This is a genomic window from Micromonospora sp. LOL_025, from assembly GCF_048060285.1.
Lineage (GTDB): Bacteria > Actinomycetota > Actinomycetes > Mycobacteriales > Micromonosporaceae > Micromonospora.
In genome coordinates, this window is record NZ_JBHMIR010000016.1 from 1 (window position 1) to 54,068 (window position 54,068).

Consider the following 54,068-nt stretch of genomic DNA (forward strand, 5'->3'; position numbering starts at 1 on the left):
CCCGCGCCCGGGACGCCCGCCGTCCGTGGGCGGCGGCGGGGCCGGCGCGGCGGCGAGGAGCTGACCGTCCCGGAGGCCGAGTTCACCTCCTACTACGGCCGTCCCATCCTGAAGGCGCCGGTCTGGAAGTGGGACATCGCCGCGTACCTGTTCACCGGCGGGCTGGCCGCCGGTTCGTCGCTGCTCGCGGCCGGCGGGCAGCTCACCGGCCGGCCCGCGCTGCGGCGCGCCGGCCGGGTCGCTTCGCTGGCGGCGGTCACCGCCAGCACCGTCTTCCTGATCAAGGACCTGGGGCGGCCCGCCCGGTTCCACCACATGCTGCGGGTGGCCAAGCCCACCTCGCCCATGTCCGTGGGCACGTGGATCCTCAGCGTCTTCGGCCCGGCCGCCGGGATCGCGGCGGTTGCCGAGGGCGCGTCGTGGCTGCCCGGGCGCGGCCTGCCGGGGCTCGTCCGCCGGGCGCTGCCACCGGTCGGGCACGCCGCCGGGCTGGCCGCCGCGGTGACCGCGCCGGCCCTGGCCACGTACACCGGGGTGCTGCTGGCCGACACGGCGGTGCCGTCCTGGCACGAGGCGTACCCGCAACTGCCGACCATCTTCGCGGGCAGCGCCCTGGCCAGCGGCGCGGGGGTGGGACTGATCGCCGCGCCCGCCGCGCAGGCCGGGCCCGCCCGCCGGATGGCGGTGGCGGGCGCTGCCCTGGAGCTGTACGGCGCGCACCGGGTGGAGACCCGCCTCGGGCTGCTCAGCGAGCCCTACCGCACCGGTCGGGCCGGTCGACTGCTGCGCGCCGGGCGGGCCCTGACGGCGGTCGGGGTGGCCGGCGCGCTGCTGGGCCACCGCAGCCGGACGCTCTCCGCGCTGTCCGGGGTGGCCCTGCTGGGCGCCTCGGTGGCGACCCGGTTCGGCATCTTCGAGGGCGGCGTGGCCTCGGCGAAGGATCCGAAGTACACGGTGGTGCCGCAGCGGGAGCGCCTCGAGCGGCGCCGCGCCGCCGAGGGCTGACGCCCTCCCGCGCACGCCCGCCGGGCCTGTGGTTCACTGCTGCGTGGAGGCGTTCAGGCGGCTGGTGCCCCTCCCGGTCTTCAAAACCGGTGTGGTCCGGGATCCGGGCCAGGCGGGTTCGATTCCCGTCCGTCTCCGCCACGCTGCGGAAGTGAGGACCATGGGGGACGTCGCGGCCGATCCGCGCCGGCGGGTGCCGCGCACCGACGCGCTGCTCGCCGACCCCCGGCTGGTCGCCGCGGCGGGCACCCTGGGGCGGGAGCGGGTCAAGGCCGCCGTCCACCGCGCCCAGGAGCGCGCCCGCCGGGGCGAGATCACCCCCGAGGCGGTACGCGACGCCGCGCTGGCCGGCCTGCCCGCGCCGGCGCCCCGGGCGGTGCTCAACGCCACCGGGGTGGTGCTGCACACCAACCTGGGTCGCGCCGCGCTGTCGCCCGCCGCCGTCGCGGCGGTCGTCGCCGCCACCGGGCACACCGACGTCGAGCTGGACCTGCGCACCGGGCGGCGGGCCCGGCGGGGACGCGACGCCCTCGACGCCCTCGCGGCGGCGGTGCCCGACGCGGGCGCGGTGCACGTGGTCAACAACGGCGCCGCCGCGCTGGTGCTCGCCGCCACCGCGCTGGCCGCCGACGCCGAGATCGTCGTCAGCCGGGGCGAGCTGGTGGAGATCGGCGACGGGTTCCGCCTGCCCGACCTGCTGGAGAGCACCGGTGCCCGGCTGCGCGAGGTCGGCACCACCAACCGCAGCACGCTCGACGACTACGCCGCCGCGGTCGGTCCCCGTACCGGCTTCGTGCTCAAGGTGCACCCGTCGAACTTCCAGGTCACCGGCTTCACCTCCGCCGTGCCGGTGCGGCGGCTGGCCACCCTCGGCGTGCCCGTGGTCGCCGACATCGGCTCCGGGCTGCTCGCGCCCGATCCGCTGCTGCCCGCCGAGCCGGACGCCGCCAGCACCCTGCGGGCCGGGGCGGCGCTGGTCACCGCCAGCGGCGACAAGCTGCTCGGCGGACCGCAGGCCGGGCTGCTGCTGGGTGCCGCCGACCTCGTCGAACGGCTGCGCCGACACCCCCTCGCCCGGGCGTTGCGGGTGGACAAGCTGACCCTCGCCGCGCTCGCCGCCACCCTCGGCGACCCGGCCACCCCCACCCGGGCCGCGCTGCACGCCGACCCGGGCGCGCTGCGGGCGCGCACCGAGCGGCTGCGCGACGCGCTCGCCGCCGACGGGTGCGAGGCGCAGGTGGTGCCCGCCGGGGCGGTCGTCGGCGGCGGTGGAGCCCCCGGCGTCGAGCTGGCCTCGTGGGCGCTCAGCCTGCCCGAGCGGTACGCGTCTCCGCTGCGCGTCGGGGACCCGCCGGTGCTGGGCCGGGTGGTACGCGGGCGGCTGCTGCTGGACCTGCGCTGCGTACCCGCCGACGCCGACGCGGCGCTGTGCGCCGCCGTGCTGCGGGTGCCCGGGGCGGGCTGAGGCGTGTTCGTGATGGCCACCGCCGGGCACGTCGACCACGGCAAGTCGACCCTGATCCGGGCGCTGACCGGGATGGAACCCGACCGGTGGGCCGAGGAACGCCGCCGGGGCATGACCATCGACCTCGGCTTCGCCTGGAGCACGCTGCCCTCGGGCGGGACGGTCGCGTTCGTCGACGTGCCGGGGCACGAGCGGTTCGTGCCGAACATGCTCGCCGGCGTCGGCCCGGTGCCCGCCGCGCTGGTCGTCGTCGCCGCCGACGAGGGCTGGATGCCGCAGTCGGCCGAGCACCTGGCGGCACTGGACGCGCTCGGGGTGTCGTACGGCCTGCTGGTGGTGACCCGCGCGGACCTGGCGGATCCGGGGCCGGCGACGACCCGCGCCCGGGCGGAGCTGGCCGCCACCTCCCTGGGCGTGGTCGACGCGGTCGCCGTCAGCGCCGTGACCGGCGCCGGCCTGCCGCAACTGCGTGCGGCGCTGGACCGGCTCGCCGCCCGGCTGCCCGCCCCACGGGCCGAGGCCCCCGTGCGGCTGTGGGTGGACCGCGCCTTCACCGTGCGCGGCGCCGGCACCGTGGTGACCGGCACCCTCGGCGCCGGCCGGCTGCGGGTGGGCGACGAACTGGAGCTGGCCGGCAGCGCGGAGCCGGTGCGGGTACGCGGCCTGCACTCCCTCGGCGTGCCCCGGCCCGAGGTCGACCCGGTCGCCCGGGTGGCGGTGAACCTGCGCGGCACGCCCCGGGACCGGCTGGGGCGCGGCGACGCGCTGCTCACCCCGGGCCGGTTCCACCGCACGGATTTGCTGGACGTCCGGCTGGCCGGCGACCCGACCGGGCAACTGCCGGCCACCCTCACCCTGCACATCGGCGCGGCGGCGGTGCCGGCCCGGGTCCGGCCGCTCGGCCCGGACACGGCCCGGCTGCGGCTGGCCCGGCCGCTGCCGCTGCTGGTCGGGGACCGGGCGCTGCTGCGTGACCCGGGTCGGCACCACGTCGCCGGCGGGGTGACCGTGCTGGACGTGGCGCCGCCGCCGCTGAACCGCCGGGGCGCGGCGGTCGCCCGCGCGGCCGTGCTGGCGACGGTGGACGGCCGCCCCGACCTGGCCGGCGAGCTGCGCCGGCGGCGGCTGGCGCGGGCCGCCGACCTGATCCGCACCGGCGTCGAGGTCACCGGCCGGCCGGTCGCCGGCGACTGGCTGGCCGACCCGGAACACTGGCGGGGCCTCGGCGCCCGGCTGGTCGAGGAGGTCGCCCGGCACGCCCGGGAGCACCCGCTGGAGCCGGGCGCGCCGATCGAGTTGCTGCGGCAGCGCCTCGACCTGCCCGAGCGGGCGCTCGTCGAGGCGCTGGTCCGGCCGCCGCTGCGGCTGCGCGCCGGCCGGGTCACCGCGTCGCCGGTCGACGCGCTGCCGGAACCGGTGGCCCGGGCCGTGGCCCGGGTCCGCGCCGAGTACGCCGACCGCCCGTTCCGCGCCCCCGAGGCCGAGCACCTCGCCGACCTGGGGCTGGGTCCCCGGGAGATCGGCGCGGCCGTACGGGCGGGGGCGCTGCTGCGGCTCGCCGAGAACGTGGTGCTGCTGCCCGGCGCGGCCGAGGACGCCGTGCGGGTGCTGGCCGGGCTGCCCCAGCCGTTCACGCTCAGCGCCGCGCGGCGGGCGTTGGACACCACCCGCCGGGTCGCGGTGCCGCTGCTGGAGCTGCTGGACCGCCGCGGCGTCACCCGGCGGCTGCCCGACGACGCGCGGGTCGTGGTGACCGCCGGGTCGTGAAGCCGCCCCGGCGGGGCCGGTGGTCGCCTAGCGTGGCGCCATGGACCCTTCCGCGGTCTGGCGGGACAGGCAGCACAAATGGCGGATCGAGGCGTACCGGGCGCCGGACCTGCGTTTCGCGATCTTCGCCACCAACGGCACCACCGAGTCCGCGCCGCTGTGGCTGTTCGGGATGTCGGCGCTGGCCCGGTGGCTGATGACGCACAAGATCTCCCTCGACGACCTGGAGGTCGACTGACATGGGGGCGCAGCTCGGTCAGCTGGCGTTGGTGGCGGTGCTGGTGCTGGTCAACGCGGCCCTGTCGGGCAGCGAGATGGCGTTGGTGACGCTGCGCGAGGGGCAGGTGCGGCAGTTGGGCCGGCGCAGCCGGTCGGGAAAGCGGCTGGCCCGGCTGGTCCGCGACCCCAACCGGTACCTGGCGACCATCCAGCTCGGCATCACCCTCGCCGGGTTCCTCGCCTCCGCCGCCGCCGCGATCTCCCTGGCCGAGCCGCTGGTGGGGCCGCTGGGTTTCCTGGGCGGGGCCGCGCGCGGCGTCGCGGTCGTCCTGGTCACCGTGCTGCTGACGTTCGTCACGCTGGTCGTCGGCGAGCTGGCCCCCAAACGGCTGGCGATGCAGCGCGCGGAACGCTGGGGGCTGGTCAGCGCCGGCCCGCTGGACCTGCTGGCCCGGCTGTCCCGGCCGGCGGTCTGGCTGCTCAGCAAGGCCACCGACGTGGTGGTGCGGCTCGCGGGCGGGGACCCGCGCGCCAGCCGGACGGAGATGACCGAGGACGAGCTGCGGGAGATCCTGGTCAGCCAGCGGGGCCTGTCCGCGCAGCAGCGGGAGATCCTCACCGGCGCGTTCGACATCGCCGGCCGGACGCTGCGGGACATCCTGGTGCCCCGGCTGGACGTGACGGTGCTCCCCGCGACGCTGCCCGCCGCCGACGGGTTGCGCCGGCTCGCCGCCGCCGGCCGTTCCCGCGCCCCGGTCGTCGGGCCGGGTGGGCTCGACGAGGTGCGGGGCGTGGTGCACATCCGCGAACTCGTCGGGGCGGACGTGACGACGGTCGCCGACCGGGCCCGTCCGCCGCTGCTGCTGCCCGGCACCCTGCCCGTCTCCGACGCGCTGCGCGAGCTGCGGCTGTGCCACCAGCAGCTCGCCCTCGTCGTCGACGAGCACGGCGGGGTCGACGGCATGATCACCATGGAGGACCTGCTGGCGGAGGTCGTCGGGGAGCTGTACGACGAGACCGACCGGGACGTGACCGGGGTGACCCGGGAACCGGACGGCTCGCTGCTGGTGCCCGGGGACTTCCCGCTGCACGACCTGGCCGACGTCGGCGTGCACCTGCACTTCCAGCCGTCGCGGGAGTACACGACGGTGGCCGGGCTGGTCCTGGCCGGACTGCGGCACCTGCCGACCGGACCGGGGGAGACCGTGCACCTGCCGGGCCTGACGGTCGAGGTGGTGGAGGTGTCCGGCCGCACGATCCGCCGGGTCCGGCTGCGCAGCTTTCCCGCCGGCCCCGACCCGGTTGGGTGACGGCGGGCCGAACCACCACGAACGGCGCGGGGCCGGACGTACCGTCCGGTACGTGAAGGACCGAGGGATGCGGACGTTCGTCACCGTGCTGGCCGGGCTCGCGGTGATCTACTTCGGCACCACCGGCCGCAGCGAGGAGGACGGCCGCGGCGTGTCGGGCGGGCTCGTCGTGCTCGCGCTGCTGGCGGCGCTGCTGGTGTGGCACCTGACGAAGCCGGGCGACAAGACGGTCAAGTAGACCGGTCAGGTGGCGGCGGCGCGGGTTATCTCACCGGCGGACTCCTCGCCGAGGGCCACCCGAACCAGCGCCGAGGCGAGCCGGCCGAAGTCGGCCGGGTCGACCAGCCCGGCCAGCCGCTCCGCCGAGCCGGGCAGGCCGAGGCGTTTGGCGCCGGCCAGGGCGCGCCGGTCGGCGTACGGGCGCAGGTCGGCCCAGGCCACCTGCGCCTCGCGCAGGAAGATGTCGGCGCCGGTGGGGCCGATGCCGGGGAACTCCGTCAGCAGCCGGCGCAGCCCGGCCGGTTCACCGCCGGCGTCGCGGTGCAGCCGGCGCAGGTCGCCCCGCCAGCGGTCCAGGCACAGCCGGGCGCCGGTGCCGAGCATCGTCGAGGTCCGCTCGTCGTAGCGGCGGTAGTGGCCCCGGCCCAGCGCGTCGACCCGGTCCTGCCAGCTCGCCGCCTCCATCGCCTGCGGGGTCCGGTAGCCGGCGACGAAGAGCTCCCGGGCGGCCGCCACGGCCACCCCCGCCCGGATCCGGGTGCTCAGCAGGGTGGCGAGCACCAGCAGCTGGTAGAGCGGGGCGGGCCGGTCGGCGAGCGTGATGCCCGCCTCCTCGGCGTACGTGCGGCCCCGCCGGTCCAGCAGGACCCGCGCCACCTTCCGGTCGTCGCCCATCCTCGGGGTGTACCCGCCCTGCGCCCGGCCACCCCTGCGTGCGTGCTTCCCGGCGGGTATGCGGCCGGGACGGGCGGGTAACCGACGTCGGACACGGTCGGACCCCGGAAGGAGAGACCCAGTGGTGAACCCGCAGCAGGAGGAGTTCCGCCGCAACAACAAGGGCGCCACCAGCCAGGACAGCAAGGGCCCGCGCCCGACCGGGCACCCGCTCAACCGCGGCTCGTCGCACGGCGACGAGGGGCGGCCGGTGCCGCGGGGGCAGGTGTCCCCGTACGGCCCGGCCACGGAGCCCGTCGCCGACGACGAGAGCGCCGGGGGCTAACAGCCCCGGCCCGGGGCGGTCGGCCGCAGCCGGTTCCAGGTGGCTGCGGCCGCCACGCCGTACGCGAGGTGCGGCACGAGGTCCGCCAGCCAGTCCGACCGGCGCCACGTGCGCGGATCGGTCACCCCCAGCACGGTCATCGACCCGTCGGACATCGTCATCACGGCACCGCCGAGCACCCCGGCGGCCAGCGGCAGCGGCATCCGGCGGCCCCGGGTGAGCAGGGCGTACCCGATGCCCGCCGCCACGCCGATCCCGTAGCCGAGCAGGGGCCCGAGGCCCGAGCGGCGGTTCGCCGCCCGGTCCTCGGGCCCCAGGTCCACGTGCGCCACCTGGGCCACCCGCCCGGCGCTCTCCTCCGGGGTGCTGCTCGCCGGCCGCGCCCGCAGCACCATGTCGAGGTAGGTGACCACGTTCAGGGCGGTGCTGCCGACCGCGCCGGCGATCGCCCCGTCGGCCAGGTGCGTCGCCTTCACTTCGGGTCGCCCGGTTCGCGCTCGCCCTTGGGGCCGTAGACCCGCTCGCCGCGGACGACCCCCCGCTGCCCCCGGTCGGACTGCAGGATCCGGTTGGCCACGTCGTTGGCCTTGTCGTCCGGCACCCGCCGTCCCGAATCGTCGATCGCGTTCCGGATGCGCGCCCGCTGCTTGTCGTACGCGTTGCTGCCCGGCCGTGGTCCTGGCATCACTGCCTCCTCCGGTCGTCGTCGCCGTTGGCGTACCGCGGTCGTCTACCCGCCTGCGCGGGCACCAACCCCGCGACCGGTTCGCCGCACGGTCGCCGTGCGCCGGGGTGGCTGGTCGGCCGACGGCTGTCGCTACTGCCCGTTGGTCGTCTCGACGCGGGCGATGAGCTGCTTGAGTCGCGCGATCTCGTTGGCGAGCGCGGTGGTGCCGGCGGCGGTGAGGGTGATCCAGGTGCGGCCGCGCCGGCCCTCGTAGCCCTTCTCGACCTCGATCAGGCCGGCCGATTCCAGCACGCTGAGGTGCTTGGAGAGGTTGCCGGCGGTCAGCTCGAGGTGGGTGCGAAGGTAGCCGAACTCGACCCGGTGGGCCTCGTGAGCGATGGTCAGGATGCCCAGCCGTGCCCGCTGGTGCACCACCTCGTCCAGCCCGGTGACCGGGTGCCCGGCATCCGGGTCCGGGATGCCGGGCGCGGCTGTCACCGCTGCCGCCTGCGGGCCGCCGTGAAGAACCCGAACGCGCCGAGCAGCAGCACCGCGCCGCTGATGGCTTGCGGCACCGCGAATCGGGCCTGAAGTCCCCAGCCTGCCAGTCCCCAGCCCTCGTTCATCGGCAGTACCAGCAGCACCAGAGCCAGGTAGACGAGGGTGAACAGCAGCAGCCCGATGTTGCGCTCGATCCGGGCCAGCACCACCAGCGCGATACCGATCATGCTCCAGGGTGAGAACAGCCGGTCCAGCACCAGCCACCAGTACGAGAGTCGCTGCATCGACTCCGGGTGGCTCGGAAAATACAGGGCCGCGGCTACCCACGCGGCGGTGAACACGACGGTCGTCGCGGCGCCGGCGATCACGTACGGCAACACCCGGGCGCCCAGCCCGCGTGCCCGGGCAGCCCGCACGTAGGAGACGGCGATCGCCGCGTAGGCGAGCAGGAGCGCCGGCGGCCAGTAGTACAGCACGCCCCGCCGGGCGAATTCGCAGCTGGTGTCGGGGTGACAGTGCACCGTCATGCCGAGCCGGTCGAACGGGATCCCGACGAACGTCACTCCGGCCAGCACGAGCAGCGCGACCCAGGTCATCCGTTGGTCGAGACGTACCCGGTGCGCCAGGGAGCGAACCTCGGACAACAGCCGGCGGGGATCGCCGCCGGCAAGAATCGGCTCAGTAGTCATGCCAAGAGGTTTCCACAGCAAACCTCTCGGCGCTAGTGGCTGCGCCCGTTCAGCGGGGCGCGCGGATCACCGCGACCGGGCAGTCGGCGTGGTGCAGCAGCGACTGGCTCACCGAGCCCAGCAGCAGCCCGGTCAGCTCCCCGCGCCCCTGCCGGCCGACCACCAGCAGCTGGGCCCGACGGGACGCCTCCGCGAGCACCGTGGTGGGGCGGCCCCGGGTGGTCTCCCGGCTGACCGGCACGTCCGGCCACCGCTGGGTGAGCCCCGCCAGCGACTCGGCGACCACCCGCTCCTCCTCGGAGCGCAGTTCGGTGTCGTCGTACACCAGTGGTCGCATGTCCCCGGGGCCGGTGGAGGTCGGATGCCGGTAGGCGTGCACCGCGACCAGCGCCGCGCCGCGCGCCGACGCCTCCTCGACGGCGAACTCCGCGGCGAGGCGGGCCGTCTCGGAGCCGTCCACGCCGACGACCACGGGCCCCTCGGGGTGGTCGGTGCCCCGGGCGACCAGCACGGGACAGTCGGCGTACGCGGCGACCTGCACCGCGACGGACCCGACCACCAGGGCGGAGAAGCCGCCGAGCCCCCGGTCGCCGAGCACGATCATCGCGGCGGCCGGCGACTCGCCGAGCAGCACCGCGGCGGCCTCGCCGTCGATGATCTCGCCGGAGATCCGCAGCCCGGGCACCGCCGACTCGGCCTCGTCCGTGGCGGCGGCGACGACCTGCTCCGCCTGGTGCCGCAGGCCAGCGCCGGGCGGGCCGGCGGCGGGGGCGTCGACCGGCACGCGCAGCAGGGGCCAGATGAAGGCGTGCACGATCCGCAGCGGCCGGTGCCGGCGGGCCGCCTCTACGGCGGCCAGCCGCACGCCGCGCAGCGCCGAGTCCGAGCCGTCCACGCCGACGACCACCGCCGCGCCGTTCGCCGAGTTCACCGCCCACCTCCCGCCGGTTCCCGGCCAGTATCGCGGCCGGGAACCTGTCGGCGGGCCGATACCGCGCAGGCCGACCGGTGGGTACGCTGTCCACGCCCACCGGGGAGGGAGCGTCGTCGATGGTTGAGCCGGACCAGCCGAGCACCGCGCGGATGATCGATTTCTGGCTCGGCGGGGAGCACCACTACCCGGTCGACGTGGCGGCCGCCCGCGACTTCGAGCAGGCGTACGGGCCGTGCGCGCCGGTCTTCCGCGAGCTGCGCGCCTTTCTCGGCCGGGCGGTGCGGGCGATGGTTGCGCGCGGGGTGGACAGCTTCCTCGTCTTCGGCGCCGGGGTGCCCACGATGGGCAACGTGCACGAGGTCGCCCCGGAGGCCACCGTTCTCTACACCGACGTCGACCCGGTCACCATCCGCCTCGGCCAGCGCCTGCTGACCGGCAGCGACCGGGCCGGCTACGGCTACGGCGACGCGACCGACATCGGCACGGTCGACCGCGCCCAGCTGCACCGGTTCGTGCCGGGGTGGGGGAGGAGACCGGTCGGGGTGGTCTTCCTCGGTCTGGCCGCGTTCCTCGACGACGAGACGCTGGCCCGCACCCTCGACGAGCTCTACGAGGCCACCGCGCCGGGCAGCCTGCTCGCCGTCGACTTCGACACGGAGGAACTGGCCGGCTTCCCGGAGGCCCTCGCGATGATGGGCCCGGCGTTCCGGATGCGCCCGCCGGCCGCGTTCGTGCCGCTGCTGGGCCGCTGGACGCCCACCGAGGACGGCATCGTCCCGATCGCCCGGTGGCGTCCGGACGGCCCGCCGGCCCAGCTGCCCGACGCGTTCCACGGCGGGCTCGCCGTCCGCTCGCCGGCCTGACCGACGCCACCGCGCCACCCGGCCGGCACCCGGCCGACGCCCGAGCCCCGGCCGCTGCCGCGGCTATCCGGCTGCCTCTCCTGGGCACCACCCGGTTGCCGCCGCAGCCCCGGTCGCCGTGCCGGGATCGCCCGAGGCGACGTGGGCCCCCGCGCCGTGGGTCCGTCCGCGCCCGGAGTACGGCGGCCGGCCCCTGCCGTGCGCCCGCCCGCCCGGAGGACGGGGGAGGGGCCTCCGTATGATGCTTGCCCTACGGCAAGCTTCCGGAGGATGATCATGTTGGAGGCACCGGGCCAGGTCTCGCGTGCGCTTCGTGCGGCCCCGCCCGACCAGGTGGTGGAGGCGGCGGACCGGGCCATCCGGTCCGTCCTGGGCGCCTCGCGTACGGACGTGTTCATCGCGGACTACCGGATCAGCGGGCTCTGGCCGGTGCTCGACGCGGACCTCTCCGACGGCGGCTTCCTCGCCTGTCACGACGTGGCGCAGCGCTGCTTCAGCAGCCAGCAGCCGATGACCGACGCCGACGAGGAGGGCCGGTGCCGGCTCTACCTGCCGCTGTCGGTGTGGGGGGAGCGGCTGGGCGTGCTCCTGGTCGAGCTGCCCGGTCCGCCCGACCCGGACGTCGTCGAACGGGCCGCGGACATCGCCGGTGAGTTGGCGGTCGTGCTGCGCGCGGCGGACCGGGAGACCGACCGGTACCGCCGGGTCCGCCGGCGGGAGCGGCTCAGCATGGCGGCCGAGATGCAGTGGGAACTGTTGCCGGGTCGCGGCGTGAGCCACGCGGCGTTCGAGCTCGCCGGCCAGCTTGAGCCGGCGTACACGGTCGGCGGGGACCACTTCGACTGGTCCGTGGACGACGACCGGCTCACCGTGACGGTGCTCAACGGCGCCGGCATCGGGCTGGCGGCGGCGCTGCTGACCGCCGTCACCGTGAACGCGCTGCGTAACGCCCGGCGCTCCGGAGGCAGCCTCGTCGAGCAGGCCGAGTTGGCCTCCGACACGGTCTTCTACCAGCACCGCGGTCGCCGGTACGTGGCCACGCTGCTGCTCGAGCTGGACACCGTCACGGGCCGGGTGCGGGCGGTGGACGCCGGCTCCCCGCACCTGCTGCGGGTACGCGGCGGCACGGTGACGCCCATCCATCTGGAGCAGCAGCTGCCGCTGGGCATGTTCGCCGAGGCCCGCTACGACGTCCAGGAGTTCGAGCTGGAACCGGGGGACCGGCTCTTCGTGGTCAGCGACGGGGTGTGGGCCGCCGACCCCGGTGACCGCGGGGCCTACGGCGAGCGGATGATGGCGCGGGCGATGCGGTCCACACGGTTGCAACCGCCGGCGGAAGCGGTTGGTACGGTGATGCGCGAACTGCACGCCTGGCACGCGGACGCCGACCTGCGCGACGACGCGGTCGTCGTCTGCCTGGACTGGCGTGGTTTTGCCGGGCGGGGCGACGGGTGAGAGCCGTCGTCGCACCGGCAGGACACGAGCGGGACGATCGCAGGGGACACCGGGTGGAGCGACCTCCGAATCTCGCCGCGGCGATCGACGCCGCCGCCGAGGCGCTCGTCGGTGTGCTCGATTCGGCGGTGTCCCGGCACCAGATGGCCGTCTCCCCGACGCAGCTGCGCGTGCTGTCGCTGATCAGCAGCCGGCCGGAGACCAACGTCAACGGCCTGGCCGAGTTGTTGGACGTCGTGCCGTCCTCGGCGAGCCGGCTCTGCGACCGGTTGGAGGCCACCGGGCTGCTGCGCCGGGTGCCCGATCCCCGCGACCGGCGGGAGGTGCGGCTGATGCCGACGGCCGCCGCCGAGACGCTGCTACGCGAGCTGCAGGAGCGCCGGCACCGGGCGGTGCAGGCCGTGCTGGACCGGATGCCCGGTCGGGCGCAGCACGAGCTGCTGCTGGCGTTGGTGGCCTTCGAGCGCGCGGCGACCGCAGTCGCGAGCGAGTCGCCTGTCGACCGGGCCCGCACCGCCTGACGGACCGCCCCTTTCCGCTTCTCCACTAGTGTCCTAGGATGCCTTACGGGTGGTGACGCACCACACGCGACGGCACCGCCGCGGCCGGAGGCGTACGCCTGAGGCCGAAGCGGGCACCGAGGGCCCGATATAGTGGCAGCGCAACCGGCCCGTGATCGTGACGATCGCGGGCCGATGTCAGGCGAAGGTCCCGCACGGGGGCCGCAGGGGACGCCGGCGGCAGCCGGCCCGACAGCGCCCACGTTCTCCGCGCCGCCGGTCCTCGGCCGGGCGGCGGAGCGTGCCGCGGAGGAGGTTCGGTGTCGCGTCCGCCGGCTCGGGAAGAGCACCCGGGGGCCACCGCCGGCACGAGCGGATCGGCCGTGGGCGACCGGATCCTCACGCTGCCGAACGTCATCAGCTTCATCCGGTTGCTCGGCGTACCGCTCTTCCTCTACCTGCTGCTCGTCGCGCACGCCGACGTCGCGGCGGTCGTGGTGCTGGCCATCGGCGGCACCACGGACTGGGTGGACGGTTGGGTGGCGCGCCGGATGCGGCAGGTCAGCCGGCTGGGGGAGCTGCTCGACCCGCTCGCCGACCGGCTCTACATCCTCGCCACGCTGCTCGGCTTCACCGCGCGCGACGTGGTGCCCTGGCAGTTCACCGCGGCGCTGCTGGCCCGGGAGCTGCTCCTGCTCGGCTCGCTGGCGGTGCTGCGTCGGCACGGGTACGGCCCGCCGCCGGTGCACTACGTCGGCAAGACCGCGACCTTCCTGCTGCTGGCCGCCTTCCCGGTCCTGCTGCTCGCCGCGGCGGTGCCGGGCGCCGCGACCGTGGCCGGGGCGATCGGCTGGGGCCTGTCCTGGTGGGGCCTGGTGCTCTACTGGGTGGCCGGCGCGCTCTACGTCGTGCAGGCCGGCCGGCTGGTCAGGGCGGTTCGGGCCGGGGGAGCGCCGGCATGACGGGCGCGCCGGGCGACGGTCGGGGACGCGGCGACCGGGTGTACGCCCCGGACTTCCTCACCGAACTGTTCCGCAACCCGCTGGATCCCGGGTACGCCGACGCGGCGGCCCGGCGTCGGGAGCGGCAGACGCCGTCGCCAAGGTGGCGGCGCTGGTCGGCGCGCTCCGTGACGCTGGTGGTGGCGCTGCTGCTGGGTTTCCTGTTCGCGGTGGCGTACCGGCAGACGTTGGAGGCCGAGCCGGGGCGCAGCCAGGCTCGGTCCGGCCTGGTCGAGCAGATCAAGCAGCGGGAGACCGAGACGGACCGGTTGTCGGTGCGGGCCGACGAGCTGCGGGCGGAGGTGGCGCGGCAGCGGGCGGCGGCGCTGGGCGGCTCGGAGGCGGCGCGGTTGCACCAGCTGGAGGCGGGCACCGGCCTGGGGCGGGTGCGCGGTGACGGCGTGGTGGTGCGCCTGGCGGACGCGCCGCAGAACCAGGACGCGGTGACCGGCGCGGACGTGGGGCCGTCCCGGGTGATCTACAGCGATCTGCAGGGTGTGGCCAACGACCTGTGGGCGGCGGGGGCGGAGGCGATCGCGATCAACGGTCAGCGGTTGACGGCGATGTCGACGATCCGCTCGGCGGGACAGGCGATCCTGGTGGACTTCCGGCCGGTGACGGGGCCGTACGAGGTGTCGGCGATCGGTCCGGGGTCGATGCGCGACCGGTACGAGGACAGCCGCAGCGCGTTGACGATGCGGAAGGTGGCTGAGGACACGGGGTTGTCGTTCGGGGTGCGTGAGGCGGAGGACCTCACCCTGCCGGCGGCTCCGGACCCGCGGCTACGCTACGCGCAGCCCTCGGTGAGCCCGTCGCCGTCGCCGTCGGGGGCGGACCGTTCCGTCAGTCCTGGGCCGACCGGTTCGAGGACGTCTCCCAGCCCCTCCGGAGGTGGTCGATGATCGCGGTGCTGGCGTTGCTCGCCGGTGTGGTCCTCGGGGTGTGGCTCGACCCCACGGTGCCCACGGCGTTGCAGCCGTACCTGCCGATCGCGGTGGTGGCCGCGTTGGACGCGGTGTTCGGCGGGGTGCGGGCGAAGCTCGACCGGATCTTCGACGACAAGCAGTTCGTGGTGTCGTTCATTTCGAACGTGCTGGTGGCGGGTCTGATCGTGTATCTGGGTGACCAGTTGGGGGTGGGCGGTCAGCTGTCCACCGGCGTGGTGGTCGTGCTCGGGGTGCGGATCTTCGGAAACGTGGCGGCGATCCGTCGGCACCTGTTCCGGGCGTAGGTTGGTGGCGATGAGCAGCGACGAGCACACCGAGACGGGCACGGGTTGGCCGCAGCCGGCGGGTCCGGGGCGGCCGTCGGGTCCGGCGGGGGAGCCCGATCCGCGGCCGGACGCGCCGGATCCGGACGAGTTGAGCCCGTTGGCGCCGGAGCGGTCGGCGTCGCCGGTGGAGCCGCCCGTGCAGGAGCCTGCGGTGGTGGAGCCCGACGAGGGCGCGACGGTGGATCTGAGCCGGGCCGCCGAGGCGGGTGTGGTCGCGCCGGCGGTGTCCGGGGGTGGCGGGGCGCCGCGGCGGCGGGTGAGTTCGGCCGGGGTGATGATCGCGGCGCTGCTGGCGTTGCTGGGGTTCACCCTGGTGGTGCAGTTCAAGTCGACGTCGACGGATCCGACGGTGGCGGCGACGCGGCAGGAGGACCTGGTGCGGATCCTGTACGACCTGAACTCGCGGGAGGTCCGGCTGCGGCAGGACATCGCGACGCTGGAGGAGAGTCAGCGGCAGTTGCGTTCGGGTCAGCAGGGGCGGCAGGCGGCGTTGGAGGAGGCGACGCGGCGGGCCGACGAGTTGGGGATCCTGGCGGGGACGTTGCCGGCGACGGGGCCGGGGTTGTCGGTGCGGTTCGGGGCGGGTGAGAAGCCGATCTCGGCGTCGCGGGTGTTGGACGCGGTGCAGGAGTTGCGGGGCGCGGGCGCGGAGGCGATGCAGATCTCCGGTGGTGACCGGGCGACGGTGCGGATCATCGCGTCGACGTTCTTCCTGGACGGGGAGGGCGGGTCGTTGGTGGTGGACGGGCGTCGGTTGACGGGTCCGTTCACGATCACGGTGATCGGCGATCCGGCGACGATGCGTACGGCCTTGAACATTCCCGGCGGGGTGGTGGCGTCGGTGACGGGTGACGGCGGTAAGTTGATCGTTGAGGATCGTGAGGCTGCCGAGGTTTCGGCGCTGCACGCGCCGATCAAGCTGGAACACGCCCGTCCGGTCTCCTGACCGGCGCGGCTCGCACCGGGTTTCCGGTGCGCCGATGGATGAAGGACGCGTCTGGTGATTCCTGAGGATCTGCGGTATACCGCCGAGCACGAGTGGGTGGCGGGTGGCGGCGGCGGCACTGTCCGGGTCGGCATCACGCACTTCGCGCAGGACGCCCTGGGTGACATCGTGTACGTCCAGCTGCCTGATGCCGGTGCGGTGGTGGCGGCCGGTGAGTCGTTGGGTGAGATCGAGTCGACGAAGAGCGTGTCGGAGATCTACGCCCCGCTGAGCGGTACGGTGGCGGCGCGCAACGAGGCGCTCGGCGACACCCCTGAGGTGATCAACACCGATCCGTACGGTGCGGGTTGGTTGCTGGAGATCACCCCGGACGATCCGGCGGCGGTCGACGGCCTGCTGTCCGCGGACGCGTATCGTGAGCTCACCGAGAGCTGAGTGTGTCCCCTCCGGGCGTGGCGGGTGTTCCGCGCGTCCGGTTGCCCTGCATTTCGGCGCTGGCTAGGCTCGCCCAGTCGACCGAGAACCAATAGTTCAGCGTTGCGGAATTGCCTTTCCGGGCACGGGGAGCCAGCCGCCGGGTGTTGGAGTGCCCGGCGGCCAGACCCGCCATTACCCGACGCCGACCGAACAGATCCGTGAGGTGGTCCCATGACGCGCCCAGACGACGAGTTCCCCCCACTCGACGTCACTTCGACGCTCAATCTCGGCTCGCTCGACGAAGTGCTGGAGGGGCCGGACACCGATGTGGTGCCGAGCCGGATGTCCGGTTCGTTGCCGCCGGGTATGGCGCTGCTGGTGGTTCGCCGGGGTCCGAATGCGGGTGCCCGGTTCCTGTTGGATCACGACGTGACGACCAGCGGCCGTCACCCGGACAGCGACATCTTCCTCGACGACGTGACGGTGTCGCGGCGGCACGCCGAGTTCCACCGCGACGGTGGGACGTTCACGGTGCGGGACGTGGGAAGCCTGAACGGCACGTATGTGAACCGGGAGCGGGTCGAGGCGGCCACGTTGAGCAATGGTGACGAGGTGCAGATCGGCAAGTTCCGGGTGGTGTTCATCGCCGGTCCGCGTCCCGAGGAGGGGGCCGGCCGGGGGTGAACGAGCCTGCGGCCTCCACGCCGCCCGAGGCGGCCCGCGCCCGTCCGCTGATGAGCATCGGCGAGGTGCTGGGTCAGCTGCGGGTCGATTTCCCGGACGTGACCATTTCGAAGTTGCGGTTTCTCGAGGCCGAGGGTCTGGTGGAGCCGCAGCGGACGGCGGCGGGTTACCGGAAGTACAGCTGGGACGATGTGGCGCGGTTGCGGTTCGTGCTGACCGCGCAGCGGGACCAGTATCTGCCTTTGCGGGTGATCCGTGACCAGTTGGCGCAGTGGGACGCGTCCGGGGAGTCGCCGGGTCGGCAGCGGCCGACGTTGGTGGCGGTGGGTCCGGACGGTGAGGTTCCGGGGCGGGTGCCGGAGGAGCCGGCCGGGTCGCCGCAGGTGCGGCTCGGCCGGTTGGATCTGGTGGCGCGTAGCGGGATCGACGAGTCGACGCTGGGCGAGTTGGAGCGCCTCGGTGTGGTGGTGTCGGATCCGCCGGGTTGGTACGACGACGATGCGTTGATCATCGCGAAGGCGGTGGCGGGTCTGGCGGCGTACGGGTTGGAGCCGCGGCATCTGCGGGCGTTCCGGACGGCGGCGGATCGGGAGGTTGGTCTGTTCGCGCAGTTGGTGGCGCCGTTGGCGCGGCAGAGTGATCCGGCGGCGCGGGCGCGGGCTGCGGAGACGGCGCGGGAGTTGGTGGCGCTGTCGCAGCAGTTGCATGCGGCGTTGGTGCGGGTGGGGTTGCGGTCGACGTTGGGTCGGTGATCTGGCGGGGGCCGTGCGGAAAGATCTTCCCCGGGAAGCGTGTCGTAGGCTTGCCGGGGTAACCCCTTTCTGGCGCGGGCGTGTGCGGGTAGCGCATGGGACGGCCGTGTCGCGGTCCGTGTACCGTGCAGGGAAGGGCGCGGTGCGGCGTAGGTGACAACGACACGGAGGCGGCGGTGCGCGAGCTGAGCGTGGTCGGAGTTCGGGTGGAGCTGCCGAGCAACCAGCCGATCGTCCTGCTCAGGGAGGTCGAGGGGGACCGCTATCTGCCGATCTGGATCGGTGCGGTCGAGGCGACGGCTATCGCCTATGAGCAGCAGGGGGTCAAGCCGGCCCGGCCGCTGACCCATGATCTTCTGCGGGACGTGTTGGCGGCGTTGAAGGCGCCGTTGCGGGCGGTGGAGATCACCGAGTTGAAGGAGAACGTCTTCTACGCGGATCTGTTGCTCGGGGACGGGGTGCGGGTGTCGGCCCGGCCGAGTGATTCCATCGCGTTGGCGTTGCGGGTCGGTGCGCCGATTCGTTGTGCGGAGGAGGTCCTCAGCGAGGCGGGGATCGTGATCCCGGACGAGCAGGAGGACGAGGTGGAGAAGTTCCGCGAGTTCCTGGACCAGGTGCGTCCGGAGGACTTCGCCGGCTGAGTCCGGTCTTCTGCGGGATGTCACGTTCGGTGATGTCCCGGTGCTGTGGGTGATCTTCGTTGTCGTGTCGCGGCGTGTCGCGGCGGCTCCTGCGGGGCAATTCCTCAAGGCGGCTATAGGGTTGCCGTGTCGAGGGGTGCACGTCCCGGAAACGACGTGTCACCGCACTGGCGGGGAGGTTGTCCGGATGCACGAGCCGCGAGATTCCGATCCGGGTACGGAGCTGGACGAGCCGGGTGTGGCGCCGCCGGGGTGGGCGACCGAGGGTGACGGTGCCGTGGGGTATCGGGGCGTGACGGCCTGCCACGCGGTGGGGATCAGTTACCGGCAGTTGGACTACTGGGCCCGTACGGGGTTGGTGGTGCCGAGTGTGCGTGACGCTTCGGGTTCGGGCACGCAGCGGTTGTATTCGTTCCGGGACTTGGTGGTCCTGAAGGTGGTGAAGCGGCTGCTGGACGCCGGGGTGTCGTTGCAGAACATCCGGAAGGCGATCGAGGCGCTGCGCTCCCGTGGGGCGGAGGACCTGGCGGGCATCACGTTGATCTCCGACGGCACGACCGTGTACGAGTGCCGGTCGCCGGAGGAGGTGGTCGACCTGTTGCAGGGTGGCCAGGGTGTGTTCGGTATCGCGATCGGCGGGGCGTTCAAGGAGATCCAGGGTTCTCTGTCGCATCTGCCGTCGGAGCCGGCGACGTCGGTGGAGCCGCAGGTGGCGGCGGAGCCGGTGGGTGACGAGTTGGCGGCGCGTCGGGCGCGGCGCCGGGCCGGCTGAGAGGTCGCACGATCGTCGTCACGGGTGGACCGCCCTTCTCCCCGGTGACGGTTGCGGATCGCGTCGATGCCCGGTGTGACCGGCACGTACCGGCACACCGGCGACGAGTTGGTGCACGGCGCGAGGTGGCGTGGCGGCAGTCGGCGCGCTGCGTGGGGCGGGTCCGGTGGGCCGGGTTGAGGGTCCGCGACCGCCGTGGGGTGACGACGGTGGCGGGGATCGCGCGGGAGTTGCGCGGCATCTGGCGTCGGCGGACAACGGCGGGCGGATCCAGTCGGTGATGACGGTGTTCGCGCCGGACCGGCCGGGGGTGGGTCCGCGGGCGCGGATTCGGCGCGCACCTGCGTGCCGTGCTCGGGGAGTAGCGCCGTCGCGTCGCCGCCGGGGTCAGCGCCGCTCGACGGCGGCGACGGCGTCGGCGATGGGGGTGTCGCCGCCGACGACTTCCAGGATCGCGCCGGCGGTGTGCGGGTGGTAGAGCAGGGCGACCAGCACCCGGGCGACGTCGCTGCGGGTCACGGCGCCCGAGGGGGCGTGTCGGGCGAGGGTGATCCGCCCGGTGGGCGCGTCGTCGGTGAGCCGGCCGGGTCGCAGGATCGTCCAGTCGAGGTCGCGGCCGGTCAGGTCGTCCTCGGCGGCCTTCTTGGCCCGCAGGTACGCCGCGAACACCTCGTCGGTGCCGGCGGGTGGTGCGTCGTCGACGCCCACCGAGGACACCAGCAGGTAGCGGCGCACGTCGGCGCGTTGCGCGGCGTCGGCGAGCAGGACGGCGCCCGCCCGGTCGACGGTGTCCTTGCGGTCGGCGCCGCTGCCGGGGCCGGCGCCGGCGGCGAAGAGGACGGCGTCGGCGCCCCGCAGGTGCGCGGCGAGTTCGTCGACGCCGACGTGCTCGAGGTCGGCCACGACGGGCTGGGCGCCGGCGGCACGCAGCGCGGCGGCGTGGTCGGGGTTGCGGATCAGGCCGACGGCGGTGTCGCCGCGCCCGGCGAGTTCGCGGTGGGTCAGCTGGGCGATCTTGCCGTGTCCTCCGGCGATGACGACGCGCATACCGCCAACCTAGCCGCCGTCGGGCCACGGCGTGGCCGGTCGACGGGCGCCGGGCGTTCGCCGGAGGGTGGTCGCCTGAGGCAGCATGGACGGGTGACGGAGACGGTCGACGCGCTGGCCGGCCTGGTGGCCGGCGGTGGTGTCGTGGTGTTGAGCGGGGCGGGGCTGTCCACCGAGTCGGGCATCCCGGACTACCGGGGGCCCAGTGGCGCGGCGCGGCGGCACACCCCGATGACGTACCAGGCGTTCACGCGCGACGCGCAGGCGCGGCGGCGCTACTGGGCGCGCAGCCACCTGGGGTGGCGCACGATCGCGCGGGCGGTCCCGAACGAGGGGCACCGGGCGGTGGCGCGGCTGCAACGCGGCGGGCTGGTCGAGGGGATCATCACGCAGAACGTGGACGGGCTGCACACCGCGGCGGGCAGCCCGCAGGTGGTGGAGCTGCACGGCCGCCTCGACGAGGTGGTGTGCCTGGGCTGCGGCAACCAGACCTCGCGCGAGGAGCTGGACCGGCGGCTGCGGGAGGCGAACCCGGACTTCGACGCGCGCGTCGCGGCGGTCAACCCGGACGGTGACGTGGATCTCGCCGACGACGAGGTGGCCGGCTTCCGTACGGTCGACTGCACGTTCTGCCGGGGCGGCATGCTGAAGCCGGACGTGGTGTTCTTCGGGGAGACGGTGCCGGCGGCCCGGGTGGCCCGCTGTTTCGCGCTGGTGGCGCGGGCGCGGCTGCTGCTGGTGCTGGGTTCGTCGTTGACGGTGATGTCGGGTCGCCGGTTCGTGGTACGCGCGGCGAAGCTGGGCATTCCGGTGGTGATCGTCAACCAGGGGCCGACGCGGGGCGACGGGTACGCGGCGTTGACCGTCGACGCGCCGCTGGGGCGGCTGCTGCCGGCGCTGGCCGACCGGACGGCCGGCGACGCCGCCGTGGTGCCGACGGCGCTGACGGGCGTCGGCAGGTAGCGGTCCCGGCGGGGGCGGGGAGCTGGCGGGCGACGCACCGTCGCCCGCCCCGCGGGGGTACGACCTCCGGTGGGTGATCCGGCGCTGGTAGCGTTGACCATGCCGGCAGCACCCACGTGGGAGAGACCGCCCAGCAACACCCAGGGCGGCGCCGAAGGGGCAAATCCTCCCCGGAACCTCTCAGGCAAAAGGACCTCGTGGGCAGGCACTGTGGAGCGCCTCGCGGGCGCGACAGAGGGGGAGGCCGACCTGTCGACCTCGCCCCCCGGGAGCGCCGCCCATGACCGTAGAGCAGTTCGCCGCCCGCCACATCGGCCCCGATCCGGACGACGAGCGCCGGATGTTGGAGGCCGTCGGCTACGGCTCGGTCGACGAGCTGATGGACGCGGCGATTCCCGAGGTGATCCGCTGGCACGGCACCCTGGACCTGCCGGAGCCGGCCAGCGAGCACGACGCCCTCGCCGAGCTGCGGGCCCTGGCGGCCCGCAACACGGTCGTGGTGTCGATGATCGGGTTGGGCTACCACGGCACGCACACCCCGGCGGTGATCCGCCGCAACGTGCTGGAGGACCCGGCCTGGTACACCGCGTACACGCCGTACCAGCCGGAGATCAGCCAGGGGCGGCTGGAGGCGCTGCTGAACTTCCAGACCATGGTCACCGACCTGACCGGGCTGGCCACGGCGAACGCGTCGATGCTCGACGAGAGCACCGCCGCGGCCGAGGCGATGACGCTCGCGCGCCGCGCGTCGAAGAGCAGGAGCCCGGTGTACGTGGTCGACGCCGACACCCTGCCGCAGACCATCGCGGTGATCACCAGCCGGGCCGAGCCGCTCGGCATCGACGTGCGGATCGTCGACACCGCGCGCGACGAGTTGCCGGCGGAGTTCTTCGGGCTGCACCTGCAGTATCCGGGGGCGTCTGGGGCGGTGCGTGACCAGGCGGGTCTGGTCGAGGCGGCGCACGCCGTCGGGGCGTTGGTCACCGTGGCGGCGGACCTGCTGGCCCTGACGCTGCTGCGGGCGCCGGGGGAGATCGGCGCCGACATCGCCGCCGGCACCACCCAGCGGTTCGGCGTGCCGATGGGCTTCGGTGGGCCGCACGCCGGCTACCTGGCGGTGCGGGCGGGGCTGGAGCGGATGCTTCCCGGCCGGCTGGTGGGGGTGTCGCGCGACGCGGACGGCAACCCGGCGTACCGGTTGGCGTTGCAGACCCGGGAGCAGCACATCCGGCGGGAGAAGGCGACCAGCAACATCTGCACCGCGCAGGTGCTGCTGGCGGTGATGGCCGGCATGTACGCCGTCTACCACGGTCCGGACGGGCTGCGGGAGATCGCCCGCCGTGCCCACGACATGGCGGTGCGGTTGGCGGTGGCGCTGCGGGGTGTGGACGGCGTCGAGGTGGTGCACGAGGCGTTCTTCGACACCGTCCTGGTGCGGGTGCCCGGTGGCGCCGAGGCGGTCGTCGCCGACGCCGCCGCCCGGGGCGTGAACCTGCGGCTGGTCGACGCCGAGCACGTGGGGGTGTCCTGCGACGAGACGACCACCGTCGCGCACCTGCGGAAGGTGTGCGACGCGTTCGGGGCCACCGTGGCCGGTGGGCCGGTGGCCGTGGGGGACGCGCCGGTCGAGGGTGCGTTGCCGGCGGCGCTGGCCCGCACGTCGGAGTTCCTCACCCACGCGGTGTTCCGCAGTCACCACTCGGAGACGGCGATGCTGCGCTACCTGCGGCGGCTGTCGGACTTCGACTACGCCCTGGACCGGGGGATGATCCCGCTCGGGTCGTGCACGATGAAGCTCAACGCCACCACCGAGATGGAGCCGGTGAGCTGGCCGGAGTTCGCCCACATCCACCCGTTGGCGCCGGACGCGCAGACCGCCGGATACCGGGAGATGATCTCCCAGTTGGAGGGGTGGCTGGCGGAGGTGACCGGCTACGACGCGGTCAGCGTGCAGCCCAACGCCGGTTCGCAGGGTGAGCTGGCGGGTCTGCTGGCGATCCGGGCGTACCACCGGCAGCGGGGCGAGGCGCACCGGGACGTCTGTCTGATTCCGTCGTCGGCGCACGGCACCAACGCCGCCAGCGCGGTGATGGCCGGCATGCGGGTCGTCGTGGTGGGCTGCGACGACGGGGGCAACATCGACCTGGTGGACCTCGACGCGAAGATCGACAAGCATCGGGACGCCCTCGCGGCGATCATGGTGACGTACCCGTCGACGCACGGGGTGTACGAGACGGGCATCGCGTCGCTGTGTGCGAAGGTCCACGACGCCGGCGGTCAGGTGTACGTCGACGGGGCGAACCTCAACGCGCTGGTCGGGTTCGCCAAGCCGGGGAAGTTCGGGGCGGACGTGTCGCACCTGAACCTGCACAAGACGTTCTGCATTCCGCACGGCGGCGGCGGTCCGGGGGTGGGCCCGGTGGCGGTGCGGGCGCACCTGGCGCCGTTCCTGCCGGGTGACCCGCTGGGCGTGCACGTCGACGGCCGGCCGGCGATCTCGGCGGCCCGCCACGGGTCGGCGGGGATCCTGCCGATCCCGTGGGCGTACCTGCGGATGATGGGCGCGGCGGGGCTGGTGCGGGCCACCGGCGTGGCGGTGCTGGCGGCGAACTACGTGGCGGCGCGGCTGCGCGGGCACTTTCCGGTGCTGTACGCGGGCAACAAGGGCCTGGTGGCGCACGAGTGCATCCTGGACCTGCGGCCGCTGACGAAGGCGACCGGGGTGAGCGTGGACGACGTGGCGAAGCGGCTGATCGACTACGGGTTCCACGCGCCGACGATGTCGTTCCCGGTGGCGGGGACGCTGATGGTGGAGCCCACCGAGAGCGAGGACCTGGCCGAGCTGGACCGGTTCTGCGACGCGATGATCGCCATCCGGGCGGAGATCGACAGGGTGGCCTCGGGGGAGTGGCCGGCTGGCGACAACCCCCTCGCCAACGCCCCGCACACCGCGGCGATGGTGTCTGCGGACGAGTGGCCGCACCCGTACCCGCGGTCGGTGGGCGCGTACCCGGCCGGGGTGCAGCGGGCCGGGAAGTACTGGCCGCCGGTGCGACGCATCGACGGCGCGTACGGCGACCGGAACCTGGTGTGTTCCTGCCCGGCGCCGGAGGCGTTCGAGAGCTGACGAGGCGTGACGCCGGGGCGGTCGTGGTGCCGCCCCGGCGGGTGCGCCGACCTGGGCGGGGGGTGTCCCGACCGGGGGACTAGCCTTGATCGACGTGTCTGGAATGCGTGACGCAGCGTGACAGGGTCAGGCGACGAGGGCGTGTCGGGCCGGGCCGCGGTGCGGGGCGATGCTGCTGCCGTCGGGGAGGAGTTCGCCGGTGTCCTCGAAGACGATGACACCGTTGCAGAGCAGGCTCCAGCCCTGCTCAGGGAAGCAGGCGAGGACGCGGGCGGCTTCCCGGTCGGTCGCTTCGGCGGAGGGGCAGGTGGGTTGGTGCTGGCACATCGGGATCTCCGGACTGTGGGGGCACTGTGTCATGGTTCACATGACCAGTGACGCACAGTACCAAGCGAAACCGGCCCGCATCGAGCAGGTATGCGCGTGGATTCTCCGAAATCCACTGAACGGATGAGGGATGATGGGCCGGACGGCGTGGAAACGCTCCCAGGGTTAGGGGTCGATACGCCGGGGGCGCCGGCCGGCTGCCGCCGTACGCTCGTCGAGCGGGCCCGGTGGCAGTGGTGGCCCGCCGACGGCGGGGACCCGGCGGCGCGGGCCGAGGAGTTCCTCGCCGCGCACGGCCTGCCGCTGCACGAGCTGGCCCGCCCCGCCGGGCGCCACGACCCGGGCGGGGTGTGCGGGGCCGCCCTCTACGTCTCCGCCGCCGCCGGCGCGGCCCTCGTCGGCGCGCCCGCCGGCGCGGCCAACCCCGTCCCCGCGCTGCCGGAGGTCGCCGTGGTCGTCTACGGCCACGCACCGGCCGCGCCGCGACCCGGCGCGGCACCCGGCACGCACTGGTGGCGCGGCGACTGGACCGAGAGCTGGACGCCCCGCCAGCACGCCGACGCCGTGACGGCGGTCCGCGCGGCGATCGGTCGCGGCGACGTCTACCAGGTCAACCTCGTCGGTCACGCCGCCGCCCGCTACACCGGCGACCCGCTGCCGGCCCTGCGCCGGCTCGCCGCGCTGCCCGGTGCCCGCTACGGCGGCACCCTCGCCGGGGCGGGCTGGGCGATCGGCTGCGCCAGCCCCGAGACCCTGGTGGAGCTGGCCGACGGCCGGTTGATCACCAGGCCGATCAAGGGCACCCGGCCGGCCACCGCCGTCGGCCGCGCCGAGTTGCTCGCCTCGGCCAAGGAACGCGCCGAGCACGTGATGATCGTCGATCTGGAACGCAACGACCTGGCCCGCGTCGCCCGCACCGGCAGCGTCCGCGTCGACGAGCTGTTCGCCGTACGCCGGTGGTGCGACCTGTGGCAGGCGGAGTCGACGGTGTCCGCGGCGGTCGCCGACGGGCTCGGCCTGGCGGACCTGCTGCGCGCGCTCTGCCCCGGCGGGTCGGTCACCGGCGCCCCGAAGCGCGCCGCCCTGGAGCACGTCGCCGCGCTGGAGCCGGTCGGCCGCGGCGCCAGCATGGGCGCGCTCGGCTGGGTCGCCCCGGGACGCGTCGATTTGGGCCTGACCATCCGCACCGCCGCCGTGGACGCCGACCGGGTGCACGTGTGGGCCGGCGGGGGCATCACGTGGGGCAGCGATCCCGAGGCCGAGGTCGCCGAGGCCGCCGCGAAGGCCGCCCCGGTGCGCGCCGCGCTCGCCGGCGGCTGAGCGGCGCGCACCGCGCCGGGGCCCACCACCGCGCACCCACCGGCGCGCCCAGGGGGCCGGTGGCCCGGCCGTCACCGCGCCGGTCCCGTACGCAGCGGCGCTGCGGTCTGCGCACGGTGGGAGAGGCGCCGCGCCGACCGCGTCCGGTGAGATGGGCCGTACTGCCCGCCACCCGGGCCAGGGCGTGCGCAGCCGAGGCGGTCCGCGATGTACCAGCAACCCCTGCAACCCGTCGGCGGGTCGCTCGCGCTCAGCGCCGCCTGCGCCGCGCTGCCCCTGCTGACCCTGTTCGTGCTGCTCGGAGTCGTGCGTACCCGGGCCTGGGTGGCGGCGTTCGGCGGGCTGTCCGTGGCGGTGGTGCTGGCCTGGGGGCTGTGGCGGATGCCGCTGCCGCAGACGCTGCTGGCCGCCGGCCAGGGCGCCACCTTCGCCCTCTTCCCGCTCGCCTGGACGTTCGGCACGGCGATCTGGATCCACCGACTGACCGTGCGCACGGGGCACTTCGACACGCTGCGGCAGGGTTTCGCCCGGATCAGCGACGACCGCCGCGTGCAGGCCATGGTGATCGCGTTCTGCTTCGGCTCGCTGCTGGAGGCCCTGGCCGGGCAGGGCACGCCGGTGGCCGTCACCACGGTCATGCTGCTGGCCCTCGGCTTCACCCCGCTGCGCGCGGCGGGCGTGGCGCTGGTCGGCAACACGGTGCCGGCGGCCTTCGGACCGCTCGGCCTGCCGATCACCACGCTGGCCGGCGTGACCGGGCTGCCCGCCACGGAACTGGGCATGATGGCCGGCCGACATCACCGCCGCGTTCGCGGGGATGGGCTTCCTGCTGCTCGTCGTCCGCCGCGACGTGGTGCGGCGCACGGTTCCCGTGCCGGTCGGCGGAGGGCCGTCGGAGCCCGAGACGCCGGAGCCGGCGGGGTCGCGGTGGCGGGCGTACGCGCCGTACCTGACGATCGTGGTGGTCTTCGCCGTCTCCCAGGTGCCGGCGGTCAAGCGGCTGCTCGACGCCGGCACGCTCGCGGTCTCCTGGCCCGGACTGCACGTCGTCACCGCGTCCGGCGCCCCGTCGCCCCTGACGACGTTCCGTTTCGCCTGGCTCGCGGCCCCCGGGTCGTTGCTGCTGGTGGCCGGCCTGATCACGGTGGCGCTGCTGCGGGTGCCGCCGCGCGAGGCCGTCGGGCTCTACGGGCGCACCCTGTTCGAGCTGCGGTGGGCCGTGCTGACGGTGGTCGGGCTGCTGGCGCTGTCGTTCACCATGAACGCCGCCGGGCAGGTCGTCACGCTGGGCGTCTGGATGGCCGGCGCGGGCGGCCTCTTCGCCCTGCTGGCGCCGGTGCTGGGCTGGCTCGGTGTCGCCCTGACCGGCTCGGACACGTCGTCCAACTCCCTGTTCGGCGCGCTTCAGGTGGCCGCGGCGCAGCGGGCCGGCCTCGATCCGGTCCTGTTGGCCGCGGCCAACGCCTCCGGCGGCACGCTCGGCAAGATGATCAGCCTGCAGAACCTCACGATCGCGGCCGCCGCGGTGGGACTCACCGGTCGCGAGGGCGACCTGTTCCGGCGGATGTTCGGCCCGAGCGTGCTGCTGCTCGCCCTGATGTGTGTGCTGGTCGGGTTGCAGGCGACGCCCGTGCTGTCCTGGATGGTGCCGTAGCCCGGGCCACCGCCCCCCGGTGTGCTGCCGCGACAACCGACAATATTTTTTGTCTTGACAGTTCCTGTAGTCGGTAGCAGGCTTCGGGTGGGCGGTACTCGCCGCAGCGACACCGCCCGCATCCGTAGCCTGCGCGTCCCGCAGGCCCTGCCAGGGAGCCATCGCATGCAGATCAGCGTCCACACCTTCGTCAGCCTCGACGGCGTCATGCAGGGCCCGGGCGGGGCCCAGGAGGACACCAGCAACGGCTTCACGCGCGGGGGCTGGCTCGTGCCGCACAGCGGCGACGGTCAGCTCGACGCCGTCGACGGGTGGTTCCGGCAGGCCGACGCCTTCCTCCTGGGACGCCGCACCTTCGAGATGATGTGCGGCTACTGGCCGCAGGTCACCGACCCCGACAACCTGGTGGCCGCCGCCCTCAACACGGGGCCGAAGTACGTCGTCAGCAACACCCTCTCCGACGCCGACGCGGCCTGGGGACAGACCACCGTCCTGCGCGGCGGCGACATCGTCGCGCAGGTGCGGCGGCTCAGGGAACAGCCGGGCGGCGAACTGCAGGTGCACGGCAGCTGGCAGCTGGCGCGCGCCCTGCACGACGCGGGGCTCGTCGACACCTACCGGCTGCTGCAGTTCCCCGTCGTCGTCGGCGCGGGCAAGCGCCTGTTCGCCGACGGCGCGGCCCCGGCGTCCTACCGGATCACCGACTCGACGGTGGCCGGCGGCGGCGCGGGGGCCGTCGCGCTCACCCTGAGCCGGAGCGGATTCGGGGCCACCGCCGCCGGCGAGTTCGTGGTGCGCGACGGCAAGGAGGCCGTGGGGTAGCGGCGCCGGGTCGTCAGCGGCGCTCGGCGACGTCGTCCAGCGCCGCCACGACCCGCTGCGCCATGCCGTTGCCCGCCCCGTGCCCGGCGGCCTCCAGGAGCTCCAGCCGGGCGTCGGGCCAGGCCTGCGCCAGCTGCCACGGCACGTCCGGCGGGCTGCTGATGTCGAGCCTGCCGTGCAGCAGCACGCCGGGAATGCCGGCCAGCCGACCCGCCTCGCGCAGCAGCTGCCCCTCGGCCAGGAAGCATCCGTGCCGCCAGTAGTGGGTGACCAGCCGGGCGAACACCATCCGGAACACCGGGTCGTCGTAGCGGGGGTCGGGCCGGTGCCCGGGGACCGTGCCGACGTGGGTGTCCTCCCACGCGCACCACCGCCGCGCCGCCCGCTCGCGCACCGCCGGGTCCGCATCGGCCAGCAGCCGGGCGTACGCGTCGGCCAGGTCGCCGTCGCGGTCGGCCGGCGGCACCGCGTCGCGGAACCGCGCCCACTCGGCCGGAAAGACCCGCCCCATGTCCCGGGTGATCCACTCGATCTCCCGTCGGGTGCCGGCGGTCACGCTGAACAGCACCAGCTCACTGACCCGCTCCGGGTGCCGCTGCGCGTACGCCAGGGCGAGGCAGGAGCCCCAGGAGGCGCCGAGCACCAGCCAGCGGCGCACGCCGAGGTGTTCGCGCAGCAGTTCGACGTCGGCGATCAGGTGGTCGGTGGTGTTGGTGGACAGGTCCACGCCCGGGTCGGCGGCGTGCGGGGTGCTGCGTCCGCAGCCGCGCTGGTCGAACAGCGTGATCCGGTAGCGGGCCGGGTCGAACAGGGTCCGCCAGCCGGGCGAGCAGCCGGAGCCGGGCCCGCCGTGCAGCACCACGGCGGGCTTGCCGTCGGGGTTGCCGCAGGTCTCCCAGTACACGAGCTGGCCGTCACCCACGTCGAGCATCCCGTGCGCGTACGGCTCGACCAGGGGATATCGCTCGGCCATCGCCCACTCCTCGCTCTCACCACCAATACAACAGTGCTGTTACATTAGCGGGGTGAGCGACGCACCGGAACGGGAGGCCCTGGGGACGCTGCTGCGGCACGTGCTCGACGTGCTCGACGGCGACGTCGCCGCGGTCTACGCCGAACGGGGCCTGGCCGACTACCGGCCCCGCTTCTCACCACCGCTGCGGGTGCTGGTCGCCGACGGTCCACTGCCCATCCGCGACCTGGCCCGCCGGGTCGGGGTCACCCACTCGGCGGCCAGCCAGACCGTCGCGCAGATGGCCCGCGCCGGCCTGGTCGAGCTGACCCCCGGGGCGGACGCCCGGCAGCGCATCGTGCACCTGAGCGGCCGGGCCCGCGAGCTGCTCCCGCTGATCGAGGCGGAGTGGGCGGCGACGACCGCCGCGATCCGCGAGCTGGACGCGGAGCTGGCGGTGCCGCTGGCCGACCTGCTGCACGAGGTGCTCGCCGCGGTGCGCCGGCGGCCGATGCGCCAACGCATCGCCGACGCGGGCCTGCCACCGCCCTGACGTGGCACCGCCCGTCCGGCGCACGGCGCTACGACAGCGCGCCGGGCCGGGTTACGCCGACGCGGCGCGAAGCAGGGTCGTCGGGTGGGCGCAGTTCGACGGCGATGCGCTTCGGCGCTAGTGGGGCGCAACCTCATGGTGGCGCCAGCAGGGCCGCCGCCCGGCCGGCCGCCACGGCCACCGCCGCACGCAGCGCGTCGACGTCGACGTCAGGGCCGGGCGGCAGCAGCGGCAGCGTGGGCGCGCCCGGCACCGGTTCGGGCCCGGGCGGCAGCGGCGGCACCGCCCGGGCGTACGCCTCCGCGGCGGCCGTGCCCGCCTCGGCGGGCCGCACGGCGGCGACCGCCGGCACCTCGCCGTGGTGCGCGGCGGCCGGCACGAGCGTGCGGGCGTCGCGGCCCCGGACCAGCAGCAGCAGGGCCGGGTCGGCGTCCAGCAGCCAGGACACCTGGTGGCACAGCGCGGCGGCGTGCCGGCACGGGTGGTCCCATTGCGGGCAGTCGCACTCCGGGGCGACCTCGCCCAGCCCCGGTAGCAGCGGCACCCCGGTCACCTCGGCCAGGTCCCGGGGCAGCTGCCCGGCCAGCAGCGCCGCCTGGTGTCCGGCGCGGGCGGCCACCTCGCCGGCCAGCCGGTCCCAGTCGCCGTCGGTCAGGGTCGCGACGCGTACCCGGGTGGCGTACGCCTGCTCGGTGTCGCCGTCGTGCACGGCCGCGGCGAGCCGGCCGGGGCTGACGGTGATCGCACCGACGTGCCCGGCGGCGGCCAGCCGGCGGCCGGGGCGCAGCGGCCGGGCGTCCAGGGCGTCGGCCTCCCATGCCCGGTTCCAGGCCGTGCCCCACCAGGTACGGGGCCGCCGCGCCGGGCCGGGCGCGAAGGCGGGAAAGCCGCGCGGGGTCATCGGTCGCCTCCGAGGGTCACCAGCTCGGCCAGTGCGGCGTCGCTGAGCGCGGCCAGTGCCGCCGGCCCGGCGTCGAGGACGGCCTCGGCGAGGTCCCGCTTGCCGGCGAGCAGCGCGGCGACGCGGTCCTCGACGGTGCCCTCGGCGACGAGCCGGTGCACCTGCACGGGCCGGGTCTGCCCGATCCGGTACGCCCGGTCGGTGGCCTGGTCCTCCACGGCCGGGTTCCACCACCGGTCGTAGTGCACGACGTGGTCGGCGCGGGTGAGGTTCAGGCCGGTGCCGGCGGCGCGCAGCGACAGCAGGAACACCGGGGCCTCGCCGGCGTCGAAGCGGCGGACCAGGTCGTCGCGGGCGGCGACGGGCAGCCCGCCGTGCAGCAGCAGCGCCCCGACGCCCCGGTCGCTCAGGTGCCGGTGCAACAGCCGGGCCATCGCCACGTACTGGGTGAAGACCAGCACCGCGCCGCCGGCGGGCAGGATCGCCTCGAGCAGCTCGTCGAGCAGGTCCAGCTTGCCGGAGCGGCCGGCCAGCCGCGGCGCGCTCTCGCGCAGGTACTGGGCGGGGTGGTTGCAGATCTGCTTGAGCGCGGTGAGCAGCTTGACCACCAGCCCGTGCCGGGCGAAACCGTCGGCGCCGGCGATCGCGTCGAGCAGTTCGGCGACGCAGGCCTGGTAGAGGGCGGCCTGTTCGGCGGTGAGCGCGACCGGCTGGTCGGTCTCGGTCTTGGCCGGCAACTCGGGGGCGACGCCGGGGTCGCTCTTGCGTCGGCGCAGCAGGAACGGCCCGACGAGGCGGGCCAGGTCCCGACCCGCCTCGGGGTCGCGGTCGGTCTGCACCGGCTTGACCCAGCGGGCCCGGAACTCGCCGAGGGTGCCGAGCAGCCCGGGAGTGCTCCAGTCCAGGATCGCCCACAGGTCGGTGAGGTCGTTCTCCACGGGGGTGCCGGTCAGGGCGACCCGGGCGGCGGCGGGGATCGTGCGCAGCGCCGTCGCGGTCTCCGAGTGCGGGTTCTTGACGTGTTGGGCCTCGTCGGCGACGAGCAGCGCCCACCGTCGGGCGGCGAGCCGGGCGGCATCGCGGCGCAGGGCGGCCCAGGTGGTGAGCACGAACCCGTCGTCGAGCCCGTCGAGGGTGCGCCCGGGGCCGTGGAAGCGGCGTACGTCGGTGCCGGGGGCGAAGCGCCGGATCTCGCGTTCCCAGTTGCCCAGCAGCGACGCCGGGCACAGCACCAGGGTCGCGCCGGCGGTGGCCGGGTCGCCCTGGCGGTGCAGGTGCAGGGCGATCAGCGTGACGGTCTTGCCCAGCCCCATGTCGTCGGCGAGGCAGCCGCCGAGGCCGAGGGCGGTCAGCCCGGCCAGCCAGCGCAGCCCGTGGCGCTGGTAGTCACGCAGGGTCGCGGCCAGCGCGGCCGGTACGTCCACCGGGGGCGCGGCGGCGCCGTCGGTGAGCCGCCGGGCGGCCTCGGCCAGCCAGCCCTCGGCGCGCACCTCGACGCGTTCGCCGTCGAGGTGCGTCGCGCCGGTCAGCGCGGCGCGCAGGGCGGGCATCGCGGCCAGCGACCCGGCGTGCGGTTCGCGGGCGCGACGGCCCAGTTCCGGAGGCACCAGGACCCAGCGCTCACGCAGTCGCACCACGGGCCGGTGCGCGTCGGCGAGCCGGGTCAGCTCGGCGGGGGTGAGGGGAGTGCCGTGCAGGTGCAGCCGCCAGTGCAGCGCCAGCTCGCCCGCCTCGGCGAGCAGCCCGGCGCCGCCGGCGCGGCGGGCCGGGGCGCGCAGCACCGCCGAGGCGGTGAGGCCACGATCGAGTCCGGCCGGCCAGTGCACGTCGACGCCGTCGGCGGCGAGCCGGGCCGCCGCGCCGGTGGCCAGGTCGACGACCTGCGCGTCGGTCGGCGTGAGCGCGTCGGGCACCGACGTGTCGAGCAGTCGCGCCAGGGGCGGCCACACCCGCGCGGCGTGGCGTAGGGCCAGCAGGGTGGCGTCGCGGGACCCGGGTGGGAATCCGGGGACCGGGGCGCCCCACAGCGCGGCGGTGTCGGTGAGCAGTCCCGGCGTGGCGCGGCGGTGCACCTGCGCCACCAGCCGCCACGGTTCGTCCGGGTTGTCGCGGTGCTCCAGGCGCAGCGACAGTCGTACCGCCGCGTCGGCGTCGGCGGCGACCCGGGCGGCCCAGTCGCGCAGCCGCCCGACCGGGGTGGGTGGCGGCGCCGACCATGCCCCGCCGGCCGCGTCGTCGCGGGGCAGGGTGTCGGCGACCGCGTCGAGGAAGTCGCGCAGCAGCCGCGTCGGGTCGGGCAGCCACGGCGGGGTGCGCCCGGGTACCGGCGTGGCGCGCGCGGTGGCGGGCATCGCGGCGGCCAGGCGCGCCTGCCGGGCCTCGTCGTCGGCGGTGAGGGGTCCGACCCGCCAGGTGTCGTGCCCGGCGGGGGTCACCGCGGGCAGCAGCAGGCCGCGGGCGGCCAGGTGCAGGGCCTCGCGGGCCGCCGCGGCCCAGAACGCCGCCGCCGGGTCCGTGGCCCGCCCGGCCAGCAGCAGCGGTACGCCGGCGGCGACGCTCATCCGTCGGGCGGGTACCGGTGCCGGGTGCCCGCGCGGTGGCGTCGCCAGGGTCACCCGCACGGCGTCGCCGGGTCCGTCGGGCGGGGAGTGGCCGTCGGGGGACCAGACGAGCAGCGTCCCGGCGCGGGGCGGGTCGGCGGGGGTGAACGTGACGGCGTGGGAGCCGATCGTCACGGGCGTCCTTCCGGGTGGGTGGTCAGGTCCTCGGCGGGGCGCGTCGCGCGGCCGGTGGGGTTCGTCCGGGTTCGGTCACCGGCCGAGCCTGCGGTACCGGCGTACCGCCAGGGGCCCGAACACGACGATCAGCAGCAGCGGCCACGCCACGGCGAGTACGACGGCGTGCTGCGCGGCGAACGACTCGCCGCCCCAGCCGGGGTTGCCGAACAGTTGCCGGCAGGCCCCGACGGTCGCCGACAGCGGGTTCCACCCGGCGATCGTGGCGACCCACCCGGGCATGGTGTCGGGGGAGACGAACGCGTTGGAGGTGAACCCGACCGGCCAGACCAGGACCTGCAGCACCACCACCGACTCGGGCCTGCGCAGCACCAGCGCCAGGTGGATGCCGACCCAGACCAGGGCGAGGCGCAGCAGCAGGAGCAGCCCGACGGCGGCCAGCGCCGCCGGGGCCCCGGCCCGCCACTGCCAGCCGACGGCGACGCCGCAGGCGAGCATGACGGCCAGGCCGGCGGCGCAGTGCAGCAGGTCGGCGGCGGCGCGGCCGGTGAGCACCGCCGAGGACGTCATCGGCAGCGACCGGAACCGGTCGGTGACGCCGCGCGCGGCGTCGGTGGCCACGGCCGCGTACGTCGACTCGATGCCGAAGAGCACCGTCATGGCGAACATGCCGGGCAGCAGGAACTCGCGGTAGTCGCCGCCGCCGGGCACGCTCATCGCGCCGCCGAACAGATAGCCGAACATCAGCACCATCAGCACCGGGAAGAGCAGCCCGACGACGAACTGCCCGGGCTGGCGCAGCCAGTGCGCCAGCGCCCGGCCGGTGAGGGTGACGCCGTCGGCGACGGCCCAGCGCAGGCGGTGCGGCGCGGGGTGCACGCCCGTCGTGCTCATGCGCCCACCCTGTCCCGATCGGGGCGGGTGGTGGGGGAGTCGTGGCCGGTCAGCCGCAGGAACACCTCGTCGAGGGTGGGGCGGCGCACCGCGACGTCGGCGGCGGTCAGCCCGGCGTCGTCCAGGGCCCGCAGGACGGCGCCCAGCGCGGCCACCCGCCCGGTGACGGCGACGCTCAGGCGCAGGCCCGCCGCGTCGACGAGCGGGGTCGCGGCGACGGCGGCGCCGACGACGCGTACCGCCTCCGTCAGGTCGTCGGCGCGGGTCAGCACGACCTCGACGCGGTCGCCGCCGAGCGCGGTCTTCAGCTGCTCGGGGGTGCCGTCGGCGATCACCCGGCCGGCGTCGACGACCCGGACGGTGTGGGCGAGCTGATCGGCCTCCTCCAGGTACTGCGTGGTCAGCAGCACGGTGGTGCCGTCGGTGACGAGCCGACGCACCGCGTCCCACACCTGCGCGCGGGCGCGCGGGTCGAGGCCGGTGGTGGGCTCGTCGAGGAAGAGCACCGGCGGGTCGAGGATCAGGCTCGCCGCGAGGTCGAGCCGGCGGCGCATCCCGCCGGAGTACGTGCCGACCGGTCGGTCGGCGGCGTCGCTCAGGTCGAAGCGGGCGAGCAGGTCGGCGGCCCGGGCGCGGGCCCGCGCGCTCCCGAGGTGGTGCAGCCGACCGAACAGCACCAGGTTCTGCCGGCCGCTGAGCACCTCGTCGAGCGCGGCGTGCTGGCCGACCAGGCCGATGCGCGCGCGGACCCGCTCGGGGTGGCGCAGCACGTCGGCGCCGGCGACCCGGGCCGCGCCGGCGTCGGGCCGCAGCAGGGTGCTCAGCACCCGTACCGCCGTGGTCTTGCCCGCCCCGTTCGGGCCGAGCAGGCCGCACACGGTGCCGGCGGGCACCGTGAGGTCCAGGCCGGCGAGGGCCTGGACGCCGCCGTAGCGCTTGCGCAGCCCTTCGGCCTCGATGGCCGGTCCGTCGTCGTGCATCGGCGCCCCCGTCCGCTCGCTCGTACGCCGTACCGTACACCATACGGTACGGCGCACGGTAGAGTGCCGGGATGACGACCGAGTACAGCGGCACCGGCGACCCCGCGCGCAGCCTCGCCCTGCTCTGGCGCACCCGCGAACGCACCAGCCGCAGGGGCCGGCCCGACCTGTCCGTGGACCGCATCGTGCGCGCCGCCATCGACGTGGCCGACGCCGAGGGCCTCGCCGCCCTGTCCATGCGCCGCGTCGCCGAACGACTCGGCGTGGGCACCATGTCCCTCTACACCTACGTCCCCGGCAAGGGCGAACTGCTCGACGTCATGCTCGACACCGTCTACGGCGAGACCGCCCGCCCCGACGACGTGCCCGACGGCTGGCGCGGCCGGCTCACCCACATCGCCCGCGAGACCTGGGCGCTCTACCTGCGCCACCCCTGGCTGTTGCAGGTCGCCACGACCCGCCCCCCGCTGGGCCCCAACGTCATCGCCCGCTACGAGTACGAACTGCGCGCCGTCGACGGCATCGGCCTGACCGACCTGGAGATGGACGCCGTCGTCACCCTCATCTCCGGCTACGTCCACGGCGCCGTACGCAGCGCCGTGGAGGCCGCCCAGGCCGCCGCGCGCACCGGCATGACCGAGCAGCAGTGGTGGCAGGCCCACGCCCCGTACCTGGAGAAGGCCCTCGACCCGCGCCGCTACCCCCTCGCCGCCCGCGTCGGCACCGCCGCCGGCCAGGAGTACCAGGCCGCCGCCGACCCCCACGGCGCCTTCGAGTTCGGCCTGGCCCGCATCCTCGACGGCATCGAGGTCCTCGTCGCCGCCCGCCCGGACGCCGCCGGCACCACCGGCGACCGATAACCTTGCCGACATGACGATGCGCCCCATCAGGATCATCGGTGACCCCGTGCTGCGCACCCCCAGCGAGCCCGTCACCAGCTTCGACGCCGAGCTTCGCGCCCTGGTCACCGACCTGATGGACACCCTGCTCGGCGCTCCCGGCCGCGCCGGCGTCGCCGCCCCCCAGATCGGCGTCAACGCCCAGGTGTTCGTCTACGACGCCGACGGCCACCGCGGCCACCTGGTCAACCCGACGCTGGAGGTGTCGGAGGAACTGCAGGACGACGACGAGGGCTGCCTGTCCATCCCCGGCCTCTACTTCCCGACGCCGCGCGCCCTGCACGCCACCGCCCACGGCTTCGACCAGCGCGGCGAGCCGCTGACCATCTCGGGCAGCGGATTCCTCGCCCGCGCCCTGCAACACGAGACCGACCACCTCGCCGGCCGTCTCTACGTCGACACCCTGCGCGGCGACACCCGCCGCAGGGCGCTGCGGGAGATCCGCGCCGGCCGCTTCGACTCACCCGGCCGCCGCGGCTGAGACACCGTCATCCCGGCGGTCAACGCCGACGCGGCCAACCCGCAGTTGATCGCACCACACGCGCGAACCGCCGGCCGGGACGTCGCCTGCGGCACCGGCCGGCGCTCACCGAGCGTGCGCGCTCAGCGCGTACTCGCCGTAGTCGGCCACCCGGGTGAAGCCCAGCCGCCCGTAGAGCCGCAGCGCCGCCGCGTTGTCCGCCCTGACGTTGAGCGTGACGTGCGGGACGTGCTCGCGCAGCCGCCGGCACAGCGCGGCCACCACCGCGCCGGCCAGCCCCCGCCCACGCAGCCGGGGATGGGTGGTCACGTTGCCCAGCGCCGCCACCCGGTACGCCGGGGAGAACACGTGCACCCCGGCGACCGCCACCAGCTCACCGCCGTCGCGCACGCCCACGTACTGGCCGGTGTCCAGCATCCGCGGGTCGAACCAGTTGCCCGGGTACGCGACGTCGTACAGCCGGCGCAGCGCCGGCAGGTCGGCGGCGTCCAGCACGGCGCCCGCCGGGGCCACCGTGTCCAGCCGCGCCGCATCGGTCAGCGCCATGCGGTGGTGCGGGCCGGCCGCGTCCATCCGGAACGCCCGGACCAGCCCCGGCTCCAGGCCGGGGGACAGGTGCGCCCAGAGGCGGGCCGGCAGCACCGGCGCCAACTGGCGCAGCAGCGCCGCCAGCCGGTCCACCCGTGGCGGGGCCGCGAACGCCAGCAGCGTGGGCGGGTCCGCGCCGTGGTAGAGCAACGCGACCTCCTCGTCGCGGCGGAACCAGGAGGTGTACGGCCAGAAGAAGTCGTCCAGGTCACCCAGCTGGTACGCGTGCAGCACCGGGTCCCGCCCGAGCAGCGCGGCCAGGACGCTCCGGTCGTGTTCGGCGCGTACCGGCATCCGCCGATGATCACACATGCGGCCCGGCGCGGGACGCTCCGCCCGGCGCCGGTGCCCCTCAGCAGCCCGGCGGGGTGGCCGACTCCGGCTCGGCGGGGAGGTTCTCGTGCGCCCACCGGCCCAACGCGTCGAGCACCGGCAGCAGTGCCGCGCCCGCCCCGGTCAGCTCGTAGCTCACCCCCACCGGGGGACCCTGCCGGACCGTCCGGGTGACCAGCCCGAGCCGCACGAGCTCGCCCAGCCGGTCCGACAGCACCGACTCGCTGATGCCGGGCAGGGCGCGGGTCAGCTCGGCGAACCCGGCCGGGCCGTCGGCAAGGGTGCTCAGGAGCATGCCGTTCCACCGCTTGCCGAGAAGCGCGAAGGCCCGGGCGACGCCCCCGTCACACGTGCGGGGCGTGTCGCCCACCTGCGGCCTGACCGTCATGATTCCAGGATACGGGGGACATCCCCCGAACAAGGGACTACTAAAAACCTAGCTGCTACCGTTGCCGAAGCAGACCAGCCGAACTCCATGGAGACGCCCCGATGACCGACGTCCACTCGCCCCTGATCAACCTCGACCCCGAGGCCCAGGCGCTGCTGTTCACCGACGCCCGCACCGCCAACACCTTCACCGACGAGCCGGTCACCGACGAACAACTCCGGGCGATCTTCGAACTCGCCAAGTTCCCGCCCACCGCCGCCAACACCCAGCCCCTGCGCATCCTCTACGTACGCCCCGGCGAGGCCCGCACCCGACTGGTCGCCCACATGAACGAAGGCAACCAGGCCAAGACCGCCAGCGCCCCCATGGTCGCCGTGCTCGCCGCCGACACCGACTTCCACGAGTTCATCCCGCAGGTCTTCCCCATCCGACCCCAGATGCGCGACAGCCTCGCCGGCAACCCCGAGGCACGCGAGCGCATGGCCCGCTTCAACGCCACCCTCCAGATCGGCTACTACCTGCTCGCCGTACGCGCCGCCGGACTCGCCGCCGGCCCCATGGCCGGCTTCGACGCCGCCGCCATCGACCGCGAGTTCTTCGCCGACACCACCTGGAAGACCCTGCTCGTGGTCAACATCGGCCGCCCCGGCGAGAACGCCTGGTTCCCCCGCCTGCCCCGCCTCGACTACACCGACGTCGTCCGGCACGCCTGACCCACCGACGACCAGTGGGTGGCGACCCGTCAGGCCGCCACCCACTGGTCGAAGCCCAACTTGCCGACCAACGCCACCACCACCACCAACAGCACCACCCGCACGAAACCCGAGCCACGCCGCAACGCCATCCGCGCCCCCAACGCCGCCCCGGCGATGTTGCACACCGCCATCGCCGCCCCCAGCAACCACCACACGTGCCCCGTCGCCGCGAACACCGCCAACGCCCCCAGGTTCGTGCCCACGTTCACGACCTTCGCCATCGCCGAACCGTGCACGAAGTCCGCCCCCACCAGCGCCGTGAACGCCACCACCAGGAACGTCCCCGTACCCGGACCCACCAGCCCGTCGTACAGGGCGATGCCCACCCCGGCCACCGCGACCGCCACACCCACCCGCACCCGCGTACGCCGATGCGGCTGCGCCACCACCCCCAACCGCGGACGCAACACCACGAACGCCGCCACCGACACCAGCACCACCAGCACCACCGGCCGGTACGCCGACGCCGGCACCGCCCCCGCCAACGCCGCACCCACCCCGGCGCAACACATCGCCAACCCCGCCGCCGGCCCCGCCACCGCCCAATCGATCTTCGTACGCCGCGCGTAAGTCACCGCCGCCGTCGCCGTACCCGCGATCGCCGTCAACTTGTTCGTGCCCAACGCCGACGCCACCGGCATCCCGGGCGCCGCCACCAGCAACGCCGGCAACAACAGCAGCCCACCACCACCCACCACCGCGTCGATCCAACCGGCCATCGCGGCCGCGGCGAGCAGGGTCGTCAACGACAGGGGATCCACATCCACGGGCCGCCATTCTGCCCACCACCCCCCGCCCCGCGACCCGCCCTGTGGCCAGCCTCACCGGCGCCACCGGATCACCGACCCCGCGCCCGACGCAGCCACACCCCCACCGCCGCCAACGCCACGAACAACAGCACCGAGCACAACAACACCTTCAACACCAGGCAACCCTCCCACGGCCACGTAGGGTGCAAGCGTGCGCCTGGCCACCTTCAACCTGCTGCACGGCCGGTCCCTCGCCGACGGACTCGTCGACCCCGACCGGCTCACCGCCGCCGTCACCGCCCTCGACGCCGACGTCCTCGCCCTGCAAGAGGTCGACCGCGACCAGAGCCGCAGCGGCAAACTCGACCTCACCGCCATCGCCGCCCGCGCCCTCGACGCCGGCGAACACCGCTTCGCCGCCGCCGTCGTCGGCACCCCCGGCGAACAGTTCCGCCCCCTCACCCACGACGACGACGGACACGGCGAACCCTGCTACGGCGTCGGCCTCGTCACCCGCCACCGCGTCCACACCTGGCAGGTCACCCGACTGCGCCCCGCCCCCGTACGCTCACCCGTCTACGTCCCCGGCCCCCGCGGCGGACTCATCCTCCTGCGCGACGAACCCCGCGTCGTCCTCGCCGCCGTCCTCGACACCCCACACGGCCGCCTCACCGTCGCCGCCACCCACCTGTCCTTCGTCCCCGGCTGGAACGCCCACCAACTCCGCCAGACCGTCCGCGCCCTACGCACCCTGCCCGCCCCGCGCATCCTCCTCGGCGACCTCAACCTGCCCGCCGGCCCCGCCCGACTCCTCACCGGCTGGCGCCCCCTCGGCCGCCGCCCCACCTACCCCGCCGGGCAACCCCGCGTCCAACTCGACCACATCCTCGCCGACCGCCACGGCCTCGACCAGCTGCCACCCGTCACCGCCGTACACACCCCCGTGTCCACCATCTCCGACCACCGCCCCCTCCTGGTCGACCTCGGCTGACACGCACACACCGGCGGGGGAGAGGACACCCCGACCTGCACCGCCACCATGGCCTCCACTCACGACACCCCGGGCGACCGCCCGACACGGACAGGCCGACAGGGTAGCCCGAACCAGTGACCAACGGGACACCCACAGTCAGCGCCCCAGCCACACACCGGGACACACCACACCGAACCCCTGTGGCAAGCTGAACCCAGACGCGACTGGCGGCCAGAGGATGGGCACCAAACCATCGGGGAGCTCCACGCGCGGAGGTCGACCGCCTGGGCCCCGCCGGCAGAGGAGCACCATGCCCACCGCCCGCCTCCTGCCCGGCGCCCCCGTCGCCGAGCGCATCCTCACCGACGTCGCCGCCGGCGTCACCGCACTGCGCGCCGCCGGCACCACCCCCGGCCTCGCCACCATCCTCGTCGGCGACGACGACGCCAGCGCCGGCTACATCCGCATCAAGCAACGCCAGGCCAGCGAACTCGGCTTCACCTCACCCCACGTACACCTGCCCGCCACCGCCACCCAGACCGACCTGCACCGCGCCATCGCCGACTTCAACACCGCACCCGACGTGCACGGCCTGCTCATCCAGCACCCCATCCCCGCACACCTCGACTACGACCGCGCCCTGCAGACCATGGACCCCGACCTCGACGTCGACGGCATGCACCCGCTCAACATGGGACGCCTCGCCCTCGGCCTGCCCGGACCCCTGCCCTGCACACCCGCCGGCATCGAAGCCCTGCTCGCCTTCCACGACATCCCCGTCGCCGGCCGCGACGTCGTCATCCTCGGCCGCGGCGCCACCCTCGGCCGCCCCCTCGCCCTGCTGCTCACCCAGAAACGACCCACCGCCAACGCCGCCGTCACCGTCGTGCACACCGGCGTCCCCGACTGGGCCACCCACACCCGACGCGCCGACATCCTCATCGCCGCCGCCGGCGTCCCCGGCATCATCCAACCCGAACACGTCCGCCCCGGCGCCGTCGTCATCGGCGGCGGCGTCCGCTACGAAGGCCGACGCCTCCTACCCGACGTCGCCGAAACCTGCGCCGACGTCGCCGGCGCCATCACCCCCCGCGTCGGCGGGGTCGGCCCCACCACCGTCGCCATGCTCTTCCGCAACGCCCTCGACGCCGCCCGCCGCGCCACCGGCCACGCCTGACCGTCCCCGGCCCGGCGTCGAGAACCCCGACGCCGGGCCGACCGCCCCTCGGCGGCCACGCCCGACACCCGCACCGGCGGGCCGGGCGCGCGTTCCGGCGAGGCCCACCAGCCGCCGGCCAACCGGGCGCCGCGCCTCACGACCGCGCGTCGCCCTCCGCCGCCACCAACCCCGCCAACGCCCGATTGGTGCGGTTGGACCGCACCGCCGCGCGCTGCTGCCCGGCCGTCACCTCGATGTACGTCTGCGACGACGCCAACGACGCGTGACCCAGCAACCGCATGATCTCCGCCGCACTCGCCCCGTCCTCCGCCAACCGGGTCGCGAAGGTGTGCCGCAGCGCGTGCAACCGCGCCCCACGCGGCACCCGGTCGGTGATGCCCGCCCGCCGGTAGCAGGACTCCACCAGGTACTGCAGCCCACCCCGGCGCAGCGGCTCGCCCTGCCGGTCCACCAGCAGCGGCGCGTCCGGGCGCACCGTGCGCGACCCGAACCGGCGCACCCGGCTGTCCAGGTAGCCCACCAGCACCCCGTCGAGTTCCGGCTCGATCGGCACCACCCGCGGCCGCCCGCCCTTGCCGGCCACGTCGACCCGCCGCTCGCCCGCGCGGCCCGTCAACGACCCCACCCGCAGCGCCAGCAGCTCCGACAGCCGCAACCCCGCGCAGAGCGCCAACGCCAGCACCGCCAGGTCGCGCTCGGGCCACGGGTCGCGCTGCCGGCCCTCCTGCCGGGCCACCGAGGCGAGCAACTGCTCGGGGGTGTCCGCGCCGCGTAGCGGCTTGGGCTGGGGGAGAGGCGCCCGGGGGCGACCGACCGCCGGCATCGGGTTGCCGGCGACCACCCCGTCGGCGACCAGGAAGGAGAAGAAACTGTTCCAGGTGGACCACGCCCGGTGGACCGACGCGGCCGCGCGAGGAGCGGCGAACCGGGCGAATGCCGCGCGCATGACGCGGGCGGTGAGGGCGGCGACGGGCAGCGCGTCGAGGGGGAGGGGAGGGGCGCTCTCCTGCGCCGCCAGCGCGGCGACGGCGCGCAGGTCCCGCCGGTACGCCTCCAGGGTGTGGGGGGAGGGCTTGCGGGTCGCGCGGGCCGTCAGGAACTCCTCGATCAGCCGCTGTACCGATTCGTCCTGTTTGTCATGCATAAGAGATATTATGCATGACTTTCGGGTTCGCCGACAGCCGCGGGAGAGGGGGGAGAACATGCGGCGGTACGTACTGACGGGTGCGCCGGGGGTGGGCCGCGACACCCGCCGATGCGCTACCCGGACGCGGGTGGCCTGTCGTGGCCGAGGCGGCCACCGACGTCATCGCGGCGGAGCAGGAACGGGGAGTGGCCGAACCGTGGCGGGAGGCGGGCTTCGTCGGCGCGGTGGCGGGGCTCCAGCGGGGGCGCCGCGAGGCGTCCGAGTCGTACGGGCCGGTGCGGGTCCACGGCCGGTCGCCTCTGTGCACGCTGGCCCTCGCGCGGTACCTGGGGTGCCCGCCGGGGCGCGTACTCACCGAGAAGGTGCGGCGGGTGCTCCGCGTCGGCGCCTGCCGGCGGCAGGTGTTCCTGGTCGAGCCGATGGGGGCGCACTTGTGGCGCCTCCGTCGACCTGCCGTCCGAGCGGGTCGAGGGAGTGCCCGACCCGGTCTACTTGACATAATGTGAATTATCGAATCCATGCCCACGGTCGGCCTGCCTGTGGAGGCCTATGGCGCCGCGCCTTCGCCGTCGTCCCGGTGCTTCGTCGGGCACGCTCTCGTCACCGCGGCGCGGAACGCCGCGCTGAACTGGTCCGGCGCTTCCAGCCAGGGATGGTGGCCCGCGTTCGGGATGAGGACGACCTCGCACCCGAGGCGGGCTCCGAGTCGTCGCAGGGCCTCGGCGGGACGGCTGTCGTCTGCCCCACCGATGATCACGGTGCCGGCGGGAAGGCGCTCGCGCAGCTCGTCCACGTGCGATTCGAGCGGGTCCGCCCTCTTCGCGGCATTGAGCTGGCTGTTCATCGCGTAGTTGACGGGTCGCAGCGCGCGGGCCGACGCCAGCGCCCAGTCCCACGCCCGAACCCGGTCGGCGTGGTCGGTGAACCACGACAGGGTGAGATACTCGATCTCTTCGGCGTCGGTGCGCGATGCGATCGCGTCGAGTTCGTCGAGCCTGTGCTGCTGTTCGTCGGTGCGTCGTGCTCGCTGCGCCGCCCGGTAGGCGTCCCGCCAGGGGTCCAGGAAGGGCCCGGCGATCTGTATCGATCCCGCCACGCGCTCGGGATGCGCCAGCGTGAAGTAGCCGGCCATGTTGGTCCCGAACGAGTGCCCCGCCAGGACGACCCGGTGGTGTCCCCACGCGTCGAGCAACAGCGCCAGGTCCTGGACGTGGCGGGCGATCGTGTGCTCCCCCTCCCAGGCCGATCCGCCTGTGCCTCGCTGGTCGTAGCGGTGGACCGGACACAGGTCTTCGACCAGGGCGGCCACCGGGCCGAGACAGTCGGGCAGTCCTGGACCACCGTGCAGGACGACCAAGGGGATGTCGGCGTGCTCCGGCGAGCCGGTGGTCCAGGTGCGCAGCTGTGCACCGTCGTCCATCTCGATCATCGCGGTCGGCATGGACGTGAGCGTACGCATGCCGAGCGGCCGGATGCTGGCCCACCGGGCGCTGCTCCCCCGCCGCCACGAGGGCGAGGAGCGTTGCGGTTGGTGGGCCAGGCCCGGCGTAGCGCGGTACGGTTCATCGCCTGTCCGCGAACGGCCTCGGTCAGGCGCCGACGTAGGCCGCGAGGTGTTCGCCGGTGAGGGTGGACCGCTTGGCGACGAGGTCGGCGGGTGTGCCCTCGAAGACGATCCGGCCGCCGTCGTGGCCGGCGCCGGGGCCGAGGTCGATGATCCAGTCGGCGTGTGCCATGACCGCCTGGTGGTGCTCGATGACGACGACCGACTTGCCGGAGTCGACGAGCCGGTCGAGCAGGGCGAGTAGTTGTTCGACGTCGGCGAGGTGCAGGCCGGTGGTCGGCTCGTCGAGGACGTAGACGCCGCCCTTCTCGGCCATGTGGGTGGCGAGCTTGAGGCGTTGCCGTTCGCCGCCGGAGAGCGTGGTGAGCGGCTGGCCGAGGCTGAGGTAGCCCAGTCCGACGTCGGCGAGGCGGTTCAGGATGGTGTGGGCGGCGGGGATGCGCGCGTCGTCGGCGCCGAAGAACTCCTCGGCTTCGGCGACGGGCATGGCGAGCACCTCGGCGATGTTGCGGCCGCCCAGCGTGTATTCCAGGACGGCCGCCTGGAACCGTTTGCCGCCGCATTCCTCGCAGGTGGTCTCGACGGTCGCCATGACGCCGAGGTCGGTGTAGATGACGCCGGCGCCGTTGCAGGTGGGGCAGGCGCCTTCGGAGTTGGCGCTGAACAGTGCGGGCTTGACGCCGTTGGCCTTCGCGAACGCCTTGCGGATCGGGTCGAGCAGGCCGGTGTACGTCGCGGGGTTGCTCCGTCGTGAGCCGCGGATGGCGCCCTGGTCGATGACGACGACGCCGTCGCGGTCGGCGACGGAGCCGTGGATCAGTGAGCTCTTGCCGGAGCCGGCGACGCCGGTGATGACGCAGAGTACGCCGAGGGGGATGTCGACGTCGACGTCGCGCAGGTTGTGTTCGGTCGCGCCGCGGATCTCGAGTGCGGCGGTGGGCGTGCGTACGGTCTTCTTGACGGTGGTCCGGTCGTCGAGGTGGCGGCCGGTGACGGTGTCGCTGCCCCGCAGTTCTTCCACGGTGCCTTCGAAGCAGACCGTGCCGCCGTGGGTGCCGGCGCCGGGGCCGAGGTCGACGACGTGGTCGGCGATGGTGATGGTCTCGGGCTTGTGTTCGACGACGAGGACGGTGTTGCCCTTGTTGCGCAGTTGCAGCAGCAGGGTGTTCATCCGTTCGATGTCGTGGGGGTGCAGGCCGATGGTGGGCTCGTCGAAGACGTAGGTGACGTCGGTGAGTGATGAGCCGAGGTGGCGGATCATCTTGGTGCGTTGTGCCTCTCCCCCGGACAGGGTGCCCGAGGGCCGGTCGAGTGAGAGGTAGCCCAGGCCGATCTGGGTGAAGGAGTCGAGGAGGTGTTGCAGCCCCTTGAGCAGGGGGGCCACGGAGGGTTCGTCGAGTTCGCGGACCCATTCGGCGAGGTCGCTGATCTGCATGGCGCAGACGTCGGCGATGCTCTTGCCGTTGATCTTCGATGAGCGGGCTTCCGGGCTGAGTCGGGTTCCGTCGCAGTCCGGGCAGGTCTGGAAGGTCACGGCCCGCTCGACGAAGGCCCGGATGTGGGGTTGGAGGGCGTCGACGTCCTTGGCGAGGAAGGACTTCTGGATCTGCGGGATGATTCCGACGTAGGTCAGGTTGATGCCGTCAACTTTGATCTTGGTGGGTTCGCGGTGGAGCAGGTCGTGCAGTTCCTTCTTGGTGAACTTGCTGATCGGCTTGTCGGGGTCGAAGTAGCCGCAGCCGCGGAAGATGCGCCCGTACCAGCCGTCCATGCTGTAGCCGGGGATGGTGAGGGCGCCCTCGTTGAGTGACTTGCTGGCGTCGTAGAGCGCGGTCAGGTCGATGTCGTTGACGGTGCCCATGCCCTCGCAGCGGGGGCACATGCCGCCGAGGCGGTGGAACGTCGCCTTCTCGGCCTTGGTCTTGTTGCCGCGCTCGACGGTGATCGCGCCGCTGGCCCGGACGGTGGGGATGTTGAAGGAGTACGCGTTGGGCGAGCCGATGTGGGGTTGGCCGAGGCGGCTGAACAGGATGCGCAGCATGGCGTTGGCGTCGGTGGCGGTGCCGACGGTGGAGCGGGGGTTGGCGCCCATCCGTTCCTGGTCGACGATGATCGCGGTGGTCAGCCCTTCCAGCAGGTCGACCTCCGGTCGGGTGAGCGACGGCATGAAGCCCTGCAGGAAGGCGCTGTAGGTTTCGTTGATCATCCGCTGTGACTCGGCGGCGATGGTGCCGAACACCAGTGAGCTCTTGCCGGAGCCGGAGACGCCGGTGAAGACCGTGAGGCGGCGCTTGGGGATCTCGACGCTGACGTCCTTGAGGTTGTTGACGCGGGCGCCCTGCACGCGGATCAGGTCGTGGCTGTCGGCGACGTGCGCGGGTGCCTGGGTTTCCGTCCTCGTGGCGGTGCTCATCGTGTCTCCATCGTCTGTGGCGCGGGGGCCGGCGTCGCGGTCTGCGTCGAGGTGTTGCCTGGCGGGTGTCTGCGTGCGCCGGTGGGCTCAGCGCAGCTCGTTGATGCGGATGAGGTTGCCCGTGGGGTCGCGGAAGGCGCAGTCGCGCACGCCGTACGGCTGCGCGGTCGGTTCCTGGACGACGTCGGCGCCGCTGGCCTGTAGCCGGTCGAAGAGGCCGTCGAGGTCGTCGGTGGCCAGGGTGATGGCGCCGTAGCTGCCCTTGGCGATCAGTTCGAGGATGGTGCGGCGCTCGTCGTCGGTGATGCCGGGTTCGGCGGCCGGCGGGTGCAGGACGATGGAGGTGCCGGGCTGGTTGGCGGGGCCGACGGTGAGCCAGCGCATGCCGTCGTACCCGACGTCGTTGCGGACCTCGAAGCCGAGGGTGTCGCGGTAGAAGCTCAGGGCGGCGTCCGCGTCGGTGTGCGGGAGGAAGGCGTAGTGGATGGTGATGTCCATGGCGGTCAGGCTAGTTGCGGCTGCGTGCGGCGTGCTTCTCGATTCCTGATCGGTCTGGTCACCTGTTTCGCGATGCACGCTGGCATCTCCGCCGTCGCGTGGGCCGTCCGGGCGCGGTAGGTGCTCGGGGGCACACCGACCAGTTCGGTGAAGCGGGTGCTGAAGGTGCCCAGCGAGGAGCAGCCGACCGCGAAACAGACTTCGGTGACGCTGAGGTCGCCACGGCGCAGCAGCGCCATGGCGCGCTCGATGCGCCGGGTCATGAGATAGGCGTACGGGGACTCGCCGTACGCCTGCCGGAACTGGCGGCTGAGGTGTCCGGCCGACATGTTCGCGCCCCGGGCGAGTGCCTCGACGTCCAGTGGCTGCGCGTACTCCCGGTCGATGCGGTCGCGGACGCGGCGCAGCCGGGCGAGGTCGCGTAGGTGCTGTTCGGCGGCGTCTCTGCTGGTCACCTGCGCGATCGTGCCACGTGGCGCCGGGGTTGCCCAGCAGGACCGGCGGCGTGCCGTCGCGGCGCCGCGACGGCACGCCGTACGCCCCGGGCGGCCCGGGTGCGGGTCCGCCGCTGGTCTGCGGACGGTAGAGGAGCGCCGTCGGGGTGCCGGGTGGGACGGTCGGCGGCATCAGGCTCGGTGGGGGCGGCGGGCGAGGACGAGGGTGGTGCGCAGGCGCAGCACGACGCTGCCGCCGAAGCCGTCAACGAGGGTGCGCATCGCGGTGTCGGCCCGGTTCTGCTGCGCGGCGGTGCGCTGCCGGTACGGGCCGAAGGTCCGCAGCAGGCGCAGGTAGCCGTCGGTGGTCAGGGTGAGGTCGCGGTGCAGGGTGTGGGCGCGTACGTCGGTGAACAGGCCGCTGTCGGTGATGTCCTGGTGGAACCAGTCGGTGCGGCGGCGGGTGGCGGTGGGGTCGACGCCGCGCAGCGTGGTGTCGACGGCGCGGGCGTGTTCGGGGTCGGCGTAGCCGTACTCGTGGCCGAACACGGCGAGGGTGCCGCCGGGGGGTGAGCGCGTCGTGGGCGCGTGGGTTGCGGGTGGCCGGGTCGAGCCAGTGCCAGGCCAGCGCGCAGGCGAGCAGGGGTACGCCGCCGGTGGGTGGCTGCCACCGCTCGAAGGTGGCGGTGACGGTGTGGATCTCCGGGAAGGTGGCGGTGAGTCGGGCGGTCATGCGGGGGTCGGGTTCGACGCAGGTGACGGGCGCGCCGAGGCGTCGCAGCACGGCGGTGCCCTTGCCGGTGCCGGCGCCGATCTCGGTGACCGCGGCGGGGGTGCCGCCGTGGTAGTCGCGGATGAGGTCGGCGAGGGCGCTCGGGTAGTCGGGGCGTGCGTCGTCGTAGAGGTCGGCGACGTCGCCGAAGACACCGGTCACAGCGCGCATCGTCGCACGGACGGCGACGGTTCGGGGGCGCGGCGGACGGGGGTCAGAGGCCGCCGGCGACGCGCAGGACGGTGCCGGTGGTGTAGCTGGCGTCGGGGCCGAGCAGCCAGGCGATGGCGCCGGCGACCTCGTCGGGTTCGCCGGGGCGGCCCAGTGGGATGCGGGCGGCGGCCCGGTCGGGTCGGTCGGGCTGGCCGGAGAGGGCGTGGATGTCGGTGCGGATGATGCCGGGGGCGACGGCGTTGACGCGGATGCCGCGCGGGGCGAGTTCCTTGGCGAGGCCGGTGGTGAGGGTGTCGGTGGCGGCCTTGACGGCGGCGTAGTGGACGTACTCGCCGGGGCTGCCGAGGGTGGCGGCGACGGAGGAGACGTTCACGATGGCGGCGCCGGCGCCCATCCGGCGGGCGGCCTGCTGGGCGCAGAGGACGTAGCCGATGAGGTTGACGTCGACGACGTGGCGCAGGTCGGCCGGGTCGAGGTCGACGAACGCGCCGATGGGGCTGGTGACGCCGGCGTTGTTGACCAGGCCGGTGATCGGGCCGAGGTCGGCGGCGGCGTCGAACAGGGCGGTGACCTGGTCGGGGTCGCGGGTGTCGGCGGGTACGGCGAGGCCGCGTACGCCGGCGGCGTCGATGTCGGCGAGCACGGCGGTGGCGGCGGCGTGGTCGCGGCGGTAGCTGAAGGCGACGTGGTGGCCGGCGTGGGCGAGGCGGCGGGCGGTGGCGGCGCCGATGCCGCGGCTGCCGCCGGTGATCACGGTGACCGGTCGCATGTGCCTCTCCCCCTGTCGTGGCTGCGTAGCAGACGCTACCGGGGCGGGTTCGTGGGCCGGCGCATAGGCTCGGGCGCGTCGGTGGACGGTGACGTGGAGGTGCGCGGTGGCGGGTGTGGGTGTCGGCGACGTGGTGCGGGACTTCGAGCTGCCTGACGAGACGGGTACGCCGCGGCGGCTGTCGGAGTTCCTGGCCGGCGGCCCGGTGGTGTTGTTCTTCTATCCGGCGGCGATGACGCGGGGGTGCACGGCGGAGAGCTGCCACTTCCGGGACCTGGCGGCGGAGTTCGCGGCGGTGGGCGCGACCCGGGTGGGGATCAGCCGGGATCCGGTGGCGAAGCAGGCGGAGTTCTCCCGGCGGCACGGGTTCGACTATCCGTTGCTGTCGGACGTGGACGGAGTCGTGGCGGATCTGTTCGGGGTGCGGCGGCGGCTGCCGTTGGGCGCGCTGAGTACGCGGCGGATGACGTTCGTGATCGACACAGACCGGCGGGTGGTGGAGGTCGTCCACAGCGAGCTGAACATGAACGACCACGCGGACGCGGCGTTGCGGGCGCTGGGGGGTTGATCTTCCGCTTGTCGGCGTGGGCTGGTATCAAGGCAGGCATCTGAACAGGTGTACGACGGAAGAGGTTGCTGATGGGTGCCGCTGGCCAGGGTTTGTCCACTGACGAGGTGCAGAGCATCCGGGAGGCGCTGGCGGCGGGCCGCAAGCCGAAGGTGGTGTTCACCGCCTCGGCGGGTCAGATCGCCGGGCAGGTGGGTCAGGTGGTGGGGCTGACCGATCCGGCCGTGTCGGACGAGTTCGTGGTGGTCCGCTTCGGTCGCGACGAGTTGCCCTTCTCCCCCGCCGACGTGGCGGTGGCGCCGCGCGGTGCCGGGCGCAAGGCGGCGGAGCCGCAGCCGGAGCCGCAGGAGCAGGTGCCGGCTGTGCCGGCGGAGCCGGAGTTCGTGCTGGACCGGGTGCCGCAGCAGCGGCGGGAGGAGCCGAAGGTGGAGGCGGTGGAGGCGAAGCCGGCGCCGGCGCGGCGGCCGGTGAAGGCGGTGAAGCCGAAGGGCCCGGCGGGGCTGACGGTGACGCTGGCGTACGCCGACGGCGAGTGGACGGTCGCCGCGCAGCAGGGCAGCAAGTCCCTGGCGAAGCCGTACGTGGTGAAGCCGGCGGAGGCGCTGCGGATGGTGGCGCTGGTGGACGTGCCCGGGGTGCAGGAGGCGGTGGAGCAGATCATGGCCGCCGAGCGGGCCGAGGCGGAGCAGCAGGCGGAGAAGCTGCGCGCGGAGCTGGCGGAGATCGAGGCGCGTCTGGCGGAGCTGCGCGAGGCGCACTGACACGGCCACGGGGCCGGCGCGGCAGGTGTGTCGCGTCGGCCCCGTGGTGGGTGCCGGTGGCGGCGGCGGGGCCCGCGGCCACCCGGCGGGGGTGGGTCAGTGCCGCGGGATGTGGGCCACCCCGATGCGCTTGCGGAACACCCAGTACGTCCAGCCCTGGTAGGCCAGCACGATCGGGGTGAACACCACCGCCACCCAGGTCATGATCTTCAGGGTGTAGGGGGTGGAGGCGGCGTTGGTGGCGGTCAGGGTGCCGGCGGCGTCACCGGTGGAGGGCAGCACGTTCGGAAACAGCGCCGCGAACAGCGTCGCCACGGCCAGCGCGATCGCCACGGCGGTGCCGGTGAACGCCCAGCCCTCCCGGCGGGCGCGGGCGGCGGCGAGGCCGCCGAGCAGCGCCAGGGCCGCGCCGACGGCGAACACGACGGCGGCGGTGCTGGAGCGGATGCTCAGCGTCCAGGTCAGGAACGCCACCGCGAGGGCGGCGGCGGCCACGCCCACGCGCACCGCGAGGGCGGCGGCGCGCTCGCGGACCTCGCCGACGGTCTTGAGGGCGATGAACACGGCGCCGTGGGTGAGGAACAGTGCCGCGGTGGTCGCGCCGCCGAGCAGGGCGTACGGGTTGAGCAGGTCGAGCAGGCCGCCGACGTACTCGTGCTCGGCGTCGAGCGGTACGCCGCGCAGGATGTTGGCGAAAGCCACGCCCCACAGCACCGCCGGCACCACCGAGCCGACGAAGATGGCGGTGTCCCAGCGGCGTTTCCAGGACGCCTCGGGGCGCTTGTGGCGGTACTCGAAGGCGACGCCGCGGATGATCAGGGCGAGCAGGATCAGCAGCAGCGGCAGGTAGAAGCCGGAGAAGAGGGTGGCGTACCACTCGGGGAACGCGGCGAACATGGCGCCGCCGGCGGTGATGAGCCAGACCTCGTTGCCGTCCCAGACGGGGCCGATGGTGTTGATCAGGACGCGGCGTTCGCGGTCGTCGCGGCCGAGTACGGGCAGCAGCATGCCGACGCCGAAGTCGAATCCCTCGAGGATGAAGTACCCGGTGAACAGGACCGCGACGAGCAGGAACCAGATGGTGGTGAGTTCCACGGTGTGTCTCCGGTGATCAGTAGGCGAACGCGAGCGGGCGCTCGGCGTCGTCGTGGGTGTCGTCGATGTCGGGGTTCGGGGTCAGGTCGGGCACGCCGGCCTTGGCGTAGCGCAGCAGCAGCTTGACCTCGACGACGGCGAGGGTGGCGTAGATGAGGGTGAAGGCGGTGAAGGAGGTGAGCACCTCGGTCAGCGAGACGCTGCGGGAGACGCCGTCGCGGGTGAGCATCTCGCCGAAGACGATCCACGGCTGGCGGCCCATCTCGGTGAAGATCCAGCCGAAGGAGTTCGCGGCCAGCGGCAGCAGGGGCATGACCAGGCCGGCGCGCAGCAGCCACTTGCTGGTGGGGGTGCGGCCCTTGCGCTGGCTCCAGAGCACCAGCAGGGCGATGGCGGCGGCGGCCATCCCGAAGCCGATCATGAAGCGGAAGCTCCAGTAGGTGACCGGGATGATCGGGGTGTAGCTGCCGGCGCCGTACTGGGCGGCGTACTGGGCCTGCAGGTCGTTGATGCCCTGCACGGTGCCGTTCGGGTCGCCGGTGCCCAGCCAGGACAGCAGGTGCGGGATCTTGAGGGCGAACAGTTCGCGGCTGCCGTCGAGGCTGCCGACGGTGAGTACGGAGAACGAGGCGGGGCTCTCGGTGGTGTAGAGGCCCTCGGCGGCGGCCATCTTCATCGGCTGCACCTGGGTCATGATCTTGCCCTGGATGTCGCCGGTGATGGCCACGGCGGCGGCGGAGACCAGGGTGACCCAGGAGCCGAACTTCGCGGCGAAGCGGTAGGCCGGGGTGTCGGCGCAGTCGCGGTTGCGTACCAGGTGCCACATGGCGACGGCGACCAGCAGCGAGCCGGCCACGAGGAACGCGCCGGCGATGGTGTGCGGGAAGGTGATCATGGCGACCTTGTTGGTCAGCACGGCCACGAAGTCGGTGAGTTCGGCGCGGCCGGTGTCGGGGTTGATCCGGTAGCCGACCGGGTTCTGCATGAACGAGTTCGCCGCGAGGATGAAGTACGCGCTGAGGTTGCTGCCGATCGCGGCGGCCCAGATGCTGGCCAGGTGCAGCCGCTTGGGCAGCCGGTCCCAGCCGAAGATCCACAGGCCGATGAAGGTGGACTCCAGGAAGAACGCGACCAGCGCCTCGATCGCCAGGGGGGCGCCGAAGATGTCGCCGACGAAGCGGGAGTAGTCGCTCCAGTTCATGCCGAACTGGAACTCCTGCACGATGCCGGTCACCACGCCCATCGCGAAGTTGATCAGGAAGAGCTTGCCGTAGAACTTGGTGAGCTTCAGGTACTTCTCGTCGCCGGTGCGGTGCCACATCGTCTGGAGGATCGCCACCAGCACGGACAGGCCGATGGTCAGCGGTACGAAGAGAAAGTGGTAGACGGTGGTGACACCGAACTGCCAGCGGGCGACGTCCAACGCGTCCACCAGTAACCCCCAGGCTGCGCATACTACGAGACGTAGTAAATACTACTGCGCGTCGTAGAGAATGCGGCAGGGGCGGGGGGCCCGAAGCGACCCGGGACCAATGACCCTGATCACCTCCGCCGGACGGCCCGGCGGCGCGCGCCCCGCGCCCCGCCGGCCGGCCCGCGCGTGCGACCATTGCGCGCTGATGGACACCACCCGCCCGACCTGGCAGCCACCGCTGATCTGGCGTGCCGCGCAACTGCTCGCCCGCGTCGTCGTCGCGCTTCTGGCCCGCCTGGAGGTCAGCGGCGACGTACCCGAGGCGCTGCGTCGGGGGCCGCTGATCCTGGCCGCCAACCACATCAGCCCGTTCGACCCCGTCGTGCTCGCCGCCGCCTGCCGCGCCCGGGGCGTCGCCCCCCGGATCATGGCCACCGGCGGACTGTTCCGCACCCCCGTCCTCGGCGCCGCGATGCGCCGCGCCGGGCACCTGCGTGTCGACCGGGGCACCGCCGCCGTCGGCCGCGCCCTCGACGACGCCGCCGCGGCGGTCTCCGGCGGCTCGGTGATCCTGGTCTACCCGGAGGGCCGCATCGGCCTGGACCCCGGCGTCTGGCCCGAACGCGGCAAGACCGGCACCGCCCGCCTCGCCCTCACCTGCGGCGCGCCGGTGATCCCGGTCGCCCAGTGGGGCTCCCACGAGGTGCTGCCCTACCGCGCCCCGAAGGGGCTGCTACGCGGGATCGCCCGCGCCGTGC

Annotated in this window: 58 protein-coding genes, 1 tRNA gene, 3 pseudogenes and 1 riboswitch (1 of these 63 running past the window's edge); of the genes and pseudogenes, 36 read left to right on the forward strand and 26 right to left on the reverse strand. The window is 74.2% G+C overall.

Translation table 11 applies throughout. From position 1 onward, the window contains the following. The 7 genes from nrfD to ACFHW0_RS19685 form a co-directional block, all read left to right on the forward strand. A partial coding sequence (nrfD, locus tag ACFHW0_RS19655; protein WP_416609622.1) for an NrfD/PsrC family molybdoenzyme membrane anchor subunit occupies positions 1 to 1,005 on the forward strand: 1,005 nt, incomplete at its 5' end. A gap of 45 nt (positions 1,006 to 1,050) precedes the next feature. Continuing rightward, positions 1,051 to 1,146: transfer RNA gene (locus tag ACFHW0_RS19660), tRNA-Sec, on the forward strand. Between the two features lie 19 nt (positions 1,147 to 1,165). After that, positions 1,166 to 2,470: an L-seryl-tRNA(Sec) selenium transferase gene (selA, locus tag ACFHW0_RS19665; RefSeq protein ID WP_416609841.1), complete on the forward strand. Its 1,305-nt coding sequence runs from the start codon at positions 1,166 to 1,168 to the stop codon at positions 2,468 to 2,470. 3 nt (positions 2,471 to 2,473) lie between these two features. Further along, a complete protein-coding gene (gene selB / locus ACFHW0_RS19670; protein ID WP_416609623.1) occupies positions 2,474 to 4,237 on the forward strand; it encodes a selenocysteine-specific translation elongation factor in 1,764 nt (587 codons plus the stop codon). Positions 4,238 to 4,277: 40 nt separating this feature from the next. Beyond that, a complete protein-coding gene (locus ACFHW0_RS19675; protein ID WP_089000292.1) occupies positions 4,278 to 4,475 on the forward strand; it encodes a hypothetical protein in 198 nt (65 codons plus the stop codon). Between the two features lies 1 nt (position 4,476). Beyond that, positions 4,477 to 5,766 carry a hemolysin family protein gene (locus tag ACFHW0_RS19680; protein ID WP_416609624.1) on the forward strand — a complete coding sequence of 430 codons (1,290 nt, stop codon included), beginning with the start codon at positions 4,477 to 4,479 and terminating at the stop codon, positions 5,764 to 5,766. Between the two features lie 67 nt (positions 5,767 to 5,833). Beyond that, positions 5,834 to 6,004 (forward strand): hypothetical protein, encoded by a 171-nt coding sequence (locus tag ACFHW0_RS19685; protein WP_199184494.1) that lies wholly within the window; start codon positions 5,834 to 5,836, stop codon positions 6,002 to 6,004. A 5-nt stretch (positions 6,005 to 6,009) separates the two neighbouring features. Here ACFHW0_RS19685 and ACFHW0_RS19690 read toward each other — a convergent pair whose 3' ends face one another. Beyond that, the gene (locus ACFHW0_RS19690) at positions 6,010 to 6,660 is read right to left on the reverse strand and encodes a hypothetical protein (protein WP_416609625.1); all 651 of its coding nucleotides are present in this window, start codon (positions 6,658 to 6,660) and stop codon (positions 6,010 to 6,012) included. A 124-nt stretch (positions 6,661 to 6,784) separates the two neighbouring features. On the opposite strand from ACFHW0_RS19690, the gene ACFHW0_RS19695 reads away from it, so the two are divergent. Next, on the forward strand, positions 6,785 to 6,985 hold the full coding sequence (locus tag ACFHW0_RS19695; protein WP_416609626.1) for a hypothetical protein: 201 nt from the start codon (positions 6,785 to 6,787) through the stop codon (positions 6,983 to 6,985). Here the strand turns inward: ACFHW0_RS19695 and ACFHW0_RS19700 are convergent. The 5 genes from ACFHW0_RS19700 to ACFHW0_RS19720 form a co-directional block, all read right to left on the reverse strand. Further along, on the reverse strand, positions 6,982 to 7,461 hold the full coding sequence (locus tag ACFHW0_RS19700) for a hypothetical protein (protein ID WP_416609627.1): 480 nt from the start codon (positions 7,459 to 7,461) through the stop codon (positions 6,982 to 6,984). The two genes, ACFHW0_RS19695 and ACFHW0_RS19700, sit on opposite strands and share 4 nt — an antisense overlap. Further along, a complete protein-coding gene (locus ACFHW0_RS19705; RefSeq protein WP_101409922.1) occupies positions 7,458 to 7,670 on the reverse strand; it encodes a phosphatidylethanolamine-binding protein in 213 nt (70 codons plus the stop codon). The genes ACFHW0_RS19700 and ACFHW0_RS19705 overlap by 4 nt, the downstream gene beginning before the upstream one ends. 132 nt (positions 7,671 to 7,802) lie before the next feature. Then, positions 7,803 to 8,150 carry a transcriptional regulator gene (locus tag ACFHW0_RS19710; protein ID WP_416609628.1) on the reverse strand — a complete coding sequence of 116 codons (348 nt, stop codon included), beginning with the start codon at positions 8,148 to 8,150 and terminating at the stop codon, positions 7,803 to 7,805. Then, positions 8,147 to 8,842 (reverse strand): hypothetical protein, encoded by a 696-nt coding sequence (locus ACFHW0_RS19715; RefSeq protein ID WP_416609629.1) that lies wholly within the window; start codon positions 8,840 to 8,842, stop codon positions 8,147 to 8,149. The genes ACFHW0_RS19710 and ACFHW0_RS19715 overlap by 4 nt, the downstream gene beginning before the upstream one ends. A 49-nt stretch (positions 8,843 to 8,891) precedes the next feature. After that, entirely contained in the window at positions 8,892 to 9,773 is an 882-nt protein-coding gene (locus ACFHW0_RS19720) for a universal stress protein (RefSeq protein WP_416609630.1), read from the reverse strand. Positions 9,774 to 9,892: 119 nt separating this feature from the next. On the opposite strand from ACFHW0_RS19720, the gene ACFHW0_RS19725 reads away from it, so the two are divergent. The 13 genes and pseudogenes from ACFHW0_RS19725 to ACFHW0_RS19785 all read left to right on the forward strand — a co-directional run. Continuing rightward, positions 9,893 to 10,639, forward strand: a complete 747-nt coding sequence (locus ACFHW0_RS19725; RefSeq protein WP_416609631.1) for an SAM-dependent methyltransferase — start codon at positions 9,893 to 9,895, stop codon at positions 10,637 to 10,639. Positions 10,640 to 10,915: 276 nt separating this feature from the next. Continuing rightward, entirely contained in the window at positions 10,916 to 12,094 is a 1,179-nt protein-coding gene (locus ACFHW0_RS19730; protein ID WP_416609632.1) for a PP2C family protein-serine/threonine phosphatase, read from the forward strand. A 53-nt stretch (positions 12,095 to 12,147) separates the two neighbouring features. Further along, the gene (locus ACFHW0_RS19735; protein ID WP_416609633.1) at positions 12,148 to 12,615 is read left to right on the forward strand and encodes a MarR family transcriptional regulator; all 468 of its coding nucleotides are present in this window, start codon (positions 12,148 to 12,150) and stop codon (positions 12,613 to 12,615) included. A 299-nt stretch (positions 12,616 to 12,914) separates the two neighbouring features. Then, positions 12,915 to 13,556, forward strand: coding sequence for a CDP-alcohol phosphatidyltransferase family protein (locus tag ACFHW0_RS19740; RefSeq protein ID WP_416609634.1), 642 nt, complete (start codon positions 12,915 to 12,917; stop codon positions 13,554 to 13,556). Then, positions 13,553 to 14,497 carry a DUF881 domain-containing protein gene (locus tag ACFHW0_RS19745; RefSeq protein ID WP_416609635.1) on the forward strand — a complete coding sequence of 315 codons (945 nt, stop codon included), beginning with the start codon at positions 13,553 to 13,555 and terminating at the stop codon, positions 14,495 to 14,497. Before ACFHW0_RS19740 ends, ACFHW0_RS19745 begins: the two co-directional genes overlap by 4 nt. Beyond that, a complete protein-coding gene (locus ACFHW0_RS19750; protein WP_089000302.1) occupies positions 14,494 to 14,826 on the forward strand; it encodes a small basic family protein in 333 nt (110 codons plus the stop codon). Before ACFHW0_RS19745 ends, ACFHW0_RS19750 begins: the two co-directional genes overlap by 4 nt. A 10-nt stretch (positions 14,827 to 14,836) precedes the next feature. Continuing rightward, positions 14,837 to 15,814, forward strand: coding sequence for a DUF881 domain-containing protein (locus ACFHW0_RS19755; protein ID WP_416609636.1), 978 nt, complete (start codon positions 14,837 to 14,839; stop codon positions 15,812 to 15,814). A 54-nt stretch (positions 15,815 to 15,868) separates the two neighbouring features. Beyond that, entirely contained in the window at positions 15,869 to 16,249 is a 381-nt protein-coding gene (gene gcvH / locus ACFHW0_RS19760) for a glycine cleavage system protein GcvH (protein WP_416609638.1), read from the forward strand. A gap of 213 nt (positions 16,250 to 16,462) precedes the next feature. Then, positions 16,463 to 16,915, forward strand: a complete 453-nt coding sequence (locus tag ACFHW0_RS19765; protein WP_089000305.1) for an FHA domain-containing protein — start codon at positions 16,463 to 16,465, stop codon at positions 16,913 to 16,915. A gap of 50 nt (positions 16,916 to 16,965) precedes the next feature. After that, complete coding sequence (locus ACFHW0_RS19770; protein WP_416609843.1) at positions 16,966 to 17,667, forward strand: MerR family transcriptional regulator; 702 nt, start codon at positions 16,966 to 16,968, stop codon at positions 17,665 to 17,667. A 176-nt stretch (positions 17,668 to 17,843) separates the two neighbouring features. Beyond that, positions 17,844 to 18,308: a bifunctional nuclease family protein gene (locus ACFHW0_RS19775; RefSeq protein ID WP_101409915.1), complete on the forward strand. Its 465-nt coding sequence runs from the start codon at positions 17,844 to 17,846 to the stop codon at positions 18,306 to 18,308. 187 nt (positions 18,309 to 18,495) lie between these two features. Beyond that, a complete protein-coding gene (locus ACFHW0_RS19780; RefSeq protein ID WP_416609640.1) occupies positions 18,496 to 19,080 on the forward strand; it encodes a MerR family transcriptional regulator in 585 nt (194 codons plus the stop codon). A gap of 78 nt (positions 19,081 to 19,158) precedes the next feature. Continuing rightward, positions 19,159 to 19,411 (forward strand): annotated as a pseudogene (locus ACFHW0_RS19785) (nitric oxide synthase oxygenase); the annotation flags it as partial. Between the two features lie 56 nt (positions 19,412 to 19,467). On the opposite strand, the gene ACFHW0_RS19790 reads toward ACFHW0_RS19785, so the two are convergent. Continuing rightward, positions 19,468 to 20,127 carry an SDR family oxidoreductase gene (locus ACFHW0_RS19790; RefSeq protein WP_416609641.1) on the reverse strand — a complete coding sequence of 220 codons (660 nt, stop codon included), beginning with the start codon at positions 20,125 to 20,127 and terminating at the stop codon, positions 19,468 to 19,470. A gap of 93 nt (positions 20,128 to 20,220) precedes the next feature. On the opposite strand from ACFHW0_RS19790, the gene ACFHW0_RS19795 reads away from it, so the two are divergent. Next, the gene (locus ACFHW0_RS19795) at positions 20,221 to 21,090 is read left to right on the forward strand and encodes an NAD-dependent protein deacetylase (RefSeq protein WP_416609643.1); all 870 of its coding nucleotides are present in this window, start codon (positions 20,221 to 20,223) and stop codon (positions 21,088 to 21,090) included. A 107-nt stretch (positions 21,091 to 21,197) separates the two neighbouring features. Next, positions 21,198 to 21,296, forward strand: a riboswitch (glycine riboswitch). 74 nt (positions 21,297 to 21,370) lie between these two features. Beyond that, positions 21,371 to 24,217 (forward strand): aminomethyl-transferring glycine dehydrogenase, encoded by a 2,847-nt coding sequence (gene gcvP, locus ACFHW0_RS19800; protein ID WP_416609645.1) that lies wholly within the window; start codon positions 21,371 to 21,373, stop codon positions 24,215 to 24,217. A gap of 126 nt (positions 24,218 to 24,343) precedes the next feature. Here the strand turns inward: gcvP and ACFHW0_RS19805 are convergent, their stop codons facing one another. Next, a complete protein-coding gene (locus ACFHW0_RS19805) occupies positions 24,344 to 24,544 on the reverse strand; it encodes a DUF5999 family protein (protein ID WP_089000314.1) in 201 nt (66 codons plus the stop codon). 96 nt (positions 24,545 to 24,640) lie between these two features. On the opposite strand from ACFHW0_RS19805, the gene ACFHW0_RS19810 reads away from it, so the two are divergent. The 4 genes and pseudogenes from ACFHW0_RS19810 (at position 24,641) to ACFHW0_RS19825 (ending at position 28,340) form a co-directional block, all read left to right on the forward strand. Next, a complete protein-coding gene (locus tag ACFHW0_RS19810) occupies positions 24,641 to 25,864 on the forward strand; it encodes a chorismate-binding protein (protein WP_416609647.1) in 1,224 nt (407 codons plus the stop codon). Positions 25,865 to 26,071: 207 nt separating this feature from the next. After that, positions 26,072 to 26,605 (forward strand): annotated as a pseudogene (locus tag ACFHW0_RS19815) (L-lactate permease); the annotation flags it as partial. Between the two features lie 76 nt (positions 26,606 to 26,681). After that, complete coding sequence (locus ACFHW0_RS19820) at positions 26,682 to 27,518, forward strand: L-lactate permease (RefSeq protein ID WP_416609648.1); 837 nt, start codon at positions 26,682 to 26,684, stop codon at positions 27,516 to 27,518. A gap of 165 nt (positions 27,519 to 27,683) precedes the next feature. Further along, the gene (locus tag ACFHW0_RS19825; RefSeq protein ID WP_416609650.1) at positions 27,684 to 28,340 is read left to right on the forward strand and encodes a dihydrofolate reductase family protein; all 657 of its coding nucleotides are present in this window, start codon (positions 27,684 to 27,686) and stop codon (positions 28,338 to 28,340) included. A gap of 13 nt (positions 28,341 to 28,353) precedes the next feature. Here the strand turns inward: ACFHW0_RS19825 and pip are convergent, their stop codons facing one another. Continuing rightward, positions 28,354 to 29,313: a prolyl aminopeptidase gene (pip, locus tag ACFHW0_RS19830; RefSeq protein ID WP_416609652.1), complete on the reverse strand. Its 960-nt coding sequence runs from the start codon at positions 29,311 to 29,313 to the stop codon at positions 28,354 to 28,356. Between the two features lie 52 nt (positions 29,314 to 29,365). Here pip and ACFHW0_RS19835 point away from each other — a divergent pair, with 52 nt between their 5' ends. Then, a complete protein-coding gene (locus ACFHW0_RS19835; protein ID WP_416609653.1) occupies positions 29,366 to 29,845 on the forward strand; it encodes a MarR family winged helix-turn-helix transcriptional regulator in 480 nt (159 codons plus the stop codon). 133 nt (positions 29,846 to 29,978) lie between these two features. Here ACFHW0_RS19835 and ACFHW0_RS19840 read toward each other — a convergent pair whose 3' ends face one another. The 4 genes from ACFHW0_RS19840 to ACFHW0_RS19855 all read right to left on the reverse strand — a co-directional run bounded on the left by ACFHW0_RS19840 (position 29,979) and on the right by ACFHW0_RS19855 (position 35,355). Continuing rightward, positions 29,979 to 30,746 (reverse strand): hypothetical protein, encoded by a 768-nt coding sequence (locus ACFHW0_RS19840; RefSeq protein WP_416609654.1) that lies wholly within the window; start codon positions 30,744 to 30,746, stop codon positions 29,979 to 29,981. After that, a complete protein-coding gene (locus ACFHW0_RS19845) occupies positions 30,743 to 33,481 on the reverse strand; it encodes a DEAD/DEAH box helicase (protein WP_416609655.1) in 2,739 nt (912 codons plus the stop codon). The genes ACFHW0_RS19840 and ACFHW0_RS19845 overlap by 4 nt, the downstream gene beginning before the upstream one ends. A 75-nt stretch (positions 33,482 to 33,556) precedes the next feature. Then, positions 33,557 to 34,375, reverse strand: a complete 819-nt coding sequence (locus ACFHW0_RS19850; protein ID WP_416609657.1) for an ABC transporter permease — start codon at positions 34,373 to 34,375, stop codon at positions 33,557 to 33,559. Then, entirely contained in the window at positions 34,372 to 35,355 is a 984-nt protein-coding gene (locus tag ACFHW0_RS19855; RefSeq protein ID WP_416609659.1) for an ATP-binding cassette domain-containing protein, read from the reverse strand. Before ACFHW0_RS19855 ends, ACFHW0_RS19850 begins: the two co-directional genes overlap by 4 nt. Positions 35,356 to 35,426: 71 nt before the next feature. On the opposite strand from ACFHW0_RS19855, the gene ACFHW0_RS19860 reads away from it, so the two are divergent. Both ACFHW0_RS19860 and def read left to right on the forward strand, forming a co-directional pair. Next, positions 35,427 to 36,215, forward strand: coding sequence for a TetR/AcrR family transcriptional regulator (locus tag ACFHW0_RS19860; RefSeq protein WP_416609661.1), 789 nt, complete (start codon positions 35,427 to 35,429; stop codon positions 36,213 to 36,215). A 10-nt stretch (positions 36,216 to 36,225) separates the two neighbouring features. Further along, complete coding sequence (gene def / locus ACFHW0_RS19865; RefSeq protein WP_416609663.1) at positions 36,226 to 36,735, forward strand: peptide deformylase; 510 nt, start codon at positions 36,226 to 36,228, stop codon at positions 36,733 to 36,735. 105 nt (positions 36,736 to 36,840) lie between these two features. On the opposite strand, the gene ACFHW0_RS19870 is transcribed toward def, so the two are convergent. After that, the gene (locus ACFHW0_RS19870) at positions 36,841 to 37,617 is read right to left on the reverse strand and encodes a GNAT family N-acetyltransferase (protein ID WP_416609665.1); all 777 of its coding nucleotides are present in this window, start codon (positions 37,615 to 37,617) and stop codon (positions 36,841 to 36,843) included. A 58-nt stretch (positions 37,618 to 37,675) separates the two neighbouring features. Then, entirely contained in the window at positions 37,676 to 38,044 is a 369-nt protein-coding gene (locus tag ACFHW0_RS19875; protein WP_416609666.1) for a winged helix-turn-helix transcriptional regulator, read from the reverse strand. 101 nt (positions 38,045 to 38,145) lie between these two features. Between ACFHW0_RS19875 and ACFHW0_RS19880 the strand changes: the two genes are divergently transcribed. Then, complete coding sequence (locus ACFHW0_RS19880; protein ID WP_416609668.1) at positions 38,146 to 38,757, forward strand: malonic semialdehyde reductase; 612 nt, start codon at positions 38,146 to 38,148, stop codon at positions 38,755 to 38,757. 29 nt (positions 38,758 to 38,786) lie between these two features. Here ACFHW0_RS19880 and ACFHW0_RS19885 read toward each other — a convergent pair whose 3' ends face one another. Continuing rightward, positions 38,787 to 39,560, reverse strand: coding sequence for a sulfite exporter TauE/SafE family protein (locus tag ACFHW0_RS19885; RefSeq protein WP_416609845.1), 774 nt, complete (start codon positions 39,558 to 39,560; stop codon positions 38,787 to 38,789). Between the two features lie 199 nt (positions 39,561 to 39,759). On the opposite strand from ACFHW0_RS19885, the gene ACFHW0_RS19890 reads away from it, so the two are divergent. Beyond that, a complete protein-coding gene (locus ACFHW0_RS19890; RefSeq protein WP_416609670.1) occupies positions 39,760 to 40,539 on the forward strand; it encodes an endonuclease/exonuclease/phosphatase family protein in 780 nt (259 codons plus the stop codon). 292 nt (positions 40,540 to 40,831) lie between these two features. After that, positions 40,832 to 41,698, forward strand: coding sequence for a bifunctional 5,10-methylenetetrahydrofolate dehydrogenase/5,10-methenyltetrahydrofolate cyclohydrolase (locus tag ACFHW0_RS19895; RefSeq protein WP_416609671.1), 867 nt, complete (start codon positions 40,832 to 40,834; stop codon positions 41,696 to 41,698). Between the two features lie 136 nt (positions 41,699 to 41,834). Here the strand turns inward: ACFHW0_RS19895 and ACFHW0_RS19900 are convergent, their stop codons facing one another. The 8 genes and pseudogenes from ACFHW0_RS19900 to ACFHW0_RS19935 all read right to left on the reverse strand — a co-directional run bounded on the left by ACFHW0_RS19900 (position 41,835) and on the right by ACFHW0_RS19935 (position 49,472). Further along, entirely contained in the window at positions 41,835 to 42,845 is a 1,011-nt protein-coding gene (locus ACFHW0_RS19900) for a tyrosine-type recombinase/integrase (RefSeq protein ID WP_416609673.1), read from the reverse strand. Between the two features lie 550 nt (positions 42,846 to 43,395). After that, on the reverse strand, positions 43,396 to 44,289 hold the full coding sequence (locus tag ACFHW0_RS19905) for an alpha/beta fold hydrolase (RefSeq protein WP_416609675.1): 894 nt from the start codon (positions 44,287 to 44,289) through the stop codon (positions 43,396 to 43,398). Between the two features lie 148 nt (positions 44,290 to 44,437). Continuing rightward, entirely contained in the window at positions 44,438 to 46,825 is a 2,388-nt protein-coding gene (locus tag ACFHW0_RS19910; protein WP_416609677.1) for an ATP-binding cassette domain-containing protein, read from the reverse strand. An 87-nt stretch (positions 46,826 to 46,912) separates the two neighbouring features. Next, positions 46,913 to 47,323, reverse strand: coding sequence for a VOC family protein (locus ACFHW0_RS19915; RefSeq protein ID WP_416609679.1), 411 nt, complete (start codon positions 47,321 to 47,323; stop codon positions 46,913 to 46,915). A 5-nt stretch (positions 47,324 to 47,328) separates the two neighbouring features. Continuing rightward, positions 47,329 to 47,778, reverse strand: a complete 450-nt coding sequence (locus ACFHW0_RS19920) for a helix-turn-helix transcriptional regulator (RefSeq protein ID WP_416609681.1) — start codon at positions 47,776 to 47,778, stop codon at positions 47,329 to 47,331. 171 nt (positions 47,779 to 47,949) lie between these two features. Next, positions 47,950 to 48,306: a hypothetical protein gene (locus ACFHW0_RS19925; RefSeq protein WP_416609851.1), complete on the reverse strand. Its 357-nt coding sequence runs from the start codon at positions 48,304 to 48,306 to the stop codon at positions 47,950 to 47,952. Positions 48,307 to 48,373: 67 nt separating this feature from the next. Then, positions 48,374 to 48,700, reverse strand: a pseudogene (locus tag ACFHW0_RS19930) (class I SAM-dependent methyltransferase); the annotation flags it as partial. A gap of 43 nt (positions 48,701 to 48,743) precedes the next feature. Further along, the gene (locus ACFHW0_RS19935) at positions 48,744 to 49,472 is read right to left on the reverse strand and encodes an SDR family NAD(P)-dependent oxidoreductase (protein ID WP_416609683.1); all 729 of its coding nucleotides are present in this window, start codon (positions 49,470 to 49,472) and stop codon (positions 48,744 to 48,746) included. Positions 49,473 to 49,578: 106 nt separating this feature from the next. On the opposite strand from ACFHW0_RS19935, the gene ACFHW0_RS19940 reads away from it, so the two are divergent. Then, the gene (locus tag ACFHW0_RS19940; RefSeq protein ID WP_416609685.1) at positions 49,579 to 50,040 is read left to right on the forward strand and encodes a peroxiredoxin; all 462 of its coding nucleotides are present in this window, start codon (positions 49,579 to 49,581) and stop codon (positions 50,038 to 50,040) included. A gap of 71 nt (positions 50,041 to 50,111) precedes the next feature. After that, entirely contained in the window at positions 50,112 to 50,801 is a 690-nt protein-coding gene (locus ACFHW0_RS19945) for a hypothetical protein (RefSeq protein WP_416609687.1), read from the forward strand. A gap of 96 nt (positions 50,802 to 50,897) precedes the next feature. Here the strand turns inward: ACFHW0_RS19945 and cydB are convergent, their stop codons facing one another. Next, a complete protein-coding gene (cydB, locus tag ACFHW0_RS19950; protein WP_416609689.1) occupies positions 50,898 to 51,896 on the reverse strand; it encodes a cytochrome d ubiquinol oxidase subunit II in 999 nt (332 codons plus the stop codon). 16 nt (positions 51,897 to 51,912) lie between these two features. Beyond that, complete coding sequence (locus ACFHW0_RS19955; RefSeq protein WP_416609691.1) at positions 51,913 to 53,328, reverse strand: cytochrome ubiquinol oxidase subunit I; 1,416 nt, start codon at positions 53,326 to 53,328, stop codon at positions 51,913 to 51,915. 187 nt (positions 53,329 to 53,515) lie between these two features. Between ACFHW0_RS19955 and ACFHW0_RS19960 the strand changes: the two genes are divergently transcribed. Next, positions 53,516 to 54,068, forward strand: the 5' portion of a protein-coding gene (locus tag ACFHW0_RS19960; protein WP_416609693.1) for a lysophospholipid acyltransferase family protein. The gene runs 227 nt beyond the window's last position; only the first 553 of its 780 coding nucleotides appear in the window; its start codon is at positions 53,516 to 53,518; its stop codon lies beyond the right edge, outside the window.

Coding starts and splice junctions, on each gene's coding strand:
- selA (WP_416609841.1), top strand. CDS start 1,166: ATGGGGGACGTCGCGGCCGATCCGCGCCGGCGGGTGCCGCGCACCGAC.
- ACFHW0_RS19675 (WP_089000292.1), top strand. CDS start 4,278: ATGGACCCTTCCGCGGTCTGGCGGGACAGGCAGCACAAATGGCGGATC.
- ACFHW0_RS19680 (WP_416609624.1), top strand. CDS start 4,477: ATGGGGGCGCAGCTCGGTCAGCTGGCGTTGGTGGCGGTGCTGGTGCTG.
- ACFHW0_RS19685 (WP_199184494.1), top strand. CDS start 5,834: ATGCGGACGTTCGTCACCGTGCTGGCCGGGCTCGCGGTGATCTACTTC.
- ACFHW0_RS19690 (WP_416609625.1), bottom strand. CDS start 6,660: ATGGGCGACGACCGGAAGGTGGCGCGGGTCCTGCTGGACCGGCGGGGC.
- ACFHW0_RS19705 (WP_101409922.1), bottom strand. CDS start 7,670: ATGCCAGGACCACGGCCGGGCAGCAACGCGTACGACAAGCAGCGGGCG.
- ACFHW0_RS19715 (WP_416609629.1), bottom strand. CDS start 8,842: ATGACTACTGAGCCGATTCTTGCCGGCGGCGATCCCCGCCGGCTGTTG.
- ACFHW0_RS19725 (WP_416609631.1), top strand. CDS start 9,893: ATGGTTGAGCCGGACCAGCCGAGCACCGCGCGGATGATCGATTTCTGG.
- ACFHW0_RS19730 (WP_416609632.1), top strand. CDS start 10,916: ATGTTGGAGGCACCGGGCCAGGTCTCGCGTGCGCTTCGTGCGGCCCCG.
- ACFHW0_RS19745 (WP_416609635.1), top strand. CDS start 13,553: ATGACGGGCGCGCCGGGCGACGGTCGGGGACGCGGCGACCGGGTGTAC.
- ACFHW0_RS19750 (WP_089000302.1), top strand. CDS start 14,494: ATGATCGCGGTGCTGGCGTTGCTCGCCGGTGTGGTCCTCGGGGTGTGG.
- ACFHW0_RS19755 (WP_416609636.1), top strand. CDS start 14,837: ATGAGCAGCGACGAGCACACCGAGACGGGCACGGGTTGGCCGCAGCCG.
- ACFHW0_RS19765 (WP_089000305.1), top strand. CDS start 16,463: ATGACGCGCCCAGACGACGAGTTCCCCCCACTCGACGTCACTTCGACG.
- ACFHW0_RS19770 (WP_416609843.1), top strand. CDS start 16,966: ATGAGCATCGGCGAGGTGCTGGGTCAGCTGCGGGTCGATTTCCCGGAC.
- ACFHW0_RS19780 (WP_416609640.1), top strand. CDS start 18,496: ATGCACGAGCCGCGAGATTCCGATCCGGGTACGGAGCTGGACGAGCCG.
- ACFHW0_RS19790 (WP_416609641.1), bottom strand. CDS start 20,127: ATGCGCGTCGTCATCGCCGGAGGACACGGCAAGATCGCCCAGCTGACC.
- gcvP (WP_416609645.1), top strand. CDS start 21,371: ATGACCGTAGAGCAGTTCGCCGCCCGCCACATCGGCCCCGATCCGGAC.
- ACFHW0_RS19805 (WP_089000314.1), bottom strand. CDS start 24,544: ATGTGCCAGCACCAACCCACCTGCCCCTCCGCCGAAGCGACCGACCGG.
- ACFHW0_RS19820 (WP_416609648.1), top strand. CDS start 26,682: ATGGGCTTCCTGCTGCTCGTCGTCCGCCGCGACGTGGTGCGGCGCACG.
- ACFHW0_RS19825 (WP_416609650.1), top strand. CDS start 27,684: ATGCAGATCAGCGTCCACACCTTCGTCAGCCTCGACGGCGTCATGCAG.
- pip (WP_416609652.1), bottom strand. CDS start 29,313: ATGGCCGAGCGATATCCCCTGGTCGAGCCGTACGCGCACGGGATGCTC.
- ACFHW0_RS19840 (WP_416609654.1), bottom strand. CDS start 30,746: ATGACCCCGCGCGGCTTTCCCGCCTTCGCGCCCGGCCCGGCGCGGCGG.
- ACFHW0_RS19850 (WP_416609657.1), bottom strand. CDS start 34,375: ATGAGCACGACGGGCGTGCACCCCGCGCCGCACCGCCTGCGCTGGGCC.
- ACFHW0_RS19855 (WP_416609659.1), bottom strand. CDS start 35,355: ATGCACGACGACGGACCGGCCATCGAGGCCGAAGGGCTGCGCAAGCGC.
- ACFHW0_RS19860 (WP_416609661.1), top strand. CDS start 35,427: ATGACGACCGAGTACAGCGGCACCGGCGACCCCGCGCGCAGCCTCGCC.
- def (WP_416609663.1), top strand. CDS start 36,226: ATGACGATGCGCCCCATCAGGATCATCGGTGACCCCGTGCTGCGCACC.
- ACFHW0_RS19870 (WP_416609665.1), bottom strand. CDS start 37,617: ATGCCGGTACGCGCCGAACACGACCGGAGCGTCCTGGCCGCGCTGCTC.
- ACFHW0_RS19875 (WP_416609666.1), bottom strand. CDS start 38,044: ATGACGGTCAGGCCGCAGGTGGGCGACACGCCCCGCACGTGTGACGGG.
- ACFHW0_RS19880 (WP_416609668.1), top strand. CDS start 38,146: ATGACCGACGTCCACTCGCCCCTGATCAACCTCGACCCCGAGGCCCAG.
- ACFHW0_RS19895 (WP_416609671.1), top strand. CDS start 40,832: ATGCCCACCGCCCGCCTCCTGCCCGGCGCCCCCGTCGCCGAGCGCATC.
- ACFHW0_RS19900 (WP_416609673.1), bottom strand. CDS start 42,845: ATGCATGACAAACAGGACGAATCGGTACAGCGGCTGATCGAGGAGTTC.
- ACFHW0_RS19905 (WP_416609675.1), bottom strand. CDS start 44,289: ATGCCGACCGCGATGATCGAGATGGACGACGGTGCACAGCTGCGCACC.
- ACFHW0_RS19910 (WP_416609677.1), bottom strand. CDS start 46,825: ATGAGCACCGCCACGAGGACGGAAACCCAGGCACCCGCGCACGTCGCC.
- ACFHW0_RS19915 (WP_416609679.1), bottom strand. CDS start 47,323: ATGGACATCACCATCCACTACGCCTTCCTCCCGCACACCGACGCGGAC.
- ACFHW0_RS19935 (WP_416609683.1), bottom strand. CDS start 49,472: ATGCGACCGGTCACCGTGATCACCGGCGGCAGCCGCGGCATCGGCGCC.
- ACFHW0_RS19945 (WP_416609687.1), top strand. CDS start 50,112: ATGGGTGCCGCTGGCCAGGGTTTGTCCACTGACGAGGTGCAGAGCATC.